59 protein-coding genes and 1 tRNA gene (2 of these 60 only partly in view) are annotated in these 56,345 nt (G+C 56.0%); 44 read left to right on the forward strand and 16 right to left on the reverse strand.

Annotated elements, in window-relative coordinates:
- The 10 genes from alaS to A377_RS0108870 form a co-directional block, all read left to right on the forward strand.
- On the forward strand, positions 1-144 hold the 3' end of the coding sequence (gene alaS / locus A377_RS0108825; protein WP_019895953.1) for an alanine--tRNA ligase. The gene continues 2,451 nt to the left of window position 1, outside the view; the window shows 144 of its 2,595 coding nt (coding positions 2,452-2,595); its start codon lies off the left edge, out of view; its stop codon occupies positions 142-144.
- Positions 145-214: 70 nt separating this feature from the next.
- Positions 215-1,441, forward strand: a complete 1,227-nt coding sequence (locus tag A377_RS0108830) for an aspartate kinase (protein WP_019895954.1) — start codon at positions 215-217, stop codon at positions 1,439-1,441.
- A 90-nt stretch (positions 1,442-1,531) separates the two neighbouring features.
- Positions 1,532-3,457, forward strand: a complete 1,926-nt coding sequence (gene thrS / locus A377_RS0108835) for a threonine--tRNA ligase (protein WP_019895956.1) — start codon at positions 1,532-1,534, stop codon at positions 3,455-3,457.
- A 24-nt stretch (positions 3,458-3,481) separates the two neighbouring features.
- The gene (infC, locus tag A377_RS0108840) at positions 3,482-4,033 is read left to right on the forward strand and encodes a translation initiation factor IF-3 (RefSeq protein WP_083919142.1); all 552 of its coding nucleotides are present in this window, start codon (positions 3,482-3,484) and stop codon (positions 4,031-4,033) included.
- A gap of 173 nt (positions 4,034-4,206) precedes the next feature.
- Positions 4,207-4,404: a 50S ribosomal protein L35 gene (gene rpmI / locus A377_RS0108845; protein WP_019895959.1), complete on the forward strand. Its 198-nt coding sequence runs from the start codon at positions 4,207-4,209 to the stop codon at positions 4,402-4,404.
- 11 nt (positions 4,405-4,415) lie between these two features.
- A complete protein-coding gene (gene rplT / locus A377_RS0108850; RefSeq protein WP_028485416.1) occupies positions 4,416-4,772 on the forward strand; it encodes a 50S ribosomal protein L20 in 357 nt (118 codons plus the stop codon).
- A gap of 213 nt (positions 4,773-4,985) precedes the next feature.
- Positions 4,986-5,981 carry a phenylalanine--tRNA ligase subunit alpha gene (gene pheS, locus A377_RS0108855; RefSeq protein ID WP_019895961.1) on the forward strand — a complete coding sequence of 332 codons (996 nt, stop codon included), beginning with the start codon at positions 4,986-4,988 and terminating at the stop codon, positions 5,979-5,981.
- Between the two features lie 18 nt (positions 5,982-5,999).
- Complete coding sequence (gene pheT / locus A377_RS0108860) at positions 6,000-8,399, forward strand: phenylalanine--tRNA ligase subunit beta (protein WP_019895963.1); 2,400 nt, start codon at positions 6,000-6,002, stop codon at positions 8,397-8,399.
- Positions 8,400-8,423: 24 nt separating this feature from the next.
- Positions 8,424-8,717: an integration host factor subunit alpha gene (locus A377_RS0108865; RefSeq protein ID WP_019895964.1), complete on the forward strand. Its 294-nt coding sequence runs from the start codon at positions 8,424-8,426 to the stop codon at positions 8,715-8,717.
- Complete coding sequence (locus A377_RS0108870; RefSeq protein WP_019895965.1) at positions 8,704-9,084, forward strand: MerR family transcriptional regulator; 381 nt, start codon at positions 8,704-8,706, stop codon at positions 9,082-9,084. Before A377_RS0108865 ends, A377_RS0108870 begins: the two co-directional genes overlap by 14 nt.
- 23 nt (positions 9,085-9,107) lie before the next feature.
- On the opposite strand, the gene A377_RS0108875 is transcribed toward A377_RS0108870, so the two are convergent.
- From A377_RS0108875 to A377_RS0108905, 7 genes are all read right to left on the reverse strand, one after another.
- The gene (locus A377_RS0108875) at positions 9,108-9,380 is read right to left on the reverse strand and encodes a hypothetical protein (protein ID WP_019895968.1); all 273 of its coding nucleotides are present in this window, start codon (positions 9,378-9,380) and stop codon (positions 9,108-9,110) included.
- Positions 9,381-9,441: 61 nt separating this feature from the next.
- A complete protein-coding gene (locus A377_RS0108880; RefSeq protein WP_019895969.1) occupies positions 9,442-10,068 on the reverse strand; it encodes a hypothetical protein in 627 nt (208 codons plus the stop codon).
- A gap of 14 nt (positions 10,069-10,082) precedes the next feature.
- The gene (locus A377_RS0108885; protein WP_019895970.1) at positions 10,083-10,940 is read right to left on the reverse strand and encodes a symmetrical bis(5'-nucleosyl)-tetraphosphatase; all 858 of its coding nucleotides are present in this window, start codon (positions 10,938-10,940) and stop codon (positions 10,083-10,085) included.
- A gap of 9 nt (positions 10,941-10,949) precedes the next feature.
- A complete protein-coding gene (gene rsmA, locus A377_RS0108890; protein WP_019895972.1) occupies positions 10,950-11,801 on the reverse strand; it encodes a 16S rRNA (adenine(1518)-N(6)/adenine(1519)-N(6))-dimethyltransferase RsmA in 852 nt (283 codons plus the stop codon).
- Positions 11,798-12,802: a 4-hydroxythreonine-4-phosphate dehydrogenase PdxA gene (gene pdxA / locus A377_RS0108895; RefSeq protein WP_019895973.1), complete on the reverse strand. Its 1,005-nt coding sequence runs from the start codon at positions 12,800-12,802 to the stop codon at positions 11,798-11,800. The genes rsmA and pdxA overlap by 4 nt, the downstream gene beginning before the upstream one ends.
- Positions 12,792-14,192, reverse strand: coding sequence for a peptidylprolyl isomerase (locus A377_RS0108900; protein WP_019895974.1), 1,401 nt, complete (start codon positions 14,190-14,192; stop codon positions 12,792-12,794). The genes pdxA and A377_RS0108900 overlap by 11 nt, the downstream gene beginning before the upstream one ends.
- A 43-nt stretch (positions 14,193-14,235) precedes the next feature.
- On the reverse strand, positions 14,236-16,608 hold the full coding sequence (locus A377_RS0108905; RefSeq protein WP_157760810.1) for an LPS-assembly protein LptD: 2,373 nt from the start codon (positions 16,606-16,608) through the stop codon (positions 14,236-14,238).
- Positions 16,609-16,830: 222 nt separating this feature from the next.
- Between A377_RS0108905 and A377_RS0108910 the strand changes: the two genes are divergently transcribed.
- The 4 genes from A377_RS0108910 to A377_RS12325 are packed head-to-tail and all read left to right on the forward strand — an operon-like array spanning position 16,831 to position 20,037.
- A complete protein-coding gene (locus tag A377_RS0108910) occupies positions 16,831-17,910 on the forward strand; it encodes an aminoglycoside phosphotransferase family protein (protein ID WP_019895977.1) in 1,080 nt (359 codons plus the stop codon).
- Positions 17,907-18,662, forward strand: coding sequence for an N-acetylmuramate alpha-1-phosphate uridylyltransferase MurU (murU, locus tag A377_RS0108915; RefSeq protein WP_019895978.1), 756 nt, complete (start codon positions 17,907-17,909; stop codon positions 18,660-18,662). The genes A377_RS0108910 and murU overlap by 4 nt, the downstream gene beginning before the upstream one ends.
- Positions 18,656-19,432, forward strand: a complete 777-nt coding sequence (yaaA, locus tag A377_RS0108920; protein WP_019895979.1) for a peroxide stress protein YaaA — start codon at positions 18,656-18,658, stop codon at positions 19,430-19,432. Before murU ends, yaaA begins: the two co-directional genes overlap by 7 nt.
- A complete protein-coding gene (locus A377_RS12325; protein WP_033422859.1) occupies positions 19,429-20,037 on the forward strand; it encodes a tRNA-uridine aminocarboxypropyltransferase in 609 nt (202 codons plus the stop codon). The genes yaaA and A377_RS12325 overlap by 4 nt, the downstream gene beginning before the upstream one ends.
- A gap of 44 nt (positions 20,038-20,081) precedes the next feature.
- Here the strand turns inward: A377_RS12325 and recN are convergent, their stop codons facing one another.
- Both recN and A377_RS0108935 read right to left on the reverse strand, forming a co-directional pair.
- Positions 20,082-21,749 carry a DNA repair protein RecN gene (recN, locus tag A377_RS0108930; RefSeq protein WP_019895982.1) on the reverse strand — a complete coding sequence of 556 codons (1,668 nt, stop codon included), beginning with the start codon at positions 21,747-21,749 and terminating at the stop codon, positions 20,082-20,084.
- A complete protein-coding gene (locus A377_RS0108935) occupies positions 21,750-22,625 on the reverse strand; it encodes an NAD(+) kinase (protein WP_028485418.1) in 876 nt (291 codons plus the stop codon).
- Between the two features lie 131 nt (positions 22,626-22,756).
- Here A377_RS0108935 and hrcA point away from each other — a divergent pair, with 131 nt between their 5' ends.
- Positions 22,757-23,797, forward strand: coding sequence for a heat-inducible transcriptional repressor HrcA (gene hrcA, locus A377_RS0108940; protein WP_019895984.1), 1,041 nt, complete (start codon positions 22,757-22,759; stop codon positions 23,795-23,797).
- A gap of 259 nt (positions 23,798-24,056) precedes the next feature.
- Positions 24,057-24,653: an outer membrane protein gene (locus A377_RS0108945; RefSeq protein WP_019895985.1), complete on the forward strand. Its 597-nt coding sequence runs from the start codon at positions 24,057-24,059 to the stop codon at positions 24,651-24,653.
- A gap of 168 nt (positions 24,654-24,821) precedes the next feature.
- Here A377_RS0108945 and A377_RS0108950 read toward each other — a convergent pair whose 3' ends face one another.
- The 5 genes from A377_RS0108950 to A377_RS0108970 form a co-directional block, all read right to left on the reverse strand.
- Positions 24,822-25,697: a TIGR01777 family oxidoreductase gene (locus A377_RS0108950; RefSeq protein WP_019895986.1), complete on the reverse strand. Its 876-nt coding sequence runs from the start codon at positions 25,695-25,697 to the stop codon at positions 24,822-24,824.
- Entirely contained in the window at positions 25,694-27,025 is a 1,332-nt protein-coding gene (gene msrA, locus A377_RS0108955; protein ID WP_019895987.1) for a peptide-methionine (S)-S-oxide reductase MsrA, read from the reverse strand. Before msrA ends, A377_RS0108950 begins: the two co-directional genes overlap by 4 nt.
- 1 nt (position 27,026) lies before the next feature.
- Positions 27,027-27,602, reverse strand: a complete 576-nt coding sequence (locus A377_RS0108960) for a peroxiredoxin (protein WP_157760814.1) — start codon at positions 27,600-27,602, stop codon at positions 27,027-27,029.
- 160 nt (positions 27,603-27,762) lie between these two features.
- Positions 27,763-28,458 (reverse strand): hypothetical protein, encoded by a 696-nt coding sequence (locus A377_RS0108965; RefSeq protein WP_019895989.1) that lies wholly within the window; start codon positions 28,456-28,458, stop codon positions 27,763-27,765.
- A gap of 56 nt (positions 28,459-28,514) precedes the next feature.
- On the reverse strand, positions 28,515-29,171 hold the full coding sequence (locus tag A377_RS0108970; RefSeq protein WP_019895990.1) for a DUF6475 domain-containing protein: 657 nt from the start codon (positions 29,169-29,171) through the stop codon (positions 28,515-28,517).
- 252 nt (positions 29,172-29,423) lie between these two features.
- Here A377_RS0108970 and A377_RS0108975 point away from each other — a divergent pair, with 252 nt between their 5' ends.
- Positions 29,424-30,749, forward strand: a complete 1,326-nt coding sequence (locus A377_RS0108975) for a D-alanyl-D-alanine carboxypeptidase/D-alanyl-D-alanine-endopeptidase (protein ID WP_019895991.1) — start codon at positions 29,424-29,426, stop codon at positions 30,747-30,749.
- A 57-nt stretch (positions 30,750-30,806) separates the two neighbouring features.
- Here A377_RS0108975 and queE read toward each other — a convergent pair whose 3' ends face one another.
- Positions 30,807-31,460 carry a 7-carboxy-7-deazaguanine synthase gene (gene queE / locus A377_RS0108980; RefSeq protein ID WP_019895992.1) on the reverse strand — a complete coding sequence of 218 codons (654 nt, stop codon included), beginning with the start codon at positions 31,458-31,460 and terminating at the stop codon, positions 30,807-30,809.
- Between the two features lie 164 nt (positions 31,461-31,624).
- Here queE and leuC point away from each other — a divergent pair, with 164 nt between their 5' ends.
- From leuC to A377_RS0109055, 15 genes are all read left to right on the forward strand, one after another.
- Positions 31,625-33,067 carry a 3-isopropylmalate dehydratase large subunit gene (gene leuC / locus A377_RS0108985; protein WP_019895993.1) on the forward strand — a complete coding sequence of 481 codons (1,443 nt, stop codon included), beginning with the start codon at positions 31,625-31,627 and terminating at the stop codon, positions 33,065-33,067.
- On the forward strand, positions 33,064-33,723 hold the full coding sequence (gene leuD, locus A377_RS0108990) for a 3-isopropylmalate dehydratase small subunit (RefSeq protein ID WP_019895996.1): 660 nt from the start codon (positions 33,064-33,066) through the stop codon (positions 33,721-33,723). Before leuC ends, leuD begins: the two co-directional genes overlap by 4 nt.
- 69 nt (positions 33,724-33,792) lie before the next feature.
- Positions 33,793-34,872, forward strand: a complete 1,080-nt coding sequence (gene leuB / locus A377_RS0108995) for a 3-isopropylmalate dehydrogenase (RefSeq protein WP_019895997.1) — start codon at positions 33,793-33,795, stop codon at positions 34,870-34,872.
- A gap of 53 nt (positions 34,873-34,925) precedes the next feature.
- Positions 34,926-35,876 (forward strand): M23 family metallopeptidase, encoded by a 951-nt coding sequence (locus A377_RS0109000; protein ID WP_019895998.1) that lies wholly within the window; start codon positions 34,926-34,928, stop codon positions 35,874-35,876.
- Positions 35,877-35,884: 8 nt separating this feature from the next.
- Positions 35,885-36,304 (forward strand): bactofilin family protein, encoded by a 420-nt coding sequence (locus A377_RS0109005; RefSeq protein ID WP_019895999.1) that lies wholly within the window; start codon positions 35,885-35,887, stop codon positions 36,302-36,304.
- A 66-nt stretch (positions 36,305-36,370) separates the two neighbouring features.
- A complete protein-coding gene (locus A377_RS0109010) occupies positions 36,371-37,393 on the forward strand; it encodes an aspartate-semialdehyde dehydrogenase (RefSeq protein ID WP_028485423.1) in 1,023 nt (340 codons plus the stop codon).
- A gap of 21 nt (positions 37,394-37,414) precedes the next feature.
- On the forward strand, positions 37,415-38,218 hold the full coding sequence (truA, locus tag A377_RS0109015; protein ID WP_019896001.1) for a tRNA pseudouridine(38-40) synthase TruA: 804 nt from the start codon (positions 37,415-37,417) through the stop codon (positions 38,216-38,218).
- Entirely contained in the window at positions 38,211-38,915 is a 705-nt protein-coding gene (locus A377_RS0109020; RefSeq protein WP_019896002.1) for a phosphoribosylanthranilate isomerase, read from the forward strand. The genes truA and A377_RS0109020 overlap by 8 nt, the downstream gene beginning before the upstream one ends.
- Positions 38,905-40,110 (forward strand): tryptophan synthase subunit beta, encoded by a 1,206-nt coding sequence (trpB, locus tag A377_RS0109025; RefSeq protein ID WP_019896003.1) that lies wholly within the window; start codon positions 38,905-38,907, stop codon positions 40,108-40,110. Before A377_RS0109020 ends, trpB begins: the two co-directional genes overlap by 11 nt.
- A 13-nt stretch (positions 40,111-40,123) precedes the next feature.
- Positions 40,124-40,975 carry a tryptophan synthase subunit alpha gene (gene trpA / locus A377_RS0109030; RefSeq protein ID WP_019896004.1) on the forward strand — a complete coding sequence of 284 codons (852 nt, stop codon included), beginning with the start codon at positions 40,124-40,126 and terminating at the stop codon, positions 40,973-40,975.
- A gap of 21 nt (positions 40,976-40,996) precedes the next feature.
- Positions 40,997-41,854: an acetyl-CoA carboxylase, carboxyltransferase subunit beta gene (gene accD / locus A377_RS0109035; protein ID WP_019896005.1), complete on the forward strand. Its 858-nt coding sequence runs from the start codon at positions 40,997-40,999 to the stop codon at positions 41,852-41,854.
- A 6-nt stretch (positions 41,855-41,860) separates the two neighbouring features.
- Entirely contained in the window at positions 41,861-43,180 is a 1,320-nt protein-coding gene (locus tag A377_RS0109040) for a bifunctional folylpolyglutamate synthase/dihydrofolate synthase (RefSeq protein ID WP_028485426.1), read from the forward strand.
- Positions 43,181-43,184: 4 nt separating this feature from the next.
- Entirely contained in the window at positions 43,185-43,736 is a 552-nt protein-coding gene (locus tag A377_RS0109045) for an SPOR domain-containing protein (protein WP_033422860.1), read from the forward strand.
- A gap of 3 nt (positions 43,737-43,739) precedes the next feature.
- Positions 43,740-45,251 carry an amidophosphoribosyltransferase gene (purF, locus tag A377_RS0109050; protein WP_028485427.1) on the forward strand — a complete coding sequence of 504 codons (1,512 nt, stop codon included), beginning with the start codon at positions 43,740-43,742 and terminating at the stop codon, positions 45,249-45,251.
- Positions 45,244-46,443 (forward strand): O-succinylhomoserine sulfhydrylase, encoded by a 1,200-nt coding sequence (locus A377_RS0109055; RefSeq protein ID WP_019896009.1) that lies wholly within the window; start codon positions 45,244-45,246, stop codon positions 46,441-46,443. The genes purF and A377_RS0109055 overlap by 8 nt, the downstream gene beginning before the upstream one ends.
- A gap of 210 nt (positions 46,444-46,653) precedes the next feature.
- On the opposite strand, the gene yhbY is transcribed toward A377_RS0109055, so the two are convergent.
- On the reverse strand, positions 46,654-46,983 hold the full coding sequence (yhbY, locus tag A377_RS0109060; RefSeq protein ID WP_019896010.1) for a ribosome assembly RNA-binding protein YhbY: 330 nt from the start codon (positions 46,981-46,983) through the stop codon (positions 46,654-46,656).
- Between the two features lie 84 nt (positions 46,984-47,067).
- Between yhbY and rlmE the strand changes: the two genes are divergently transcribed.
- From rlmE to nuoE, 12 genes are all read left to right on the forward strand, one after another.
- The gene (gene rlmE, locus A377_RS0109065) at positions 47,068-47,691 is read left to right on the forward strand and encodes a 23S rRNA (uridine(2552)-2'-O)-methyltransferase RlmE (protein WP_019896011.1); all 624 of its coding nucleotides are present in this window, start codon (positions 47,068-47,070) and stop codon (positions 47,689-47,691) included.
- A 214-nt stretch (positions 47,692-47,905) separates the two neighbouring features.
- Complete coding sequence (gene ftsH, locus A377_RS0109070; RefSeq protein WP_028485429.1) at positions 47,906-49,879, forward strand: ATP-dependent zinc metalloprotease FtsH; 1,974 nt, start codon at positions 47,906-47,908, stop codon at positions 49,877-49,879.
- A 71-nt stretch (positions 49,880-49,950) separates the two neighbouring features.
- Positions 49,951-50,784: a dihydropteroate synthase gene (folP, locus tag A377_RS0109075; RefSeq protein ID WP_019896014.1), complete on the forward strand. Its 834-nt coding sequence runs from the start codon at positions 49,951-49,953 to the stop codon at positions 50,782-50,784.
- Between the two features lie 29 nt (positions 50,785-50,813).
- Positions 50,814-52,172 carry a phosphoglucosamine mutase gene (glmM, locus tag A377_RS0109080; RefSeq protein ID WP_019896015.1) on the forward strand — a complete coding sequence of 453 codons (1,359 nt, stop codon included), beginning with the start codon at positions 50,814-50,816 and terminating at the stop codon, positions 52,170-52,172.
- A gap of 70 nt (positions 52,173-52,242) precedes the next feature.
- On the forward strand, positions 52,243-53,010 hold the full coding sequence (tpiA, locus tag A377_RS0109085; RefSeq protein WP_028485431.1) for a triose-phosphate isomerase: 768 nt from the start codon (positions 52,243-52,245) through the stop codon (positions 53,008-53,010).
- A gap of 2 nt (positions 53,011-53,012) precedes the next feature.
- Positions 53,013-53,330, forward strand: coding sequence for a preprotein translocase subunit SecG (gene secG / locus A377_RS0109090; RefSeq protein WP_019896017.1), 318 nt, complete (start codon positions 53,013-53,015; stop codon positions 53,328-53,330).
- Between the two features lie 20 nt (positions 53,331-53,350).
- Positions 53,351-53,435 (forward strand) — tRNA-Leu (locus tag A377_RS0109095).
- Positions 53,436-53,546: 111 nt separating this feature from the next.
- Complete coding sequence (gene ndhC, locus A377_RS0109100) at positions 53,547-53,903, forward strand: NADH-quinone oxidoreductase subunit A (protein ID WP_019896018.1); 357 nt, start codon at positions 53,547-53,549, stop codon at positions 53,901-53,903.
- On the forward strand, positions 53,894-54,370 hold the full coding sequence (locus A377_RS0109105) for a NuoB/complex I 20 kDa subunit family protein (RefSeq protein ID WP_019896019.1): 477 nt from the start codon (positions 53,894-53,896) through the stop codon (positions 54,368-54,370). Before ndhC ends, A377_RS0109105 begins: the two co-directional genes overlap by 10 nt.
- A gap of 20 nt (positions 54,371-54,390) precedes the next feature.
- Positions 54,391-55,068, forward strand: a complete 678-nt coding sequence (locus tag A377_RS0109110) for an NADH-quinone oxidoreductase subunit C (protein ID WP_019896020.1) — start codon at positions 54,391-54,393, stop codon at positions 55,066-55,068.
- 5 nt (positions 55,069-55,073) lie between these two features.
- Complete coding sequence (locus tag A377_RS0109115) at positions 55,074-56,327, forward strand: NADH-quinone oxidoreductase subunit D (RefSeq protein WP_019896021.1); 1,254 nt, start codon at positions 55,074-55,076, stop codon at positions 56,325-56,327.
- Positions 56,324-56,345 carry the beginning of an NADH-quinone oxidoreductase subunit NuoE gene (nuoE, locus tag A377_RS0109120; RefSeq protein WP_028485432.1) on the forward strand. The gene runs 473 nt beyond the window's last position, so 22 of the gene's 495 nt are visible here — the first part of the coding sequence; its start codon is at positions 56,324-56,326; its stop codon lies off the right edge, out of view. The genes A377_RS0109115 and nuoE overlap by 4 nt, the downstream gene beginning before the upstream one ends.

A 56,345-nucleotide genomic window follows, 5' to 3' on the forward strand; every position in this document is an offset into this window, starting at 1 on the left:
GGGCCTCTGGTCAATCATGTGGCGCAGCAGGTGGGCGGCAAAGGCGGCGGTCGTCCGGACATGGCTCAGGCGGGTGGCAAGGATCCTTCGGGGTTGCCTCAAGCACTGGCGTCCGTGGCCGACTGGGTGAAAACACAGTTGTAATGAAACCACTCCGGCCCCGGCACTTGGAGCGGGTGCCGGGGTTTTTTGTGTCTGAAAGGAAGAAACACAGATGGCGCTGATTGTTCAAAAATATGGCGGCACCTCGGTTGGCAGCATCGAGCGCATTCAGAAGGTGGCGGAAAAAGTCCGCCGTGCGGTGTCCAGCGGAGATCAGGTGGTGGTGACGGTTTCGGCTATGAGCGGGGAGACCAATCGTCTGACCGCCATGGCGCAGGAAATCCAGTCCAGTCCCAACCGTCGGGAAATGGACGTGTTGCTGACCACCGGCGAACAGGTCACCATTGCTCTGTTGGCCATGGCTCTGGAGTCGCAGGGTCAGCCAGCGGTGTCGTATACGGGCTGGCAGGTGCCGATTCACACTAATGATGTGCATGCCAAGGCCCGGATTGAATCGATTGAAGCCGACAAGATTCACTGGCAGTTGGGACAGGGCAAAGTGGTGGTCATCGCCGGGTTTCAGGGGGTCACCGATCAGGGCGACATTTCCACTCTGGGCCGCGGCGGTTCAGACACCACGGCGGTGGCGCTGGCGGCGGCATTGAATGCTGATGAATGTCAGATTTACACCGATGTGGACGGCGTGTACACCACCGATCCACGCGTGGTGCCCGAAGCCAGACGCCTGGAAACGATCACTTACGACGAAATGCTGGAGCTGGCGAGTCTGGGAGCCAAGGTGCTCCAGATCCGTTCGGTGGAGTTTGCCAGTAAGTACCATGTCCCTTTGCGTGTTTTGTCTTCGATGCAGGAAGGCGGTGGGACTTTGTTAATCAGCGAAGAAGAATTTGAGGAACGGGCCATGGAAAAACCCTTGATATCGGGCATTGCGTTCAGTCGGGACGAGGCCAAACTGATGGTGCTGGGTGTGCCGGACGAACCGGGCATCGCGTACCAGTTGCTGGGGCCTGTGTCGGACGCCAACATTGAAATCGACATGATCATCCAGAACCAGAGTGTGGACGGCACCACGGATTTTACCTTTACCGTGACCCGAAACGATCTGGCTCAGGCCAAGGCGCTGATGGAAGCGACGGCCAAGCGATTGAATGCACGGCAGGTGCTCAGTGATGACAGCATTGCCAAACTGTCCATGGTCGGGATCGGGATGAAATCCCATTCCGGCATTGCCAGTACCATGTTCAAAACACTGGCCGATCATGAGATCAATATTCAAATGATCGGCACCACCGAAATCAAAATTTCGGTGGTGATAGACGAGGGCCGGCTGGACGAAGCCGTTCGGGCGTTGCACAGTGCGTTTGAACTTGATCAGTAGAGGCTCCGTTGTCCGAATTTTTGTCAAAGACCCTGTTGCAGGGTATACTATCGCGTCTTTTCAGACCCCAAACATTAAATGAGTTGTGCTATGCCTAACATCACCTTACCGGATGCGTCCGTCAAATCCTATTCCGAGCCAGTGACCGTCGAGCAGGTTGCCCAGGACATTGGGGCAGGCCTGGCAAAAGCGACGTTGGCCGGTCGCGTCAATGGGCAACTGGTCGATGCCTGTGACCGGATTGAGCAGGATGCGTCGGTGGAAATGGTGACGCTCAAGGACGAGGATGGCTTGCACATCATGCGCCATTCCTGTGCGCACTTGTTGGGCCATGCGCTCAAGCAGCTGTATCCGCAGGCACAGATGGCCATCGGCCCGGTGATTGACAATGGCTTTTATTACGACATCGATCTGGACGAGAAGATCACCCCGGAAGACTTGGGTGTCATCCAGAAGCGCATGAAAGAACTGGCCAAAACCAAGTACCCGGTCATCAAAAAAATGACCCCGCGTGCCGAAGCACTGGCGATTTTTCGCGAGCGCGGCGAAGACTACAAAATCGAATTGATCGAAGACCTGCCGGATGAAACCGAGTTTGGCCTGTATCATCACGAAGAGTATATTGATATGTGTCGTGGGCCGCATGTGCCGAACATGGGCTTTATCAAGGCCTTCGCCCTGACCCATGTGGCCGGGGCCTATTGGCGCGGTGACTCGGACAACAAAATGCTGCAGCGCATTTACGGGGTAGCCTTTGCCGACAAGCAGGCGCTGAAAGAGTATCAGCGGATGATGGAAGAGGCGGAAAAGCGCGATCATCGCAAGCTGGGCAAGCAACTGGATTTGTTTCATGTCGACGAACTGGCACCGGGCATGGCCTTCTGGCATCCCAAAGGCAGCACTCTGTACCGCGTGGTGGAAGATTACATGCGTCAGCAGTTGCGCCTGAACGGGTATGAAGAAATTCGTACACCGCTGATCATGGACCGTTCGCTCTGGGAAAAATCCGGGCATTGGGACAAATTTCAGGACAATATGTTCACCACTGAGACCGAAAACCGCGATTACGCGGTCAAGCCGATGAACTGTCCCGGCCACATTCAGGTCTATAACCGTCATCTGAGCAGTTATCGGGACTTGCCGATCCGTCTGGCCGAGTTCGGTCTGGTGCACCGCAACGAACCTTCCGGGACACTGCACGGTCTGATGCGGGTGCGCTCCTTTACTCAGGATGACGCCCATATTTTCTGTACCCCGGAGCAGATCGAACAGGAAGTTCAGGACTGCATCAACCTGGTGTTTGAAACCTATCAGGATTTCGGCTTTGACAAGATCGAAGTCAAATTCTCCACCCGCCCGGAAAAACGGGTGGGAGACGACGCGGTCTGGGATCAGTCCGAGGCCGCGCTGGAAGCGACATTGAAAAATGCCGGGCTGGATTACACGCTTCAGTCGGGGGAAGGCGCGTTTTATGGCCCCAAAATCGAATTTCAGCTGAAAGACTGCATCGGTCGTGTCTGGCAGTGCGGCACCATTCAGCTGGACTTTTCCATGACTCAGGCCGAGCGTCTGAATGCGGTCTATGTGGGCGCAGACAACGAAAAGCATCATCCGGTGATGATTCACCGCGCGATCCTGGGCTCACTGGAGCGGTTCGTCGGCATTTTGATCGAACACTATGAAGGCAAGTTCCCGACCTGGCTGGCACCGGTGCAACTGGTGCTGGCCTCCATTTCCGATGTGCACAACGAATATGTCACCCGGTTTGCCAAAAAATTGCAAAAACATGGATTTAGAGTGGAAACGGACTTGAGAAATGAGAAGGTTGGGTTTAAAATCCGCGAACACACTTTGAATCGCGTGCCCTATATTCTGGTCGTGGGTGACAAAGAGATGGAAAATGACACCATCAATGTCCGCGCCAGAGGCGGGGAAAACCTGGGCAGTATGGCGTTTGACGAGCTGCTGGACATGCTCGACAACGACATTGCCCGACTGGGACGCGCCAGTGAATGATTTGTAAACAGGAGGAGAGACGCTATCGCAGTTAGAAGAGGTCGTGGCCGACCACAAAAACCAGAAGCCCCGAAAGACAATGTCAACGATCGTATTCGAGCCAAAGAAGTTCGGCTGATTGCGGCGGATGGCGAGCAGGTCGGTGTGGTACCGATCGAAGAAGCCTTGGAAGCCGCACGCGATGCGGAACTGGACCTGGTTGAGATTTCTGCAAAAACCAATCCACCTGTTTGCCGTATCATGGATTATGGTAAGCACCTGTACCAGCAGCAGAAGAAAAAGCACGAAGCCAAGAAAAAACAAAAGCAAGTACAGGTTAAGGAAGTCAAATTTCGCCCTGGAACCGAAGAAGGGGACTATCAGGTCAAGTTGAAAAAACTGATCAAGTTTCTGGAAAACGGGGACCGTACCAAGGTCACCATCTGGTTCCGAGGCCGTGAAATTACCCATAAAGAATTGGGTATGAAGGTACTGGAACGCGTGCGCGAAGATCTAGCGGATCTGGCGGTCGTGGAACAGATGCCGAAAATGGAAGGTCGTGCCATGCAAATGATGATGGCACCGATCAAGCGCTGATGGGCGCTGATTGCCTTTCTTGAACGATGACAATAACTGGGGGTTCGGCTTGGCCGTCCTACCGGTGCAGCTCTTCAGTGCTGTGGATTGTCGAGTGCAGGCCTTGTCTGCACCTTTTTAAACTGATGGCCTGTCTGGTCTGAAGCGGACGGGTCCTAGATGGAGTTTTAGCCATGCCTAAAATGAAAACCAATAAAAGCGCGCAGAAGCGTTTTAAAAAGACCGGTTCCGGTCGCTACAAGTGCAAGAATGCTAACTTGCGCCACATCCTCACCAAGAAGTCGACCAAGCGTAAGCGTCAGCTACGTGCGCCCAGCATGATCCATGATCGTGATGTGGCAATGGTTCGTCGCATGCTGCCCTACGCATAAGGAGAAGGATAATGGCAAGAGTAAAACGAGGCGTGGTTGCACGCAAACGACACAACAAAGTTCTTAAACAGGCCAAAGGCTATTACGGCGCACGTCGCAAAGTCTTTCGTGTTGCCAAGCAGGCGGTGATCAAAGCGGGTCAGTACGCATACCGTGACCGTCGCCAGAAAAAACGTCAATTCCGTCGGTTGTGGATTGCGCGGATCAATGCCGCGTCACGCGCCAATGGCATGACGTACAGCCGCTTTATTTCCGGCCTGAACAAAGCCGGTATTGAAGTGGATCGCAAGGTTCTGTCAGACATCGCCATTCACGATGCTCCGGCATTTTCAGCCATTGTGGAAAAAGCCAAAGCGGCTTTGGCCTGATTGCTGAACTCTGACGCACGATTGTGCTCAGTGTAAGCTTTGTTAGAAAAACCGCCTTAGTGCGGTTTTTCTGATTTAGAGTCAATGAAATTTTCAACAAAAGACGCAGTCTTTTAAAAAGTCCGATTAGATCACAGGCCTTTTCAAGGCCGGTGATTTAACCGGATTTGTATTTCCCGTGGAAAGCGGGAAGACACACAAAAGGAAACACGCATGCAGGATTCCCTGAATCAGTTGGTAGAGGAAGCAAAGGGCGCGATCGAAGCGGTAGAGGATCTGGCCGAACTGGATCAGATCCGGGTGCGCTTTCTGGGCAAAAAGGGCGCTTTGACCGCGATGATGAAAACCCTGGGGCAGTTGCCTCCGGAAGAAAAGCCCAAAGCGGGACAGAAAATCAACGAAGCCAAACAACAGGTTCAGGCCTTGTTGGGCGAGCGCAAGCAGCGGATGCAGGATCAGAAGCTGGCCCGTCAGCTGGCGTCGGAATCGCTGGATGTGACCCTGCCGGGGCGCGACTGCGACCTGGGGCATGTGCACCCGGTGACTCAGACCCTGCAACGGATTGAGGCGATTTTTGCCAAAGCCGGGTTTGATATTGAGACCGGTCCCGAAGTCGAAGACGACTGGCATAACTTCGAGGCACTGAACATACCGGAAACGCATCCGGCACGCGCGATGCACGACACCTTCTATTTTGATGCGCAGACCCTTTTGCGCACCCACACCTCCGGCGTTCAGATTCGGACCATGGAAAACCGCAAACCACCGATGCGTGTGATTGCGCCGGGCCGGGTGTATCGCTGTGACTCCGATCAGACCCACACACCGATGTTTCACCAGGTGGAAGGGTTGATCATTGAATCGGACGCGACCTTTGCCCAGCTGCGGACCCTGATCATCGAGTTTCTGCGTCAGTTTTTCGAGGATGAATCCCTCAAAGTCCGGTTTCGTCCCTCGTATTTTCCGTTTACCGAACCTTCGGCCGAAGTGGACATTTCCACCCAGCTGTTCGGGGACGGTCGTTGGATCGAGGTACTTGGCTGTGGCATGGTGCATCCCAATGTGCTCAAAAACGTCGAGATCGATGCCCAGGATTACACCGGTCTGGCGTTCGGTCTGGGGGTTGAGCGCCTGGCGATGCTGCGATACGGCGTGCGGGATCTTCGTCAATTCTTTGAAAACGACTTACGTTTTTTGAAACAGTTTTAAGCAGATGAGTGGTAACCAATGAAAGTAAGTGAACGCTGGTTGAGAGAGTGGACGAATCCCGATCTGGACACACAAGCACTGGCCGAATTATTGAGTCTGACCGGGTTGGAAGTGGACGGGGTGGAACCGGTTGCCCCGGCTTTTGATCAGGTGGTTGTCGGTGTGGTGACATCGGTCGACAAACACCCGGACGCCGACAAATTGAATGTGACCCAGGTGGATGTGGGCGAAGACGCACCGCTGCAGATTGTGTGCGGTGCCCCCAATGTGGTGGCCGGTATGAAAGCCTGTTGCGCCAAGGTCGGTGCCACCTTGCCCGGAGACTTTAAAATCAAAAAAGCCAAGCTGCGTGGTGTGCCTTCGCACGGCATGCTGTGCGGTGCCACCGAGCTGGGGCTGCCCGACGATGGCAGTGGCGGTCTGATGGTCTTGCCTGAGGACGCACCGGTCGGGGAAGATGTCCGTCGCTATCTGGCGCTGGACGATCAAGTGATCGACATCGACCTGACCCCCAACCGTGCCGACTGTTTGAGTGTGGCCGGTCTTTCGCGTGATCTGGCGGCCATGGCCAACACGGCCTGGAAACAGCCGTTTGAGATGGTTCAGCTAGAAGGACAGGGCGCGTGTCCGCAGGCGGTGACCGTGTCCGAACCCAGTGCCTGTCCCAAGTATCTGGGCTGTCTGTATCAGGATTTTGATGCAGAGGCACAGACGCCTTTGTGGATGAAGCAGCGTCTGGAGCGTGGCGGCGTGAGCCCCAAAGCTCTGATCGTCGATGTGACCAATTATGTGATGCTGGAATTGGGGCAGCCATTGCATGCCTTTGATGCCGATCGTTTGCAGGGCACGGTGGATGTGCGTCTGGCCGTGGCTGACGAGACGCTGGTCACGCTGGAAGACAAAGACATTACCCTGTCGCCGAACACCCTGGTGATTGCCGACGATCAGGGGCCACTGGCATTGGCCGGTATCATGGGCGGGCGCGATTCGGCCGTTCATGATGGCACACAACGGGTGTTTTTCGAATCGGCGCATTTCACGCCGCAGGCCATCATCGGTCAGGCCCGTCGCTACGGTTTGCACACCGATGCCTCGCACCGGTTTGAGCGGGGCGTGGACCCGGCTCTGCCCGAGGTCGCACTGAATCGGGTCAAACAGTTGCTGCAGTCCATTGCCGGTGGCCGTTTTTCCGAGCAGGTCGCCTGCGTCGATTCAGCGCAACTGTCGGCACCCGTGACCATTGCCATGCGTCCGGCGCTGATCAATCAACGTCTGGGCACGCAGATTTCGCCCATGACCATGCACGCGATTCTGGAACGATTGCAGTTTGCTGTCTCAGGCGGAGAAGCGGACGATGTCTGGCAGGTCACCAGCCCCAGCTGGCGTTTTGACATGCAGATTGAAGCCGATTTGATGGAAGAAATCGGGCGCATTCATGGCTACAACCAACTGCCGGAAACCCCGGTGACGGCCCCGATGCGATTGCCGCATGTGCCCGAAACCGAACAGGAAATGAGCCTGTTGCGACGCGCATTGGTGCAGCGTGGTTATTACGAAGTGATTACCTACTCCTTCATTTCCGAGGAACAGCACCGACAGATCACGCCCGATGTGACGCCGCTGATGCTGCAGAATCCGATCTCGGACGACATGAAAGCCATGCGGGCTTCGCTTTTGCCAGGCCTGCTGTCCACGCTTGGCTACAATCAGGCGCGTCAGCAGTCGCGCATTCGTCTGTTTGAATCCGGCCGGGTGTTTATCCCGCATGGCGATCAGTTGCAGCAGATCGATCGTCTGGGCGGTGCCTTGACCGGTCTTGCTCAGCCGCGAGGCTGGGAAGGGCAGGATCGGCCATTGGATTTTTATGATCTGAAAGGCGATGTGGAAACCTTGCTGAGCATGAATGGTATGCTGGATCAGGTCCGATTTGTGGCGACGGACACCGAAACGCTGCATCCGGGTCAGTCGGCGGAGATTTACCGAGGCGACCAGTGCATCGGTTATTTGGGGCAATTGCACCCCAAACTGACCAATGAGCTGGACTTGAATGGCCGCATTTTTGTGTTCGAACTGGAGCTGGATGCATTGCGTGAAAAACCGCTGCCCCAAGCCGAGACCATTTCACGTTACCCGGCGGTTCAGCGGGATCTGGCGTTTGTGATGCCGGTACAGCAGCCGGTGCAGTCGATCAAAGAAGCGATTGCGCTGGTGCCGACCGATTGGTTGCGCCAGGTTGAGGTGTTTGACGTCTATCAGGGCGAAGGCCTGGCCGCAGACGAAAAAAGTGTGGCGCTGTCATTGCATATGCAGCGTGTGGACCGGACACTGGAAGATGCCGAGGTGGAAACGCTGGTGCAGTCGGTGATTCAAAAGGTCGCTGAAACGGCTGGCGCACGTCTTCGTGATGATGCCCATTGATTTTGTGAAGAAAAGGGAACTAAAATGGCTCTGACCAAAGCGGAAATTTCTCAAACGCTGAGTGACACTTTCGGTTTTAATAAACGTGAATCGAAAGAGTTGGTGGAAGAGTTTTATCTGGAAATGTCGGACGTGTTGGCCCGTGGAGAGCAGGTCAAATTGTCCGGTTTCGGAAACTTTGAACTCAAGGACAAAAACGCCCGTCCCGGACGTAACCCCCGCACCGGTGAAGATGTGCCCATTTCCGCCAGACGGGTCGTCACTTTCAAACCCGGTCAGAAGTTGCGGGCGCAAGTGGATAATTATGCCGAAAATTAAGGCCTATCACAGCTTTGAACAGCTGGAAACCGATCTGCCGGAGAAGAAGTATTTTACCATCGGAGAGGTCAGTGAGTTTTGTCAGCTGAAATCGCATGTGCTGCGTTATTGGGAACAGGTGTTTCCGCAACTGGAACCCAACAAGCGTCGTGGTCGGCGTTATTACCAGCGTGGCGATGTGGCGCTGGTGTTTGAGATCAAAAACCTGTTGCATCAGGAAGGCTTTACCATACCCGGTGCCAAGGCCAAACTCGAAGAGGCCAGAAAACAGCCCCGTCAATCCACTTCAACCCCCGCTCTGAAAACCCTCTATCAAATCAAAGAAGAACTGCAGATTTTTCGAACCTATCTGAATCAGCGTTATTGATTCCCAGCTTTTTGCCCTCCCTGTCAGTGTCTGGTCTGGTCGAGCAACAGATTGCGAATCATTTCGTCCAATGCGTGGTCAAAAGGCTGGTCTCGATTGGTCTGGGTAAACACATTGTGCGAGGAAACCACCTTGTAGGTGCGATACTGGGAATGCGGATCGCTGACCAGATATTTGCCCAGTCCTTCCAGATAGTGTTCACTCAAATGAATGGTTTTGAAGGTGGGGTGACCATGCTGGCCCAGAACGATCAAAACGTGATCATTCAAATTATGGGGGCGTGTTTTCAGGTGCATGCAAATCCTTTTTATTTACCAGGCCTGGTTAAAAATGGCTTTTCCAGAAACATTTTTTGTTTTATTCCGTTCTGTCATTGATCTCGTTGTACTCGCCGTATTCGTCGTACTCATAATCGGGCGCGGTTTCAGGGTATTTCAGTCGCCACACGCGAATGAATTTATCAGGATCAAGCCGTTGTTGCAATAAACGTATTGCGGCGATGTATTGATCAATATAGGCGTAATTATAGCGCCTCAGGCTCTGCCATAAATGACGATATTTTTTCGGCAGGAAATCACGAAAATGCGGCAGCAGGCCAAATTCTCCCTCCGCCTTGCGAATGCGATCCATGACCTCCAGCCGGGCCTGATAGCGAAATTTCTGTTCGTACTGGTCAATGACCTTGCCGATGCCGTAAACCAGAAGCGCCGTGAACAGAAAACTCAGCACAAAATGGTCGGTCAGAAAGGTGCCCAGCAATGTCAGCACCACCAGCAAAAACGCGCTCATCGGCAATGTCAGCACAAACAACCAGGCCTGGTTGCCCTTGACTTCGTCGGTCACGGTTTTCAGATCGAAATCGTCCACATTGACACTCTGCAGACGTTCCAGCATGGTCTCGGCCGTGGGAATATCATAATGGTCTTCAGAGGTGGCTTCCGAAGATTCTGGGCTGGGTTGTTGCCGTTGGGTTGCTTCCGCCATGATTTGCGCTCAGTTTAAGGGGTTTTTTTGGGTTTTGCGGTTTGCGGGCAGTCGACTTCATGGCGCCGGTCGCTCTCAATGCAGTATGCGCTCAGTTGACCGCCCCACAGACAGCCGGTGTCGGTGGCATGCACATTGAAAGCGTCCATCGCGCCCAGCGTGGACCAGTGGCCGAAAAAAATCGGTATGTCACGGGTTTGGCGTTGGGCAAACGCGAACCAGGGCGCACTGCCCGAGCCTTTTGCCGGAGGCACCGGGTGCGATGGCGCGGACTTTTTGGCAAAATCCAGTGTGCCCGCCGCATCGCAATAGCGCATGCGCACGAACGCATTGACAATGTAGCGCTGGCGTTCGATCCCTTGCAGGGACGGCGACCAGTATTGGCCCTTTTTGCTGAACAGCTCGACAATGAAATCCTGCCAGTCCGGTTGCTGCAACGCGGTTTCGATTTCCTGCGCGTAGGCCTTGGCCTGAGCCAGAGACCACTGGGGCGGAATGCCTGCATGCACCATGACCTGATCAAGAACGTGGTCGTGGATCAGAAGTGGCTGTTGACGCAACCAGTTCACATGGTCTTGCACGTGATCCGAGGTCAGGATGTCACTGAGGGTATCGGACTTGGAACGGTAGCGGGTCAGGCCGGCGTAGGCTGCCAGCAGGTGAAAGTCATGGTTGCCCAGCACCATGCGTGCATGACCGGCCTGGCAGGCCTGTTTGACGTATTCCAGACAGGCCAGGGACTCGGGACCGCGATTGACAATGTCGCCGGCAAACCACAGACGATCCTGACCGGGGTCAAACTCAATCCGGTCCAGCAGGGTTCCCAGGGGACGGAAACAGCCTTGCAGGTCGCCAATCACATAGGTCGCCATGCGCTCTCCCTATTGGTTTTCATTCGTCTGGTTCGCATTCTGTGTGTTCGGTTGCTTTGCGCCATCTTGCCCCGAGACGGCCAACCGGTTGCTGATGCGCACAAACGCTTCCACGTCCAGTTGTTCCGCTCTCATGGATGGATCGATCCCCAACTCCGACAAGGCGGCCGCGTTGATAAGCGGTTTCAGGTTGTTGCGCAGCGTTTTGCGTTTCTGGGCAAAGGCCTGTTTCACCACTTTCGACAGCAGCGCCGGGTCCTCGGCGTTCAGGGTACGGGTCCGTCTGGGTTTGAGCCGGACAATCGCCGAATTCACTTTGGGCGGCGGGGTAAAGTTGTCCGGGCCCACATCAAACAGGTGTTCGGTCTCACAGGCGTACTGCATCATCACGCTCAGCCGTCCGAAGGTTTTGCTGCCGGGACACGCACAGATGCGTTCGACCACCTCTTTCTGCAACATGAAATGCATGTCGATGATGGCGGATTCAAACGTCATCAGGTGAAACAGCAATGGACTGGAAATATTGTAAGGCAGATTGCCCACCACGCGCAAAGAAGGGGATGGCGCATCGTTTTTGACCAGGCCTGCGTAATCAAAGCGCAAGGCGTCCGCGGAATGGAGATGAAAGGCCGGATGCTGGCCAAAAGCCTGCGTCAGCCTGGGGATCAGGTCCCGGTCAATCTCAATGATGTCGAGGCGCTCGACCCGGTCCAGCAACGGACCGGTCAGCGCGGCTTCCCCCGGCCCGATTTCCACCAGGTGGTCATCCGCTCTGGGAGCAATGGCCTTGACAATGCGGTCAACCACGGCCTGATTGTTGAGAAAGTTCTGTCCGAACTGTTTTTTGTGTTGATGGCTCATGAAACGGATGCCCGATGGTGGCTCATCTGCCCGGCCACCTGCAACGCGTATTCAAAACTGTTGATGTCGGCCTGGCCTTTCCCGGCCAGATCCAGCGCGGTACCGTGATCGACCGAGGTGCGGACAAAAGGCAGTCCCAGGGTGACGTTGACCGCATTGCCAAATCCGACGTATTTCAGCACCGGCAATCCCTGGTCGTGGTACATGGCCAGAAACGCATCGGCGTCCTTGAGGTTGTCCGGATGAAAAATGGTGTCGGCCGGCAAGGGGCCGATCAGTTGCATGCCTTCATTCTGGCGCAGTTGCTGCAGAACCGGTTCAATCACATCGATTTCCTCTCGCCCCATGTGCCCGTTTTCACCGGCATGCGGGTTCAGCCCCATGACATAAATTCTGGGCGATTTCAGTCCGAAATCGGTGGTCAGGCTTCGGTGCAGAATCGATGTCACCGTGTGCAGGCGTTGGGGGGTAATGGCATCCGCCACGTCTCTGAGAGGCAGATGGGTGGTGACCAGCGGCACCCGCAGACCCGGTGTGGCCAGCATCATCACCACCTGATCCACCCCGGCACGTTCGGCCAGAAACTCGGTGTGGCCGGTAAACGGCTGTCCGGCATCGTTGATGACCCCTTTGTGAATCGGGCCGGTGACCATGGCATCAAACTCGCCGCTGAGGCAGCCATCGGTGGCGCGACCCAGCAGATTCAGCACGTAATCCGCATTGGCCGGATCCAGTTGCCCTGGGGTAATCCGAGCCTGAGCGGGGGTGTGGAGAACCGTCAGTGTGCCCGCGCGATGCGGCCTTGCCGGACGGGAAGGGTCGTATTCCTGCAACGCAACCGGCAACTTCAGCCAGGCCGCAGTCTGTTCGAATAATTGACGATCGCCCACCGCCACCCATTCGTAGTCACGGGGTTTCTGCGCCAGTTTGATCACCTGTTCCGGCCCGATTCCGGCCGGTTCGCCGGAGGTGACGACCAGTCGGCGGCATTCAGCTGTCACTCGCGTCCTCCGAAGTGCGCAGCTTGTCCAGACGGATGTCGATAATGGCCTGGTCTTTCATGCGGCGCAGCCAGACATCAAAGCTTTCATTGGCTTTTTGTCGGCGCAGCGTTTCCGTGGCCTGTTTGCGTTTGTCCTGTTCCGCCGGATCCCTCTGGCGCTGCTGGTCCAGATAGAGAATCACCCAGCCTTCATCGGTGGCATAAGGACGCGCCGCTTCGCCGGGGGAGAGTTGTTCGATCAGGCGGGCGTGGGTGACCGACATGTCGTCCAGTGTCTGCCACCCCAGATCGGAACGGGCATTGGTGCTCTCCGGCATGTCCGAATATTCGGTTTTCAGGGCCTCGAAGGCATGGATGGAATCGATGCTTTCGCTCAAATCAACCAGTGACTGCGGCGGTTCCGAAGCCTTTTCGGCGTCTTGTGACAGCAACAGGAAGCGGTGCAGGCGGTATTCGTCCACCAGCGCTTTTTCATCGGTGCGGCGCTTGTCTTCGAGTTTGATCAGGTGATAGCCGACCGGGCTGCGAATGACGTCGGAGACTTCGCCCGGTTGCAGTTGTGTGGCCACCGCACTGAAAAAGGTTGGAATCTGGTCCTGGGTCAGCCAGCCCAGATCGCCGCCCTGCAATGCTTTTTGCCCATCGGACGCCTTGGCGGCCACAGATTGAAAACTTTGGCCGTCCGTGACCTGTTGACGCAGACGCTCGATTTTCTGCCGAGCTTCGTCACGCTGTTCCGCGGTCGGCCCTTCAGACAGACTGACCAGCAGGTGACGCAGACGATATTCGTAGGCGGTGTCGGTCAGGGCCTGGCGCTGTAGGTAACGGTCGACTTCGCTTTCGGTCACCTGGGTTCTGGCCAGAACCTCGGTTTCCTGCAGCTTTTGAAACAGCAGTTGTTCGCGGATTTGTTCGCGGAACTGGGTAAAACCGTCGCTCTGTTGACGGTTGAGGTTGTCACGCAACTGGTCCAGGGTCAGATTGTTGCGGCTGGCAATCTGTTGCATCCGTTCAAACACTTCCTGGTCACTGGCGCGCAGACCGAGCTGTTTTACCCGTTGCATCTGCAGGCGCTGCATCACCATCTGGTCCAGAACCTTTTCCACCAGTTCGTCCTGATCGGGAATGCGGATGTTCTGGCCGCGCAACTCCTGCTCTGCCTGACGCACCCGCTGAGCCAACTCACTCTGCAGAATGATGTCGTCGTTGACCACCGCAATGATCTGGTCCAGAAGCTGGGCATTCGGGGTTTGCGCCGCCACGGGTCCCGGCATCATCCAGGCCAGAGACAGGCTCGTCAGAACGGCCGACAGCCAGCGTCGTGAGGTGGGTCGCGTCGTTGAAAAAGCGTTGCGTGGTTGAAGTTCGGAGGCGGTTGATTGTGTCATGCGGATTCTCTTATGTTGGTGCCATCAATAAAGGGCCCGGTGATCAGAAGTTCAGTTCGTCTTCCAGAAACTGGTTGAAAGGCGTGCCCATGCCGCTTAGGCCTTTGAGTTCAATCAGATACATTATGCTGTAATTATACAAGCCGTTGTCAAGTTCTGTCTGCTTGATCGACAGTTCCGACGCCCAGCAGCAATCGTCGTAGCGCAGGGCATAACGGGATTCGGTATTGCGGTCGGCGGCAAAGTCGTAATTCAGGTAACCGCCGGCCGACCAGGTGTCGGTCACTTGCCAGAAAGCCCCGGCGACCAGGTCCTGACGCTCGTTTGCCCGACCCTGATTGGTGAGATTGTGTGCCATCAAAAATTCAAACCGGTCATGGTAATGGTATTTGAAGCGGTTGCTGGCACTGACCAGCCCCATGTTCGTCCGGTCGTACTGGCTGGTGGACGCCAGGCTGAGCGGTCCGGCCTGCAGTCCCAGCTTGATGAAATAGTCGGACGAGGTGACCGTGTTGGCTTCTTCTTCGGCGGTCGAATCGTTCAGAGTGACTTTGCGGTCCTGCAGATAATAAATCTGACCGATGGCGGCTTCGGCCAACGGCCGTCCGTCACGGGTCAAAAAACGGGTGGTCAAGGCCGCGGTCACCTGCTGGGTGTCGCCGATGCGGTCCGAGCCGGTAAAGCGGTTGGCGCTGAACAGATTGCTGAAGTGCAAGGCGCGGCGCCCGGTGTCAAACAAAGGTTGCTGGCTCTGATTGACGTAGGGCACGTACAGATATTGCAGTTCCGGCTCCAGTGTCTGCACCAGCGGCGTATCGCCCAGACTCAGTGGCCGTTCGAAAATCAGATTGCCGCGCAAGGCGTATTGCCCTGCCTGGGTCTGGTGGGTTTGGGTGCGGGAAACCCCCGGTTCGGTAACATGGTAGCTGACCTGATGCCAGCGCGCTTCGGCTTTTAACCGGCCGTAGGGTCGGAACACTTCGTAACGCAGGCCGGGAGAAAGGTGGTCCCGACGACCTTCCGGGCGGTTATGGCCGCTCTGGCTGATCGCAAATTCGGTGGTGTTGGCGCTCAGGTCAAAACTCAGGCCGGGCAGGGCGTCGCTGAGCGAGGAAGGGCGGTAATTCACGGTGATCTGTGGGCGTTTTTCGTAATTGTAGACGTTGCTGTCGCGCAGGCTCAGGTAATCCTGCAGGCGTATGCCTGCGCTGAGATCGCCCCGGCTGGCACTGAGCTGAAGGTGACGCGGGGCATAGGTGGCGGTGTCCAGCCCTGTGTCCAGAGGAATGTCGTTGTAAAAATAGTCGTCTGAGACTTCCTGCCAATCAATGTGACTGCGGACGCCTTTGGTCCATTGCTGGCCACCGACGAATTTGGCGCGCCAGCGGGTGTCGATTTTGTCGCCATAGACCACGTCGCCCTGATCGTTGAGTTTGGCCAGCCCCTCGCTGGCAGTCAATTGATCGTTGAGCGCACTGACGGACAATATCCCCTGATGACCGGGCTGGCGGTAACGGAATTCGTTGTCCAGCACCAGGCCGCGTTCTTCCATCGCGATGACGGTCAGGGTGTCATCATAATGAGGGGCCAGATTGAAATAATAGGGCACGGCCAGATACGAGTGACTGTCGTTCTGGGTCAGGGATTGGTGGCCGCCGAAGCGTGGGAATAGAAACCCGCTGGCGCGTTCATCCATTGGAAAATTGATGTAAGGCGTGTAAAACACCGGCACTTCCTGAAAATGCAACCAGGTGTTCCAGCCATAAATCCGGCGCTCGGCGTTGTTGACTTCCAGCTCGCCAAAGGTCATTTCCCAGTCGTATTTGCCGTTGTCAGCGCTCAGGGGAGTGGACTGAAACAGGCGCTTTTCCAATTTGCAGGTGGTGAAGCTGGCCTGGTTCAGGGTGGCAACGTCTGCTTTCTGGTCAAACTGGGCCTGATCGGCTGCGCCATGTGCACGGGACGATTTGAATTGAAAACGCACATCGGTCAGTTGCGCCGTTTCCGCCTGTTGGTCCAGATCCACCCGGGTGCCAGTGGCCAACAGGTCTGGACGTTGTAACACCACCTGACCGAACAGTTGGGCGGTTTGGGTGTCACGTTGAATGCGGGCCCGGTCGGCCAGAATGACCAGGCCTGGTTGGGACAGTCTGACTTGACCGGAAAGGTCGTATTCCAGCGGCCGAGGCTGCGACAACACATCGGCTTCCACCTGGTTGGGCGCGGGTTGTTCGCTCACTTCCATCGGCGGGGCGATCCAATCCGGCGCACAGATGGATGCGGTTTGCGCTAAAATAGCCGGACTGAACAGGCCGCTGCCACTGAGGACAAAGGCAAGTATCCGCCCCTGTAATCGCTTGCGCGGAAAAGGTGGCAGACCAACGGTAAACGGTTTTGCGTGACAGGACTGAGCCATGGCCTCGGCAACGGAATTCAACTGAAAAAACGCTATTCTATCAGCAGAGCCTTTGCATGAGGTCAAAAACGGCGATCATTTTGCCGATTTCTGTTCAAAATGTCGCTTCCATGTGGCATAAATGCGATTTGCGCCATAACGCGCACTGTTTTGACGGGAGTCTGAACAGAACATGATTGACCAAAATCACCTTAACCAACTATAAAACCAGACAGACACTTTATGACTTCAACGGCGACGAGCGCACCGCATTCTGCATTCACCGATCCCAGCGACCCACGTTTGTGTGAGTTGGAGCAATGGTTGGCCCGTTCCGGGCGCATTCAAAACCCGGTGGGACTGGTGCCGGCCTCGGCCGATGCCAGCTTTCGGCGTTATTTCCGGGTCTTTGACGGCGAAAACGGTCCTTCCTATATTGTGATGGACGCGCCGCCACAAAAAGAAGACACCGGGCCGTTTGTGCAAATCAGCCAACAGCTTGATGCGATTGGGCTGAAGGTGCCCAGAGTGCTTGACGCTGACCGTGAACGCGGTTTTTTGCTGCTGAGCGATCTGGGCAATACCACGTTTTTGAGCGCCGTGACCCCGGATAATGCCGACACCCTCTATCGTTCGGCTTTGCAGACGCTGGTGCGTTTTCAGGCACAGGGCCAGGCCCTGTCGCAAACCCTGCCGCCTTATGATGACGCGTTGCTGGACCGGGAAATGGATCTGTTTTCCGATTGGTTGCTGGGCGAACATCTGCAGCGACCCCTTGATGGTCGTGATCACCAGGCCTGGCAAAAAGTGAAACAGACCCTGGCGATGTCGGCTCTGGCACAGCCGCAGGTGGCGGTTCACCGGGACTATCACAGTCGCAATCTGATGATCGGTGCGGCGTTGCCGGACGCACCGGGCGTACTGGATTTTCAGGACGCGGTGCGCGGCCCCTTGACCTACGATGCGGTCTCATTGCTGCGTGACTGTTATGTGCGCTGGCCGCTGGAGGCGGTGCACGATTGGCGTCGTTTTTATTTTCTGGCGCTGGTGGCGTCGGGCTTGCAACAGCGCACCGATTGGGACGGATTTGTTCGGGCGTTTGATCTGATGGGGATGCAGCGCCATCTGAAAGCGTCCGGCATTTTTGCGCGTCTGTGGCATCGCGACGGCAAAGACGGCTATTTGCCGGATGTGCCCAACACGCTTCAGTATCTGTATGAGGCGGCGGCGCTTTATCCCGATCTGCCGGGGATGCCCTGGCTGCTGGATTTGCTGGAAAACCGGGTGCTGCCCGATTGTGCGTCCTTGCAGGAGGTCGGGTGAGCGAAACCAACGCTTTGACCACGGCGATGATTCTGGCGGCCGGGCGCGGCGAGCGCCTGCGCCCGATCACCGACACCTGCCCCAAGCCTCTGGTCGAGGTCGGCGGTCAGCCGCTGATTGCATGGCATTTGCAGGCATTGGCCAAAGCCGGAATCCAACAGGTGGTGATCAACCATGCCTGGCTGGGCGAACAGATCGAGCAGACACTGGGCAATGGCGAGCGCTGGGGGCTGCGCATTCATTATTCGCCCGAACCGGAAGGGGGGTTGGAAACCGCGGGCGGGGTGATTCAGGCCCTGCCGACGATTGAATCGGTCAACCATTCTCCCCAGGCACCGTTTGTTCTGGTCAATGGCGATGTGTTTTGCGAATTCGACTTTGCCCATTGGCAGGCCCAATGCCCGTTGGACCAAGCTGATCTGGCGCATCTGGTCGTTGTGCCCAAGCCGCCGGAAAAGGCCCAGGGCGATTTCGGGCTGGCTGAGTCCGGTTCGCAGCGCCAACGCCTGACCCCTCAGGGGGCCTGGACCTTTTCGGGGCTGAGCGTGTTGCGTCCGGCCCTGTTTGCTGGGGTGCGCGAACAGAAGGCACGACGTGCACTGGCCCCGTTGCTGCGTGAACAGATGGCCCAAGGCCGGGTCAGCGGCGAAGTCTTTCGCGGTCGCTGGCTTGATGTGGGCACCCCGGAGCGTCTTGCGCACTTGCGTGCTTTGATCGCCAATAAAACCACAAAGGAGAACAATCGATGTTGATGCTGGTGTCCCCGGCCAAGAAGCTGGACGAATCCCCCGCCCCGAAGAAACTGACGGCCACGCAGCCACCGCTTCTGGATCAGGCCGAAACTTTGATGGAGACGCTCAAACCTCTGGGGCCGGTGGACATTGCCCAGTTAATGAAGCTGAGTGATGCCCTGGCGGAATTGAATTACGAACGTTTTCAGGCCTGGCACACGCCGTTTGATCCCAAGGTGGCCAAACAGGCGGCGCTGATGTTTCAGGGCGATGTGTATCAGGGCTTGGGTGCCGGAGATTTGTCCGAAACCGAACTGACGTATCTGCAGCGGCATTTGCGCATTCTGTCCGGGTTGTACGGGGTGCTGCGGCCATTGGACCAGATGCTGCCATACCGGCTGGAGATGGGCACCAAACTGGCCACGGAGCGCGGCAAGGACCTGTATCGGTTTTGGGGAGATCGCATCACCGATGTGATCAATGATGCCCTGTCCGATCTCGACAGTCGGGTGCTGGTCAATCTTGCCTCCAATGAGTATTTCAAAGCGGTGCAGAAAAAACGCTTGAATGCCAGTGTGATGACTCCGCAGTTCAAGGATTGGAAAAACGGCCAATACAAAATGATCAGTTTCTATGCCAAAAAAGCGCGGGGGCTGATGGCGCGCTATGCTGCCCAGAACCGGATCGAGCAGGTCGAAGACTTGAAGTATTTTGATCTGGACGGCTATGGGTTTGCGCCCGAGTTGTCGAATGACAACAACTGGGTCTTTACTCGTCGTCAGGACGGATGAGTCGACCCAGATGCGTGCGCTGTCGGCGGTTACAGGCGCAATGCCTGTGTGCGTCGTTGGTGACACTGAGTTCACGGGTTCGAGTGCTGTTTTTGCAACACCCGCTGGAGCGTGATCACCCCAAAAACACGGCGCAGTTGACTCAGGCCTGTTTGCCCAACAGTCGGCTGGAAGTAGGGGAGCGTTTTGACCCGGACCAATTGCAGGCCTGGTTAAAACCGCAACCGTCGGTGCAAAGCCTGTTGCTGTATCCGCCCAATGCGGCCGGAGGCGGTCAGGCCATTGCTGCCGAAACCTGCCGTCGTCAGGCCGAGCCGGAACACTGGCAACTGGTGGTCCTGGACGGCACCTGGAAGAAAACCGTGCGCATGCTTTACCGGAATCCGGCGCTGCAGGCTTTGCCGCGTCTGGCTCTGCCAGTAAGCTCTTCCGATTATTGGGTGCGCAAGGCCAGAGGGCCTCACCAGTTATCGACTCTGGAGGCAACCCAGTTGGCCCTGGGAGAACTGGAAGCGCGCCCGGATGATTATGCCGGTTTGACTCAGGTGCTGGCCGCGTTGCAGGCTCAGCTGCAAACCCGCTTGCCAACTGTTTTTTCTGATTAATGGCCTCTGACTGACTGGACGCGTGCCTGAAAAGCGTCAGGGGCTCAGGCGCTTTGTTGCGCCAGAGACAGCATTTCTTCGGCGTGTTTGCGGGTTTGTTCGGTCAGAGTCATGCCGCCGAGCATGCGGGCCAGTTCCTCAATGCGTTGCGGTTGGTCGAGAGGGCAGACCTGCGTCTGGGTCACGTTGTTTTTGACCGCTTTGTGGATGGACAGCTGGGTTTGAGCGCAGGCCGCTACCTGCGCCAGATGCGTGATCGCCAGCACCTGACGGTGACCACCCAGTTGCTGCATGGTGCGTCCCACCACTTCGGCGATGCCGCCGCCGATGCCCACATCCACTTCGTCGAAAATCATGGTCGGCAGGCTGGCGACTTCGGCGCTGGCCACCTGAATCGCCAGACTGATGCGCGACAGTTCACCGCCCGACGCGACTTTGCTCAAAGGTTGCGGCGGTTGCCCCGGGTTGGTGGTGACGTCAAAGGTCGCTTTGTCCTGGCCTTGGGGCGAAGGCGTTTGCGCCACTTCGAGCTGGATGCCGAACCGGCCTTTGGCCATGCCCAGCGATTGCATGCGCTCGGTGACCGATTTGGCCAGACGTGTGGCTGCTTTGCGCCGGGAGCTTGACAGGGTATCGGCGGCTTTCTGATAAGCCTGCCAGGCTTCGGCGACCTTGGCTTCCAGCGCTTCCAGTGACGCGCCATCCCCGGTCAGTTCGCTGAGTTCGTTTTCAATCTGCTGGTGTCGGGCTTCCAGCGATTCGGGATCAATCTGGTATTTTTTGGCCAGCGCAAACAGTTCGCCCAGCCGCGCGTCCACAAAGGCCAGCCGCTCCGGGTCCAGCGTGACCTGATGGTCCTGATGCTGCAGGTCGTTGGCCGCTTCACTGCAATCGATCTGCACCGAGCGCAACTGGGCCAGCAGTGGCTCAATCGGTGCATGCACACTCTGGATCGCTTCCAGGGCGCTCACGGCCGCACTGATCCGTTCCGATGCGCCGCCTTCGCCATCCAGTTGTTCGTAACCGCTGATCAGCGCCTGTTTGATGTCGTGCGCATGCGACAGGGTCTGTTGTTCGTCGGACAGCTGGGCATATTCTTCGGCCTGTGGGGCCACTTTTTCGAATTCGCTCAATTGAAACCGAAGCAGTTCAATCCGGCTTTGAAGGTCGGCCTGATTTTCCTGATGACGTTGCAGGGCCTGTTGCTGTTTTGACCAGGCCTGGTAGGTTTCGCGTGTGTCGGCCAGAAGCGGCGGGTGCTGGGCAAACGCATCGACCAGCGCGAGCTGTTCGCCGGCCTGGGTCAGGCTCTGGTGCTGGTGTTGACCGTGGATGTCGATCAACAGGGCGCTGAGTTCTTTCAGTTGTGCGACCGTGGCGGGCAGGCCATTGATGTAGGCTTTGGAACGGCCTTCCTTGCTGAGGGTGCGCCGGAGCAGGCAGTCGCCGTCGGCTTCAAGTTCCTGCTGATTTAACCAGGCCTGGGCAGCGGGCACGGCCGCAATGTCGAAGTCGGCGGTGACATCGGCTTTGTCGGTGCCGTGGCGCACCAGTGTGGCATCGGCCCGGTTGCCGAGGGTCAGCCCCAGTGCGTCGAGCAGAATCGATTTGCCTGCCCCGGTTTCGCCGGTCAGAGTGGTAAAGCCCCGATCAAATTCCAGATGCAACCGGCTGATCAGGGCCAGATTTTGAATGGTCAAGGCTTGCAACATTTAAAACTTCTGTCCCCAGTTGAGTTTGGCGCGCAGTAATTTGTAGTGATCGTGCTCTTTGGGATGCACCATCTTGATGAATTTGGGGTGCCGGGTGACGTGGGTTTCGGTGCCGGCACTGAACTGGTAGGTCACCTGACCGTCACAGATGATCGAGGCGGTGCCGCAGCAGTTTTCATGCGGGCGTATCAGTATCTGGCTGTCGCCCGAGGTGACAATCGGACGGTTGCTCATGGTGTGCGGGTTGATCGAGACCAGGGTGACCACATTCAGGTCCGGTTCGATGATGGGGCCGCCAGCGGACAACGCGTAGGCGGTGGAGCCGGTCGGTGTGGCAATGATCAATCCATCGGAGCGCTGGCTGTTGAGGAAACGCCCGTCGATGAAGGTTTCGAATTCGATCATGCGCGGTGAGTCGTTTTTGTGCAGCACCACGTCGTTGAAGGCCACGTCGCGATACAGGGCCTTGCCGTCTTTTTTGATCAGAACTTCCAGCAGGGTGCGTTCTTCGCATTTGTAGTTGTCGGCCAGCACTTCATCCAGCGTGATCATCATGCATTCCGGCGACACATCGGTCAGAAACCCCAAACGTCCGAGGTTGACGCCCAGTATCGGCACGTCGTAATCGATCAGGGCTCTGGCCACATCCAGAAAGGTGCCATCGCCGCCAACGACCACGGCAAAATCGATTTTTTCCAGCAATTCGGAGCGTGGGACTAACTGAATGTTGTAACGGTCCACCGGAAAGTCCTTGCAGGAAGAGGCGTCAAGCAGAACGTCTTTCTTTCGACTCTGTAAATACAATACCAGCTTGTCGATCAGTTCCCAGGATTGTATGCCGTTGTATTTGCCAAAAATGCCAATGGTCTGAAACATGTCGGTCCCGAAGTTGAAAAATGCCAAAACGCATCCATAATAACGCTTCAGCCTGGGTTTGCAATGATGTTTGCAATGACGGTCGTGTCGGTCACGATCGGATCATTTGGCCCAATAGTCAGGAAACCGATATGAAAGACCCTTTTAACGATCGCGCGCAACTGCTGTTCAAACATCTGATGGCATTATACCTGAATCAGGGCCGTCCGGTCGGTTCGACCGCGCTGGCAAAAATGCCGGATGTCGGTGTCAGCCCTGCCACAGTGCGCAATGTGATGGTGGATCTGGAAAAGCTGGGTCTGGTGCATGCGCCCCATACCTCGGCGGGGCGTGTGCCCACCGATCAGGGGTTTCGGGTGTTTGTCGATTCGATCCTGACTTTGCAGCCGCTGGACAGGCATTTGACCGAACGCATTGAGCAAGGGTTTGGTCAGGCGCAAACTCAGGACGAACTGCTGGGCTCGGCCTCCAGCATCCTTTCCGGTCTGACCGGCATGGCCAGCCTGGTGATGGTCCCCCGCAAAGAGCAGGAAGTGCTGCGTCACATCGATTTTGTGCGTTTGAGCGAAACCCGGGCGCTGGTGGTGCTGGTGCTCAATGATCAGGACATTCAAAACCGGATCATCGAGTTCGATTCGCCTGTGTCCGAAAGCCATCTGATTCGCACCGCCAATTACCTCAATCAGCATTTTCGGGGCCTGGCGCTGTCTGAAGTCAAGCATCACATGGTCGGACGCCTCGATACCCTGCGCCAGAACATGGATCAACTGATGCTGGCGATTGTCGAGGCCACCGATCAGGTGATCGAGCAGAAAATGCAGCAGGATCTGCCGTATTTTGTTTCCGGCCAATCCAATCTGCTCAATTACGAAGAACTGGCGCAATCGGACAAACTCAAAGCGCTGTTTTCATCGTTTGACGAACATTCCCACATGCTGCAATTGCTCAACAAAAGCATGCAGGCCAAAGGGGTGCAGGTGTTTATCGGCAAGGAGTGTGGTGCGGATTCGTATCAGGATTGCAGCGTGATCACCACACCCTACGAACGCGACGGACAGGTGCTGGGCGTGTTGGGTGTGATCGGCCCCAGTCGCATGCCGTATGACCGCATCGTGCCCCGCGTCGACATGACCGCAAAAATTCTCAGCTCACTGCTGCGTCAGGACACCTGACACGTTAAATCGGGCTGCCTTTTTGACCAGGCCTGGTCTGATTCTGTGTCACCTTCTCTTTCGAATCTCGAAGAAATAAATTTTTCTTATCGGGTTATTTTTCTATGTATTTGTGCTAGTATCATCTTCCTGTCACAAGCAGGCTTGGATCTCTGGTTTTATCTTTGAGGTCAGGACTGAAATTCAGAGTGTTTAACAAAACGGAGACTGTGTGAAATTCATTAACCAACCAAAAAATATCACAAAATTTGTGGTCACTATGGCATTGGCTGCGGCCATCCCGATGCAATCAAATGCAGCCGAACCCGGTTCACTGGATGGTGTTTATGCCGGTTTGACTTTGAATGGGTCGCAACTGGATGGCGACATTACCAGTAAAACCACGTCGAACAAAACCGATTTCGACAGCAATGGGCTGGAAGCTGGCATCGGCTTTGAAGCCGGTCTGGGCCGAAGCTTTCATGGTTTTTACATTGGTGCCAGTTATCAGTATCTGGACAATGGTCTGGGGGACGCCGATCTGGGCAGCTCTGGCAACTGGGCCGGGAAGGTCGAAGCGGATAAAATCTGGAACGCATCGGTGATTCCAGGTTATTACGTTACCCGAAATCTTTTGGCTTATGGCCGATTCGGCATCGGTCAGATTGAAGTTTCGACCAACCCCGGCAGTGGTTCTGAAGACATTGATACCGTGACTTACGGTCTGGGCATGAAGTATGCGATGACCGATATGCTGTCCGCTTCCCTTGAATACAAGCGCTCGACCGGTGATGAGGTGTTTGGATCAAATGAATGGGATGTCGACAGCCAGAGTGTTCTGTTCGGCATTCAATATCGTTACTGCATGATGAAGTAATCTCGGTCCATATCCGGTTATTTGGTCGAGCTTTGTATTTGGCTCGACCATCTTGATTGATTTTCTGCGTCACGTCCTTCTGATGACGTTTTTGTTTGCCTTCCCTTTTTTCCGACAGCGTTTTTTATTCCATTGTCACTCTGATTCGGTGTTTTTCACCAAGCCTGGTCATTGATTGCTCTGGTTGTTGGTCAACAGGTGGGTCAAGGCGGCTTCCGGGGTTGGCCAGTTGAAGACAAAGCCGGCTTCTTGCAGTCGGGTGGGAAGCACGGCGTGACTGAGCATCAGCACTTGGGCGCCGCGTCCGAACATCAGCTTGAGCTGCCAGGCCGGTAACGGCAGGCCAAACGGGCGTTTCAATGTTTTGGCCAGTGTTTGGCCGAATTCGCGCTGACGGACGGGCGTGGGCGCGGTCAGGTTGATGCAGCCGCTCAACTCTGGATGAGAGAGGGCAAAGTCAAAGCCACGCACCAGGTCATCCAAAGCGATCCAGCTGAAGCACTGGTTCCCTCCGGCAACCGGGCCGCCCAGGCCCAGCCTGAAGGCCGGCAGCATTTTGGCCAATGCGCCGCCTTTGGCGTCAAGCACCACACCAAAACGGAAGATGAGTACGTCGTCGCTGAGTTGCCGGGCCGCTTCTTCCCAGGCCTGGCTGAGTCTGGCCAGAAAATGGGTGCCGGGTTGGGTTTGTCGTTCGTCCTGCGGTTGGTCGCAGGTATTTTCGGGGTAAAACCCGATGGCCGAAGTGCTGATAATGCGTTGAGGCCGTTGTTCCGGGTCGAGCGTATTCAGTGCGCTTGTCAGGGCATGCGTGGTGTCAATGCGGCTGTGCCAGAGTTCGTCTTCATACCCTTTGTGCCAGCGTTTTCCGATATTGGCGCCGGACAAATGGATCAGCACATCGGCGCCGCTCAGGGCGTCTGCCAGATCAAACCCCACGTCAAAGGCGTCGCGTCCGTAAGCGGTGACTTGATGCTGACTGGAAAAATGACGGGCCAGTGCCTGACCCACCAGCCCGGTTCCGCCTGTGATCACCATTTTCATGAGCCGACCTCGTCCGCATCGGGCACAAATTTGAGAACATTGCCATTGATGCAGTAACGTTTGCCTGTTGGTGGCGGGCCGTCGTTGAAAACGTGGCCCAGATGAATCCCGGAGCTGGCACTGCGCACTTCAATGCGGGTCATGCCATGTGACACATCCTGGTGTTCGGTGATGGCACCGGGCACCGGGTTGAAAAAACTGGGCCAGCCGGAACCGCTGTCGAATTTGGTGTCGGTGCGAAACAGTGGCGCGCCGGTGATGGGGTCGACAAAGGTACCGGGACGTTTTTCGTCCAGATGCGAGCCGGTGAAAGCGCTCTCGGTGCCACTTTCAAAGGCAATGCGCTGTTGTTCCGGGGTGAGAATCTGAAAGCCCAGCCATTCCCAGAACCGTGTTTTTTCGCCTTTGTAGCCGGTAAATCGCGACACTTCACGTCCGTTCTTGAACAGCACCATGGTCGGTGTGGCAAACAGTGGTTTGGCCAGTTCCCAGCCGGTCGGCGCTTCGGGGGTGAGGGTGGTGGTGACCGCCACCTCGGACTGCCAGTCGCTCAGGATTTCCTGTTTGAATTGATCGCAGAAGGCACAATCCCTGGCTTCAAAGACCACCAGTTGCTGTTCAAAGTTCAGGGCCTCGCCATCCAGAGCCGGGGCCGCATCGTCCGCTTTTTCCTGGCTGGCCAATCCGGGGTAAGACACGCCTGTGCCGCCGAGGCCGCAATAGCCATCGGGGTTTTTGGCCAGATAGTTCTGATGATAATCTTCGGCGGTAATGTAATTTTTCAGTGGCGCAACTTCGGTTTGGATGTCGCCTTTTCCGGCGTCATTCAGCGCGGTCTGGTAACGTTGCAGAGACTGCCTGGCGATTTGGGCCTGAGCTTCGTTCTGGGTGTAAATCGCGCTGCGGTAATTGGTGCCGACATCATTGCCCTGGCGGTTTTTCTGGGTGGGGTCGTGGTTTTCCCAGAACCCGGCCAGCACGCGTTCCAGACTGACGGCTTCCGGGTCGAAAAACACCCGCACCACTTCGGCGTGGTTGCGTTGGTCGCTCACCCCCATGCGGATTTGTTTTTCCAGTCCCAGCACATCGTAGTAGCCAGCCTCCGGGTCGTCGCCTCCGGCATAGCCGCTTTCGACGCGCAACACCCCGGGGATGTCCCCCATGCGTTTTTCCGCGCCCCAGAAACAGCCCATGCCCAGGACAATGGATTCGGTGTTTTCAGGCAGTTGATTGGAGGTGGGTTCGGTCATGTTGGTCTCCTTGGCGCAGGCCGAAATGGTCAGGCTCAGCGTAAACACCGCGGCGAGGGTTTTCAATAGCGTTTGCATGTCAGGCCTCTTTCCCGTTCCGGGTTTGCGCTTGCAGCCGTTTCAGGTCGGACAGCACTTGTTGTACGTGGGTGGCCGGGTTCACTTTCCGGTAAATTTTAACCAGCTTACCATCTGGGTGGATGATAAACGTCATCCGTTTGGCAAATTGCATCACAATCAGGTCCCGCAGGGCGCCATAACGTTTTGTGACCTGGCCCTTTTCATCGGCCAGCAGGGAAAAGGGCAGGCGGTGTTTTTTGGCAAAGGCGGCGTGACTGGCTTGGGAGTCAAGGCTGATGCCCAGTACGGCGGCGTTTTGCTGAATCAGGCGATTCATGTTGTCACGAAAGCTGCAGGCTTCGGTGGTGCATCCGGGGGTGTCGTTTTTGGGGTAAAAGTACAGCACCAGCCACTGTCCACGGTAATCGGCCAGCTGGTGCATCCGGTTATGCTGGTCGGGCAGACGGAAGTCCGGCGCTGGCTGGTTGATGGCCAGTTCCGTGTCGGCCGAGACGGGCAGCCATAAAAGGAGGCCTGTCAGGGCAATGAGCCAAGTCCGGGGCTGGAGCCCGTTTGATCGTAAGCGACTGAGCATGGCAACCCCCTGGGTTTGTTTTGCGCAGGTAAAAAAGCGTGAAAAGCTGTGTCTCATAACACCCCCTTTTCTTCATTATTCATTTTCGCACCGGGGCTGTCCATGCTTATTTATCGTGATGGCCGGTCTGAGTGTAGTGGGGACAAGGGGTCGAGTACGGTCAGCTTTCTTTGGAGGTCTCGATCTGAACGTTGTGGTGAAGCTGGCTGTCCTGGGATTTTTTCTTGAGCCAGGTGGACGCGGCATGCTGGGCAGAGCGCTCGATCCGGGCACGTTTGCCGTCCTGCGGCTGTTTTTGCGAAGGTTGGCGTTCCAGGGTGTTGCTGACCCAGAAGCGCCAATAGGCCACAAGGTCGGCGTTCCAGAAGCGATCCGGATCGGCGCTGACATAATGCAAAAACTTGTCGAGGGTGGTTTTGGCGGTGGCTTCGGTCAGGCCTTCTTCCAGTGCATAGTCAATCAATTGCTGGCTGTGCTGGTGAATCAGTTCCGACAGCTTCTGGTGCAGCAGGTTATCGGTCGCCTGAAAACGTTTGAGATGGCGTTTGAGGTTGTCATCCATCAGGGGTTGGTCTGAGCGAACCGGGCAGGGGCAGCCGGTCTGAGCCTGATAGGCGTTGGCGTTTAGGGTAAGACGGCAAAAACCATTGGCATCACGCTGAACACGCAGAATGTCCCGTTCTTCCAGACGCAATAATACCTTGTAGACCAGCTCGGCTTTCCAGAAATGAAAGATTTCGACCAGTTCCGGGGTTTTCAGGGGGCGTTGGTCATAATGTTCGCTTAGCCAGCCCAGAAAAACCGCTTCGTGCATCGACAGCGATTGCGCAACCTGGGTGTCAAAGGTGATTTGCATAATAAAACGGGTTCTCCTGAAAAAGTGTTGGCGAGCTGGGCAAAGGGCACGGGCCCTTACGATTGTTTTTCCGTTGGTGGCGTTTGTTTGGCCAGCCAGTTCTGACCGGCCTTGGCCACCTCAATCGGTGCCTGAGGTGTTTGCAATTGTGCGGCCACCTGACGTGCCTGATCCGGGTCGCCGATGTAGACGGGCGGTTGCAGGCGCGCGCCTTTGATTTTGGCGTTTTGCTGGTTGACGATGCCGGTCAATGCTTCGGGCGGATGCTGCGCGGCAGGGGAACCATACAGGCCCCGATAGGTGTTTTTGAATTCATTGGCTTTGAATGTCAGAGAGCGTTCATCCGGCAGGTCGCACAAGGCAATCCAGCCGCCCATGCGATGGATGATGTGGTGAATCAGCGGATCGGAAAACACCACATCCTGATACGCACCGACTCGGCGAATCGCGTTTTCAACCAGATTCCAGGCCACCAGGGCCCGATCCTGGCTGCCGCCTTTGCAGTGTTTGATGATGTCGGAAATTTTGGGCCACCAGCGGCCTTCTTCCGGGTGCTGCATGTGGGCATTGAACGCCTGTTGAACCTGTTCGATCGAGTAGTGTTTCAACCCGTTCCAATAGAGTTCAAAGGTCATTTCCGTCAGGTCTTTTTCATAATAGGCAAAGACGGTGGTCAGTATCTGCGAAAATTTTTCCAAATCTTGCTGTTGCATGGCATCCTTGATCGGGCGATAACATGTTTGGCGCACTCAGGAGCAAAGTCATTGCATTATGGTGCCAAAGCAGTATTTAATAATGAGAGTCCTTTGTGCAAAACGCAAAATTGTTGGGCGCAGGACGGATGGAAGGCGTCACTTTTTCCATCCCTGTTCCGTCCTTTTGGTTCACGTCCTCCCGGTTCTGGAAAGTTGGCCGGATTCGGGTTTTGGGCATAAGACTCTGTTTGAGGAAAGTATAGCATTTTGATGTGTCAAATTTGGTGGTTCATTCACGCAGGTGTTCAGGGTTGGATTCGGACCGGGCAGGTCGGGTTGGCAGGCCTGATGCTGTGTTTGCTCAGCCCGGTGCAGGCCGATCCGCAGTCTGTGAGTTGGACGAATCCGACACACTTGTCCGAGCTGTCGGTTTGGGCCGGATCGACCCCTGAGAGCCAGATGACGCTGACGGTGCAGGACAATGTGCCCCGGATTCCCGCCTCCACGGTAAAGCTGGTCACCGCGTTGCTGGCGCTCGAAACCTGGTCACCGCAAACGCGGTTTCATACCGATGTGTTTGCGCGGCAGACGGCCTCTGGCTGGTCGCTGAAAGTCAAAGGGTATGGCGATCCGTTTCTGGTTTCGGAAACCCTTCAGCAGTTGGCCGAGTCACTGGCGGACCAGTTAACAGGGCGTGGCATCGGCCGGATTGAACGGCTGGTAATGGACGATCACTACTTTGCGGTGGCGTCTGAGACGGTGCGTGGCCTGTCGACCACGGACAATCCTTACGATGCCCTGCCCACCGCACTGATGGCCAACTTCAATACCCTGAATCTGAAGCGCGTCAACGGTCGGATCGAAAGCGCGGAAGCGCAAACGCCTTTGACACCATTGGCCCGAAAAGTGGGCGCAGAACGATTGCCGAGAGGACCGAAATCCGCTCGGATCAATCTGGGGCAGAGGCCGGAGCGGGCGGCACGGTATGTTGGTGAGTTGCTGCAGGCTTTTCTGGCAGAAGCCGGGATCAGCGTGGACCAGGTGGTCAGGGCAGGCAGAGAACCGGAGCAGGGCGAAAATCACCAGGCCTGGTCAAAAACCCCTTTTCTGCGTTTTGAAAACCCCAAGCCTGTGGCGGAACAGGTTCGGGCGATGCTGAAATATTCCACCAACCTGATTGCGCACCATCTGGTGTTGAAATTGAGCGCCGAGCGTTATGGTGCTCCGGCGACCATGGACAAGGTGGCGCGTTATCTGTCTGAAACCCTGTCAACACGGTTTGGCTGGTCGCAAGAGACCTTGGTGGAGGGGTCAGGGCTGGCCAGAGAAAACCGTTTGACCGCCCGTCAGTTGGGGCAGGTGTTGGCGGCGTTTGCGCCCTGGCGTTCGCTGTTGCCCGAAGAAAGAGAAGGGGTCTGGGCCAAAACCGGCACCTTGCACAACGTCAGCACACTGGCCGGATATGTCTGCCCTGAGCGTTGCGAGGCCGGTGCGGTGCCGTTTGTGTGGATGGCCAATGAGACGGTGCCCTGGGATTTGCGCTGGCGTTTTGCCCAGAGCCTGCGCCAACGTTTGCAGGCTTCGCAAGCACCTTAAAACCCAGTCTTCGCTCTTGTGGCGTTTGCCCTTTTGCGTTGTCGTATCGCAGCCGCGTCAGTCAATGCCCAGCAGTTTGTGCGTTTGCAGGCTCAGTCGCCATTGCGGGTGATTTAGGCAGTAGTCAAGTGTTTGTTTGAGAAGGGTTTTTCCGGCCGGTCCCGGGTCTTCCGGATCGGCCATGGGCTGCAGGTAGAAAAAATCAAACTGGAGTCCGGCCAGGGTTTCGGGCAGCAGTTCGGTTTGCGGGTAAACCAGCTTGAGTTCATGGCCGTGATCTTGAATGAGCGGGGCACCGGCTTTGGGGCTGACGCAGAGCCAGTCAATGCCCGGCGGCGCTTTCTGGGTGCCGTTGGTTTCCACTGCGGTTTCAAAGCCTTGCTGGTGAAACGCGTCGATCAGGGTCGCATCGACCTGAAGCAGCGGTTCGCCCCCGGTCAACACCACAAACGGTGCGATTGCGCCGGGTTCTGCCGGCCAAAGCCGTTGCAGGTGGGTGACCAGTGCCTGTGCCGAAGCAAAGCGTCCGCCATTCTGGCCGTCAGTGCCCACAAAGTCGGTGTCGCAGAACTGGCACACGGCGTTGGCGCGATCGGCTTCGATGCCGGTCCAGAGGTTGCAGTGGGCGAAACGGCAGAAGATCGCCGGCCGACCGGAATGAAATCCTTCGCCCTGCAGAGAGTAAAACGCTTCTTTGATGCGATAAGCCATGTTTGAAAGGTTCCTGTGAACCGGTCGCGTGGCAGGCGAAATTTTGCCCTGATCAACCGGTGAAAATGCTACAATATCGGACCATTTTAACAGGCTCGAGCTTAAAAATCGCTCGCCTGATTCAAGGATCGATCAGTTCAAATCATGGCCGGAGAAAACAGCGCATGACAGAAACGACCACGCCACAAACCCTTTATGACAAATTGTGGCAATCACACCGGATTCGAGAGGACGCAGATGGCACGGCGTTGATTTACATTGACCGTCAGCTTCTGCATGAAGTGACCTCGCCCCAGGCGTTTGAAGGCCTGCGGCTGGCCGGGCGCAAGCCCTGGCGGGTGGACGCCAATGTGGCGACATGTGATCACAATGTGCCGACCACCTCACTGGAAGGCGGCGTGTCTTCGATTGTGGACCCGGTTTCACGGATTCAGGTGCAAACGCTGGACAGGAATGCCGCGGAGTTCGGCATTCTCGAATTCCCAATGGGCGATCCGCGTCAGGGCATTGTGCATGTGGTCGGTCCGGAAGAGGGGATTACCTTGCCTGGCATGACGCTGGTCTGCGGCGACTCGCATACGGCGACACATGGCGCACTGGGCGCGCTGGCGCATGGTGTGGGCACCTCGGAAGTGGAGCATGTGCTGGCCACGCAATGCCTGATTCAGAAAAAAATGAAAAACATGCTGGTCAAGGTTGACGGGCAGTTGGCGCCGGGCGTGACCCCCAAGGATGTGATTCTGGCCGTCATCGGTCAGATCGGCACCGCCGGCGGAAACGGCTATGCGATCGAGTTTGGCGGTCAGGTGTTTCGCGACATGACGGTAGAGGGTCGCATGACCGTCTGCAATATGGCCATTGAAGCTGGTGCCCGCGTTGGGCTGGTGGCCGTGGATGACAAAACCATCGAGTATGTCAAAGGTCGGCCTTATGCGCCCAAAGGCGAGCTCTGGGAGCAGGCGGTCGAATCCTGGCAGTCGCTGGTGTCGGACGAAGGCGCGGTGTTTGACAAGGTGGTGGAGATCGATGGCAGCGCCATCGAACCACAGGTCTCTTGGGGCACGTCGCCGGAAATGGTCGGACCGATTAACGGTTGTGTGCCCGATCCGGACAAGCAGGCCGATTCGGTCAAGGCCGAAAGCATTCGCCATGCATTGCAGTACATGGGGTTGACGCCGGGCACGCCGTTTGTGGATATCGGCGTGGATTACATTTTCATCGGTTCCTGTACCAATTCCCGAATCGAAGATTTGCGCGCGGCGGCAGAAGTGGTCAAGGGGCGGAAAGTGGCCGACTCGGTAGAGTTGGCCATGGTGGTGCCCGGATCAGGCCTGGTCAAACAACAGGCCGAAGCCGAGGGGCTGGACCGGATTTTTCTGGATGCCGGTTTTGAATGGCGCAACCCGGGTTGCTCCATGTGTCTGGCCATGAACGCCGACAAGCTTCCCGCCGGCAAGCATTGCGCTTCCACCTCCAACCGGAATTTTGAAGGCCGTCAGGGCGCAGGCGGACGCACCCACCTGGTCAGCCCGGAAATGGCGGCCGCGGCCGCGGTGGCAGGGCGCTTTGTGGATGTGCGCACAATGATGCAGGAGGCAAGTGCATGAGTTTGCAGAAGTTTACGAAATTTGATGCGCTGGTCGCGCCCATGGACCGGGCCAATGTCGATACGGATGCGATCATCCCCAAGCAGTTTCTGAAGTCGATCAAGCGCACCGGGTTCGGTCCCAATCTGTTTGACGAATGGCGCTACGAAGACGTGGGGCAGCCGGGCGTGGACAATAGCCAGCGTCCGCTGAAAAAGGATTTTGTGCTCAATCAGCCGCGTTATCAGGGTGCCAGATTGCTGCTGGCCCGGGAAAACTTCGGCTGTGGCTCCAGTCGCGAGCATGCGCCCTGGGCTTTGAAGGATTATGGCTTTGACGTCATTGTCGCCCCGAGCTTTGCCGACATCTTTTTCAACAACAGTTTTAAAAACGGCATTCTGCCGATTGTCTTGCCGGCGGAAACGGTCGAACAGCTGTTTCAGGCGGTGTATGCCCAGGAAGGCTATTCGCTGACCGTGGATCTGGAAAACCAGCAACTGGTCCAGCCGGATGGCACAACGATCGCGTTTGATGTGGACAGCTTTCGCAAGCATTGCCTGCTGAACGGATTGGACGACATTGCGCTGACGTTGCAGCAAAGTGATGAGATCAAGGCGTTTGAAGCGGATTACCGCCAGCGTGCGCCCTGGCTGTTTGCAGACAACGCGTCGGTTTGATTGAACGTGATTGGATGGCATCGACCGGTCGCCGGTCGGTGATGAAACAATAAAAAAACAGGATGTTCCATGACACAACAGGTTTTGGTGTTGCCCGGCGATGGTATCGGGCCTGAAATTACCGCTGAGGCGGTCAAGGTATTGGAAGCGCTCAAACAGTCGGATGCGCTGGAAATTGAGTTGATCGAGGACCTGGTTGGCGGTGCGGCCTATGAGGCGCACGGCAAACCATTGGCCGACGCGACTCTGGACAAAGCCAGACAGTCCGACGCGATTCTGCTTGGCGCGGTGGGCGGTTATCAGTGGGAGTCGCTGGACATTTCTGTGCGCCCGGAAAAAGGCCTGCTGACATTGCGTTCCGAGTTGGGACTGTTTGCCAATCTGCGTCCGGCCTATCTGTATCCCCAGTTGGCTTCGGCCTCCACCTTGAAACCCGAAGTGGTGGCCGGGCTGGACATTCTGATTGTGCGCGAACTGACCGGCGGCATTTATTTTGGCCAGCCACGAGGGGTACGGACACTCGACAACGGTGAGCGTCAGGGCTATAACACCTATGTGTATTCGGAATCGGAAATTCGCCGGATTGCCAAGGTGGCTTTCGAAGCCGCGCAGAAACGCAACAAAAAACTCTGTTCGGTGGACAAAGCCAATGTGTTGGAAGTGACCGAGTTGTGGCGAGAAATTGTCGACGACATGGCGGGCGATTACCCCGATGTGGAAGTCTCGCACATGTACGTGGACAACGCGGCGATGCAGTTGGTGCTCAATCCGAAACAGTTTGATGTGATGGTCACGGGCAACATGTTCGGGGACATTCTGTCGGACGAGGCTTCGATGCTGACCGGTTCTATCGGCATGCTGGCGTCGGCTTCGCTGGATGTGAACAACAAAGGCATGTACGAACCCAGTCACGGTTCTGCGCCGGACATTGCCGGACAGAACAAAGCCAATCCGCTGGCGACCATTCTTTCCGCTGCGATGATGCTGCGTTTCAGTCTGGGGCGGCCGGAATTGGCGGACAAGATTGAGCAAGCCGTCAGTCAGGTTCTGGATCAGGGGCTGCGCACGGGCGACATTGCCGGAGAAGGCGACCAGGTTGTCGGAACCCGGGAAATGGGCGATGCCGTGGTCGAGGCGCTGAGGGCCTGATCCCTTTTTAACCAGGCCTGGTTGTTTTTTAGGCCGGGACAGACAGAGCGATTATGAAAAACCACTTTACCATTACGATCAGTGACGTTCACGGATCACGGCATTTTTCGTTCAAACAGTTTGTGCGAAAGTTTGCGATTCTGGTGGTGTTTTTCATTGTGTTGATGTTTGCCGCGGCCGCTTTGACCATCTGGTGGTTGAATCAGGAAATTCGGGTAATTGAAGACAAACGCCAGCAGGCGCAGACCGAATACCAGACGGTTTTGGAAAAAAGCCGCAGTGCTTACCAGAATTTGCAGAAAGAGAAACGGGCGATTCAATCCCAGCTGGACAACAAGAGCAAACAGGTTCAGTTTCTGGATCAGACCCTGCAGGGTCTGGAAGACCTGATCGGTGTGCAGCCGGAAGAAGACGCGCTGGTGACCGATCGGGTGAAACTGGCGCAATTGACCACGCTGGAAAAGCAGTTGTTGCTCGAAGACCTGCCCAGTGGCCGCCCGGTTAAAAATTTCAAGGGCGTCAGCAGCAGTTTTGGCTGGCGACGTCATCCGGTCAAGGGCACGCGAGAGTATCATAGTGGTATCGATTACCGGGGAGATGAAAAGGACCCGGTCATTGCCACCGCCAGTGGGGTGGTCGAATACGCTGGCTACCATAAAAAGAGCGGCTATGGTAACTTGGTGATTCTGTCGCACGACCACGGCTTCAAGACCTTGTACGGTCACATGAGTCGGCTGAAGGTGAAAACCGGGCAGGTAATCCGCCAGGGTCAGGAAATCGGTTTTATCGGTTCCACCGGACTGTCGTCCGGGCCACATCTGCACTACGAGGTGTCGTTTGTGCAACGCAAGCTGAATCCGACCGCGTTTGTTCAGTGGGATTTGAAAAATTACAATGAAATTTTTAATGAAGTGGAAGGTGTTCCATGGGGATCTTTAAGTCAAATCATTCAGGGTCGCGTCCAGCGGGTGGAAAAACAATTATCGCTGCGGGATGTAAACTGAAGGGCGAAGTGCGTGACCTGGAAGGGGCGCTGCACATTGATGGCGAAATCGACGGCATTGTCGAGACAGAGCACGAAATCTCAATCGGTGATCAGGGCACGGTCAGCGGACTGGTCCGGGCCAGAAACATTGTGGTCAGTGGCGTGCTGGAAGGCAAGGTGGTCTGCGAAACTGTGGACATTCTGTCTTCCGGCAAGCTGATGGGCGAAGTGGTCTGTGGTGAAATGATGATCGAATCCGGCGGTAAGTTCATTGGCGAGAGCCGTGAATTGACCGAAGGCGGTTTGATTGTGAGCTTCCCAGAGGCGGAAGAAAAAACCTTCTATGAGCCCACAGACGAAGTGCTGGAAGCCAAGAAAGTGGTTGAGCACAAAAAACAGCAGAGCCAGACGGCTTCGGAAGAAGTTTTGCAGGAAGCTTCCAATTAAGCCCTGGTCATTGTATTGACAAATATCGCATGACACACAAATTTATCCAAAGAAAAGGTTTGAATGATGACAAAACAGTATGACATTGCCGTGGTCGGCGCGACCGGTGCCGTAGGCGAAACCATCCTGAAAGTTCTCGAAGAGCGTGACTTCCCGGTTCGCAACCTTTATCCGCTGGCCAGCAGCCGCTCAGCCGGAAAAAAAATCGAATTCAATGGCAGCTGGGTCGAAATTCAGGATCTGGCAACGTTTGACTTTTCCAAGGTGCAGATCGGTCTGTTTTCCCCCGGTGGCAGTGTGTCCCGTGAATACGCGCCCAAAGCGGCGGCGGCCGGATGCGTTGTGGTGGACAATACTTCCGAGTTTCGTTATGACAAGGACGTGCCGCTGATTGTGCCCGAAGTGAACCCGGATGCGGTCGCCGGCTACACGCAGCGCAACATCATTGCCAACCCCAACTGTTCCACCATTCAGATGATGGTGGCGATCAAGCCGATCTACGAAGCAGTGGGGATCAAACGCATCAACGTGGCAACCTACCAGGCCGTTTCCGGTTCCGGCAAGGAAGCGATCGAAGAGTTGGCCGGGCAGACACGAGACATTCTAAATCTGCAGCCGGTGAAGACGGAAGTCTACCCCAAACAGATTGCCTTTAACTGCATTCCTCAAATCGATGTGTTTCAGGACAATGGCTACACCAAAGAAGAAATGAAAATGGTGTGGGAAACCAAGAAAATTCTGGAAGACGAAACCGTGCTGGTCAATCCCACGGCGGTACGGGTGCCGGTCTTTTTCGGCCACAGCGAAGCGATTCACATTGAAACCAAGAAAAAAATCACCGCCCAGGAAGCCAAAGACCTGTTTGAAAAAACCGAGGGCATTGTGCTGATGGACACCCACGTGGACGGTGGTTATCCGACGGCTGTGACCGATGCGGCCGACACCGATCCGGTGTATGTGGGGCGTGTGCGTGAAGACATTACCTGCGACAACGGCCTGAACCTCTGGGTGGTGGCGGACAATGTCCGCAAAGGCGCGGCCACCAACACGGTGCAGATTGCCGAGCTTCTGATTCAAAAGCATTTGTAATCGGAGAAAATCGCCATTCTGTTGCCGCCACATCGCATTGCTCTGGGCGTGGAGTACGCCGGGACCCACTATTGCGGCTGGCAGTATCAGCCGCATTGTGACTCGGTTCAGGGCGCACTGGCTGAGGCGCTGGCGTTTATTGCCGATGAGACGGTGGAGTTGCACTGTGCCGGCCGAACCGACACCGGCGTGCATGCGTTGGGGCAGGTTGCGCATTTTGACACCCATGCCGATCGACCGGCCAAAGCCTGGGTACAGGGGGTGAACACCCGTTTGCCCTCTGATATTCGGGTGGTCTGGGCGCAAGCGGTGGCACCACCGTTTCACGCCCGCTTCAGTGCCATGGCCCGGTCTTATCGCTATGTGATTTTGAATCGTCCGGTGGCGTCGGCGCATCTGGCCGACCAGGTAACCTGGGAGCGAACCCCTTTGAATGAACAGGCGATGCATCAGGCGGCACAATCGTTGGTGGGCGAACAGGACTTTTCTTCCTTTCGCGCCGCCGGTTGTCAGGCCAACCATGCGCGCAGAGAGGTGCAAGCGGTCACTGTGACTCGTCAGGACGATTTTGTGTTGATTGACGTTCGAGCCAATGCGTTTTTGCACCACATGGTGCGAAACCTTGTGGGGACCTTGATGGAAATCGGCCGGGCGGAAAGGCCGGTTTCGTGGGTCGGCGAATTGCTGGCGTTGCAGGATCGCACACGTGCGGGCAAAACGGCACCGGCCAGCGGCCTGTACTTTATCAATGCGTTTTATCCGCCGGAATGGTCGATTCCACAAATGTCGTTGGATGCGCGACTTTGGGAGTGCTCACATGGTTGAACGAACGCTGGAACAGGGCCGTGACCAGACTGTGGCACCTCCTTTGCGCCCCAGAGTGAAAATTTGTGGGATCACAAGGGTGGCGGATGCGTTGGCCGCAGCGCAGGCAGGAGCTGATGCGATTGGCCTGGTGTTTTATCAAAAGAGCCCCCGGGCGGTGTCTGCAAAAACCGCTGCGCGCATCCAGGCGGCATTGCCGCCTTTTGTGACCACGGTGGGGCTGTTTGTGAATGCCTCGACTGAGGAGGTGGCACGCACGCTTGAACAGGTGCCCTTGGACCTGTTGCAGTTTCATGGCGATGAACCGGCGGCGTTTTGTGAGCAATTTGCCCGGCCCTATATCAAAGCGGTTCGCATGCAGGCTCAGACCGATTTGTGTGCCCTGGCCAAGGCCTATCCCAAAAGTCGGGGACTGTTGCTGGACACCTATGTCAAAGGCCTTCCCGGCGGTACGGGCGAACGTTTTAACTGGCAGTGGGTGACCCCCGACGCTTTGTCGGCGCTGGACAAACCCATCATTCTGGCGGGCGGATTGAACGACAACAATGTGTCCCGGGCGATTGGTACCGTACAGCCCTGGGCGGTGGACGTCAGTGGCGGGGTGGAAAGTGCGCCGGGACAAAAGGACGCTCAGGCCATGCAGGCATTTGTGCAGGCGGCAACGGATTCAAAAAACAGGAACGACTATGACCATTGATTATGCAAAATTTCCCGACGACAAAGGGCATTTCGGTGTCTATGGCGGGGTGTTTGCCCCTGAGACATTGATGAGCGCCTTGTCGGAATTGACCGAGCAGTACCAGTCACTGAAAAACGATCCGGCATTTGTCGAGGCATTGACCCGCGATTATCAGGATTACGTCGGACGTCCGACGCCGCTGTATTTGGCCGAACGCTGGTCTGATGCTCTGGGTGGCGCAAAAATCTACCTCAAGCGCGAAGACCTCAATCACACCGGTGCCCATAAAATCAACAACACCATCGGCCAGGCGTTGCTGGCGAAAAAACTGGGCAAAACCCGCATCATCGCCGAGACAGGTGCCGGTCAGCATGGTGTGGCCAGTGCTACCGTGGCCGCACGATTGGGACTGGAGTGTGTGGTCTATATGGGGGCCGAGGATGTCAAGCGTCAGGCTCCGAATGTGGCCCGTATGCGCATGCTGGGGGCCAAAGTGGTGCCGGTGGAGTCGGGCACCCGAACGTTGAAAGATGCGTTGAACGAAGCCATGCGCGACTGGGTGACCAATGTGGACGACACTTTTTACATCATCGGCACAGTCTCAGGTCCACATCCCTACCCGATGATGGTGCGTGATTTTCAGGCGATCATGGGGCGCGAGGCCAAACGCCAGCATCTGGAGAAGGAAAACCGCCTGCCGGACGCGGTGGTGGCCTGTGTGGGCGGCGGTTCCAATGCCATTGGCATTTTTCACGATTTTCTGGCGGACGACTCGGTGAAGCTGGTGGGCGTGGAGGCCGGTGGGCATGGCCTGGCCTCCGGCCAGCATGCCGCGCCTCTGTGTCAGGGCAAGCCGGGGGTGTTGCATGGCAACCGCACCTACATCATGGAAGACGAAAACGGCCAGATTCTGGGCACCCATTCGATTTCCGCCGGACTGGATTACCCGGGCGTGGGGCCGGAACATGCCTGGCTCAAGGACATTGGCCGGGTGGAGTATGTGGCCATTGAGGATGACGAAGCCATGCAGGGCTGTCGTGATCTGACCCGCTTTGAGGGCATCATTCCGGCGCTGGAAACCAGCCACGCTTTGGCCCATGCCGCAAAAATGGCGGTCGAAATGACGCCGGAACAATCCATTATCGTCAACCTTTCAGGGCGAGGGGACAAAGACATGAATACCATCGCCGCCATCGAAGGATTTGAATTTTAACGTGAGTGATCCCATGAACCAGTCTTCACAGCGCATTGCCAACACGCTGGCGCACCTGCACACCCAGAACAGAACGGCTCTGATTCCTTATATTACCGCTGGCGATCCGGAACCCGGTATGACCGTGACCTTGATGCACAGTCTGGTCGAAACCGGTGCCGACATGCTGGAATTGGGGGTGCCGTTTTCCGATCCGATGGCGGATGGCCCGGTGATTCAAAAAGCGGTCGAGCGGGCGCTGAGCCATCAGGTCAGCCTGAAACAGGTGTTGCAGATGGTGACCGAATTTCGGCAAACCGACACGAAAACCCCTGTGATTCTGATGGGGTACTTGAATCCCATTGAAGCCATGGGGGTGGACACTTTCGCCCGGCAGGCGCAAACGGCGGGCGTGGATGCGGTCCTGACTGTGGACATGCCGCCGGAAGAAACCGAATATTACCTGCCAGCATTGAAAAAGGCGGCGATGGATCTGATTTTTCTGGTGTCGCCCACCACGCCGCAAAGCCGTCTGGCAGCGGTCAATGAGCAGGGCAGCGGTTTTGTGTATTATGTTTCCCTGAAAGGGGTGACCGGTTCCGGCCAGTTGAATGAAGCCGATGTGGCCAGTCATGTCGAAGCCTTGCGTTCACAGACACAAATGCCTGTGGCCATCGGCTTTGGCATTCGCGACGCCAAAACCGCGTACGCCATGGCCAAACTGGGGGATGCGGTGATCATCGGTTCGGCACTGGTCAAGGAAATTGAAACCTTGAGCGATCAGGGTCAGGCCGACCTACCCTCCGTTCAGGCTCGTTTGACAGACAAATTGCGAAGCTTCCGTGTGGCCATTGATCAGGCGGATGCGGGCGAAACACTCGAATGAATTGCGAAGGGGGACCCCACAATGAGCTGGTTTGAAAAAATACTGCCGAGCATCAAACAGGTAAGAGAGCGCAAGAAAAACGTGCCCGAGGGGCTTTGGACCAAGTGCCCGAAATGTGACAGCACTCTGTACCGGGCCGAAGTGATCCGCAATCAGGATGTGTGTCCCAAGTGTGAGCATCATATGCGCATGGGGGCCAGACGCCGCCTGGAAACCTTTCTGGACGAAGGCTCGCCTCTGGAGATTCATGGCGAAGTGACGCCCGTGGATGCTTTGAAATTCAAGGACATCAAATCCTACAAAAGCCGCTTGTCCCAAGCTCAGAAAAACACCGGCGAAAAAGACAGCTTTGTGACCATGTCCGGTCAGATTCAGGGACTGGATGTGGTGGCCGGCGCGTTTGAATTTCGGTTTATGGGCGGTTCGATGGGCTCGGTGATGGGCGAGAAATTCGTGCGCGCCGTCAATACCGCCATTGAAAAAGAATGTCCGCTGATCGTGTTTTCGGCCAGTGGCGGCGCCCGGATGCAGGAAGCCCTGTTTTCGCTGATGCAGATGGCCAAAACCAGCGCCGCTCTGGGGCGGCTTCGCGCCAAGCGCTTGCCGTTTATTTCGGTATTGACCGACCCGACCATGGGCGGTGTCTCGGCCAGCTTTGCGATGCTGGGGGACCTCAATGTGGCCGAACCCAAGGCGCTGATCGGCTTTGCCGGCCCCAGAGTGATCGAACAAACCGTGCGCGAAACCTTGCCGGAAGGCTTTCAGCGCTCGGAATTTCTGCTTGAACACGGGGCCATTGACCGGATCATTCACCGTCATGAACTGGCGTCTGAGTTGTCGGATATTTGCCGGATGCTGATGAAGAAACCGGCTGCCTGACCCGGAATGTCAGCAAACGAACCATCATTGGAAAACTGGTTGGCGACGCTTTTGCAGCGCCACCCCGATGACATCGATCTTGGGGTTGAGCGGGTCAGGTCGGTGGCGGAGACGCTGGGTCTGGCGGCCCCCGAACCTCTGGTGATCACGGTGGCCGGAACCAACGGCAAAGGCTCCAGTGTGGCGATGCTGGCAGCGATTTACCGGGCGGCGGGGTATGCGGTCGGGACCTATACTTCGCCCCATTTGCATCGGTTCAACGAGCGGATTCAGATTCAGGCCCAGCCAGCCGGAGACGCGGAAATCATCGCCGCCTTTGAGGCGATTGATCACGCGGCGGGTGACACCCGTTTAACTTATTTTGAGGTAGCGACGCTGGCCGCTTTATGGGTGTTTTCGCAGCACTCTCTGGATCTGGTGATTCTGGAAGTCGGGCTGGGCGGTCGATTGGACGCGGTCAATCTGGTGGATGCCGATGCCTGCCTGATCACCGCCATCGATGTGGATCATCAGGAATGGCTTGGCGACGACCGTGAAAACATCGGTCGGGAAAAAGCCGGGGTCATGCGCCCCGGTCGCCCTTGTGTCTGTTCTGATCGAGCTGCGCCGGCATCGGTCTTGGCACAGGCGAATGCCTTGGGAACGCCTTTGCGCCGTTTGGGTCAGGATTTTGACTGGCGTGACGAGGCCGATGGCAAAAATGACCAGGCCTGGTGGTTTTTGCCGGATGGTCAGGGCCAAGCCGGGGCGGTGGCCATGCCAACGCTGCCTTTGGCCGGGCGTTACCAGCGCGACAATGCCAGCGGGGTTCTGGCTTTGGTTGATTGGCTTGGTGAGCGTTTTCCTGTGAGTCGCGACCAGATGGCAAAAGGTTTGCAGGCCACGCAGCATCCGGGGCGGATGCAGCGATTGCAAACCGAACGCGGCCATTGGTTGCTGGATGTGGCGCACAATCCTCAGGCCGCTGGTGCCCTGGCACAGGCGCTGCCGAAAACCGGGCAGGTTTGTGTGTTTGCGGTGATGGCAGACAAGGACGTCGCCGGCATGATTGCGCCCTTGCAAGGGCGGGTTGCCCGGTGGGTGCTGCCGCCTTTGTCGGTGGCGCGCGCCCTTGAACCTCACGCATTGGCCGAGGCACTGCAACAGGCGGGCGTTGCCGGCGAAACCATTTATTTGACCGACTCAATGACTCAGGCCCTGGAAAAGGCCGAGTCGTTTCACCGGGACGGGACCGATGAGGCATTGATTTGCGGTTCCTTCTACACAGTGGCCGAGGCTTTGACGGCCCTGAAAGCAACGAATTCCCAAACAATGGATGAGGGCTGAAGCCATGACGCACCCTTCGTCAAACGATGACAACCTGGAGCAGGAAGCCTTTAAGAATCGACTGGTCGGTGCCATTCTGTGGCTGGGCCTGCTGGTGCTGATCGTGCCCCAGTGGTATGCCAATCCGGTGGCGTTCGATCCGCAGGCCCCCTGGCCGGTAAAAGCCGAGGCCGACACAGGCAAAACCCGGCACCCGGTGGCGCACACCTTGCCCGAAGGCCGTTCAGATAAAGCGGCGGGAGCCGATTCGAACCGGTCTGCCCAATCCGCGGAAGAGGGGGGGCAGGCGCAAGCGTCGTCGGCCCAGTGGATTCTGCGGCTGGTGGCTTATCGGTCGCAGGAACGTGCCCGCAAGCTGGCAGGCGAGTTGGAATACGATTATCAGGTCTTCATCAAGCATTTTCCCGAATCGGATTATTATTCGGTTCGTTCCGGTCCCTATCAAAGCCGGGAACAGGCAGAAAAAGATCAGAAAAAGCTCGACCAAATGTTGGACATTGAATCGCAGTTGGTTGAAATTCAGCCGGAAAAAAAGGTCTCAAACGGGAGTGAGTAAGATATGTGCGGCATAGTGGGAATGGTTTCAGAGAACCCGGTCAATCAAGAACTTTATGATGCTCTGACGGTTCTGCAACATCGTGGACAGGATGCGGCCGGCATTGTGACGTGCGATCGGGGCCGTTTGTACCAGCGCAAAGACAACGGCATGGTCAAGGATGTGTTTCGAACGCGCCACATGCGGGATCTGGTCGGCCGTATGGGCATCGGGCACGTGCGTTATCCCACGGCCGGCAGTTCTTCCAGTGCCGAAGCGCAGCCTTTTTATGTGAACTCGCCTTACGGCATCGCCCTGGGGCACAATGGCAACATCACCAACGCCGAACAACTGTCCAAAGAAATTTATGAAGAAGATTTGCGTCATCTGAACACCAATTCCGATTCGGAAATTCTGCTCAATGTGTTTGCCCACGAACTGATGCGCGAAAAGAAGCTCTCGGTTTCCCCCAGCGACATCTTTGATGCGATCAAGGGCGTGCATCGACGGGCCAGAGGTGGCTATGCGGCGGTTGGGATCATTCCGTCGGTCGGTCTGTTCGGTTTTCGCGACCCCCATGCATTGCGTCCGGTGGTGGTTGGCAAGCGTAGCGGACAAAACGGGGTCACCGACTACATGATTGCTTCGGAAAGCGTGGCGTTGAGTGCCGCCGGATTCGAGCTGATGCGTGATCTGGGGCCGGGGGAAGCGGTGGTGATCACCGCAGCCGGTGAGATTCATTTTGAGCAATGTGCTGAGAACCCCCAGTACAATCCCTGTATTTTTGAGTTTGTGTACTTCGCCCGTCCGGATTCCATGATCGATGACATTTCGGTTTACAAGTCGCGACTGCGCATGGGCGAGAAACTGGCCGAGCAGATCATGAACGACTGGCCGGACAACGACGTTGATGTGGTGATGCCGATTCCCGATACCAGTCGCACCTCGGCCCTGCAATTGGCCGAGCGACTGGGCAAGCCATACCGCGAAGGCTTTATCAAGAACCGTTACATCGGTCGCACCTTCATCATGCCCGGACAGAAACAACGCAAAAAATCGGTGCGTCAGAAGCTCAATCCGGTCCCTCTGGAATTTGAGGGGAAAAACATATTGCTGGTGGATGATTCCATTGTCCGCGGCACCACTTCGGGCGAAATTGTGCAGATGGCGCGGGATGCCGGGGCCAAAAATGTGTATTTTGCCTCGGCCGCGCCGGCCGTGCGTTATCCCTATGTCTACGGCATTGACATGCCCAGCCCGTCTGAGCTGATTGCCAATGGTCGTGAAATCAATCAGATTTGTGAGTACATCGGTGCTGATCGACTGTTTTATCAGAAGCTGGATGATCTGATCGATGCGGTTTCCTATGGCAGCCGCCGGATCACGGAGTTTGACACTTCCTGTTTCAGTGGCTGTTATGTCACCGGCGACATCAGTCAGGAATACCTGGATTCGCTGGACCAGAATCGCAATGATTCGGCCAAAAGCCATCAGAAGCAGGTCGGGCGTGAACCGGTGGGCATCTACAATGGATGAAACGCAGTTGGATATGGCCACGTTGGCCATTCGGGCCGGGTATCAGCAGACAGCGGAGCAGGAAAACAGCGAGGCGATTTTTCCGACCTCGAGTTTTCGTTATCACTCGGCGCAACAGGCGGCGGATCGTTTCAGTGGCGACGAGCCGGGCAACGTTTATTCACGCTTTACCAATCCAACCGTGCAGGCGTTTGAACGCCGGTTGGCGGCGATGGAAGAGGGCGAAGCCTGTGTGGCCACGGCGTCGGGCATGTCGGCCATATTGGCCAGTATGATGGGCTTGTTGCAGGCGGGCGACCATCTGGTCTGTTCCCAGAGTGTGTTTGGCACCACGCGCGTGCTGTTCGATCAGTATCTGCGGAAATTCGGTATTGAGGTCACCTATGTGCCCCTGACCGATTATGCCGCCTGGCAGAATGCGCTTCAGGACAATACCCGTTTGCTGTTTCTGGAAACGCCGTCCAATCCCCTGTCGGAAATCGCGGACATTGCCCGGCTGGGTGAGTTGGCGCGTGCGAACCAGGCCTGGTTGGTGGTGGATAACTGTTTTTGTACCCCGGCACTGCAGAAACCACTGACGCTGGGGGCCGATCTGGTGGTGCATTCGGCCACCAAGTTTCTGGACGGTCAGGGGCGCGTGGTCGGTGGCGCGGTTGTGGGCCCGGCGGCTCTGGTGGATGAAAAAATTCGCGGCGTCATGCGCACGGCGGGGCCGTCCATGAGTCCGTTCAACGCCTGGGTGTTTTTAAAAGGGCTGGAAACGCTGGCCTTGAGAATGAAGGCGCACAGCGAACAGGCGCAAGCGCTGGCCGATTGGCTGGTGGCGCAACCCGCTGTCAAACAGGTTTATTTTCCCGGCCTGGCTTCGCATCCGCAACGGGCGTTGATTGCGCGGCAGCAATCGGGGCCGGGCGGTCTGCTCGCCTTTGAAGTGGCAGGTGGGCGAGAAGCGGCCTGGACGGTGATTGATCAGACGCGCATGATTTCAATCACCGCCAACCTGGGCGATGTCAAAACCAGCATCACTCATCCGGCGACCACCACGCATGCGCGTGTGTCCCAGGCCGATCGGGAAGCCAGTGGCATCAGCGAATCTCTGGTGCGGGTGTCGGTGGGACTGGAAGCCATCGAAGACATTCAGGCCGATCTGGCCAGAGGGCTGGGCATGATCGGATCATCTCAGCAGGACTGAAGACAGGCTGAGATGGGTTTTTACTAGCAGCCTGTCTTAAATGATCGAAGCGAAAAAAGTCTGACTTGAGACAGTTTTTGTTCAATTTTGAGGCGAATAGCCTCGCTATTTAACGAAAAATTGGACAAAAAATGGCCAAGCTCAGGATTTTTGCAGCCGATTGGCTTAAGTCTGACAGGCTGCCAGGCCTGGTGCTTTTGACAGGTTGCGCTATTTGGGCAGCTCTGCGGCCAACTCCGAGTCAATGTTGACGCGGAACAACACCACGATTTTGCCAATGGACTGGAGGACTTGAGCGCCGGTCTGCCGGGTCAGTGCCTCGATCATGGCCTGACGGATCTCACGGTCGTCTTCGGCCATTTTGACTTTGAGCAGCTCGTGATGACTCAGTGCTTCTTCCACCGCCTCGGAAACCGCGGGTGTCAGGCCATTGGCGCCGATCATAACGACCGGTTTCAAACCGTGGGCAATGCCTTTGAGGAATTTTTTCTGCGCGGTGTTCAGTTTGGGTTGTACCGGATTGATCAGGGTATCAGACATGAGGTTTTGTGCATCCATCGGTGAATAAAAGCGACATTCTAACGCAACTGAGCCGTATGGATTCAAGAATTGGAAGGGAGAACGATGGCTCGCAGTAAATCCAGCAGCAAATGGCTGAAAGAGCATTTTGATGACCATTATGTCAACAAAGCCAAACAAGAAGGTTGGCGATCTCGCGCCGTCTATAAGTTGCAGGAAATCGATGAAAAGGATCGGTTGTTCCAGTCGGGAATGACGGTTGTGGATCTGGGCGCTGCGCCGGGCGGCTGGTCGCAGTGGGCCACCCATCAGATCGGTGAACGGGGAGAGGTGTTTGCACTGGATTTGTTGCCTGTGGAGCCATTTGCCGGGGTCACTTTCATTCAGGGCGATTTTCAGGATGAAGCCGTATACGATGCTTTGATGACGGCGCTGGACGGTCGGGAAGTGGATCTGGTGATGTCGGACATGGCGCCGAATATGAGCGGCAACAAACAGGTAGACATCCCCAAAGCCATGTATCTGGTCGAGCTGAGCGTGGATCTGGCCGATCAGGTACTCAAGCCAGGTGGTAATCTGTTGATGAAGGTGTTTCAGGGAGAGGGGTACGAAGCACTGCTTGCCCAGCTTCGCCAGAAATACCAGAAAGTGATGACCCGAAAACCCAAAGCGTCGCGGCCCCGCAGCAAGGAAATGTATTTGCTGGCCAAAAACAAACGGTCAGGCTGAGCGGGGTTTCGTGAATCTGCGCACCCAGACCGCTCAAAGGCATGTTTTCTTCAGCATCCGGGCAAAAAAAGCCCGGGGTTTTGTGGTAAAGTTTAGTGATTAAAAACGGTTTTCAGGAACCTGTTTTCAAAAATGGATGGCGTTTTCGCCGGGGCGGTCAATACGGCCAGGCCCAACTCAACGACATAGGAAAGACCGGAGAGCCGAACAGACTATGAAGAACGATATGCTCAAAAACATTCTGATTTGGACGGTGGTGGCAACCGTGATGTTGTCCATCTTCAACCATTTCAGTGGGCAGGGAGTCAGTCAGCGATCGCAGCTGGCCTATTCCGAATTTATTGATCAGGTTCGGGCCGGTGCCGTGAGCCAGGTGACGATTGAAGGCGAAAAAATTCAGGGCGTTTTTTCTGATGGCCGCGCCTTTACCACCTACAGCCCCGGAGACTTTGGTCTGATGGGCGATCTGCTGGACAACCGTGTCAAGGTGCAGGCACGCCCACCGGAAAAACAGAGCCTGTTGATGCAAATCTTTATTTCCTGGTTCCCGATGCTGTTGCTGATCGCCATCTGGATTTTCTTTATGCGTTCGATGAGCGGCGGTGGCATGGGCGGCAAGGGTGGCCCCATGTCGTTTGGCAAAAGCAAAGCCAAGATGCTCAGCGACGATCAGGTCAAGGTCACACTGGACGACGTCGCCGGGGCGGACGAAGCCAAAGAAGAAGTGGGTGAGATCGTCGACTTCCTGCGTGATCCGGACAAGTACCAGAATCTGGGGGGCAATATTCCCCGCGGTGTGCTGATGGTCGGTCCGCCGGGCACAGGGAAAACCCTGCTGGCCAAGGCCATTGCCGGTGAAGCCAAAGTGCCCTTTTTCAGCATTTCCGGTTCGGATTTTGTGGAAATGTTTGTCGGGGTCGGGGCGTCACGTGTGCGTGACATGTTCGAGCAGGCCAAGGCGCATTCTCCCTGCATCATTTTCATCGACGAGATCGATGCCGTGGGTCGCAGTCGCGGGGCCGGCATGGGCGGCGGCAATGACGAACGTGAGCAGACTCTGAACCAGATGCTGGTGGAAATGGATGGGTTTGAAGGCAATGAAGGCGTGATTGTGATTGCCGCCACCAACCGCGCGGACGTGCTGGACCCGGCCCTGCTGCGTCCCGGACGTTTTGACCGTCAGGTCAGTGTCGGTTTGCCGGATGTGCGCGGACGTGAACAGATTCTGAAAGTGCATATGCGCAAAGTGCCGATGTCTGAAGATGTGGACCCTTCGCTGATCGCCCGTGGCACGCCCGGTTTTTCCGGTGCGGATCTGGCCAACCTGGTCAACGAAGCCGCATTGTTTGCGGCTCGTGGCAATGATCGCCTGGTGACGCAGGGGCATTTTGAAAAGGCCAAGGATAAAATTCTGATGGGCGTAGAACGCCGGAGCATGGTCATGAGCGAAGAGGAGAAAAAACTCACCGCTTACCATGAAGCCGGCCACGCCATTGTGGGCTATCTGGTGCCTGAGCACGATCCGGTTTACAAGGTCAGTATCATGCCGCGCGGACGGGCGTTGGGTGTGACCATGTATCTGCCCGAGGAGGATTCCTACAGCTATTCCAAGCGCAAACTGGAAAGTCAGTTGTCGAGCCTGTATGGCGGGCGCATTGCCGAGGAAATGATTTTCGGCAAGGATTCGGTAACCACCGGTGCCAGTAACGACATCATGCGGGCCACCCAGATCGCCCGGCACATGGTGACCAAGTGGGGCTTGTCGGAAAAGCTCGGGCCTTTGATGTACGAAGAAGAAGAAAACAACTCGCTGATGGGCTCGTCACGGAACGCCAATGTTTCCGATGAGGTTTCCAGAGAAATCGACGATGAAATCCGTCACTTTATCGACAGCAATTACGCGCGTTCACAGAAATTGCTGGAAGAGAACAGTGATATTCTGCATGCCATGGCCGATGCGTTGATGAAATACGAGACCATTGATGCGGCGCAAATTGAGAAGCTGATGGCGCGTCAGGATCCGGGTGAACCGAAAGACTGGCAGGAGCGTTCCAACGATTCGGATGGCGACGCCCCGGAAGCGGTCAAAGAGACCTCCGATGAAGCGGGTACGGATAAGACCCGTACCGATCTGTCGGATGAGTCTTCGGACGATGTGCCTGGCAAGGGTGAGCCCAGCTTGCATTAATGCCCGGCGGGTATTTTAAAAAGCCCATTTATATGGGCTTTTTTTGTCTTGAAATCTTGTGAGTCGTATTCATGTCAGACCTGTTTTTGCATCGGCTTGATCAAAGCAAGCACTCTCTGCCACTGGTGATGGGGATTTTGAACGTGACCCCGGATTCTTTTTCTGACGGTGGGCAGTTTGAGCAGAAAGACGCTTTGCAGCGTCTCGTGGACAATATGCTGGCGGCGGGTGCCGATATGATTGACGTTGGCGGCGAATCGACGCGCCCCGGGGCGGTGGCGGTCGGTGTTCAGGAGGAGCTTGATCGGGTGATGCCGGTGGTGGAATGGCTGCGCGATGAAACCTCGACGATGGTGTCGGTGGATACCACTAAACCTGCTGTGATGCAGGAAGCCGCCAGGCAAGGGGTGGATTTGATTAACGATGTGCATGCTTTGCAGGCAGAGGGAGCGGTTTCCGTCGTCGCCGAATCGGGCGTGCCGGTCTGCTTGATGCACCATCCGGGAAGTCTCGAGCGCATGCATGAATGCCCGGATTATGTTGATGGGGTCGAACACGAAGTGGCTCGCTTTCTTTTGGCGCGTGCTCGCGCCTGTGAGCAATCGGGGATTGCATCGCACAAGATCCTTCTGGACCCGGGGTTTGGATTTGGTAAAACGCTGGACGACAATGTTCGGCTCTTCAGAGAGATGAACGTCTTGGCCGAAGCAGGCTACCCTTTGTTGGTGGGGGTGTCACGCAAGCGAATGATCGGGGCTTTGACGGGACAGGAATACGTTCAGGGCCGGGTAACGGGCAGCGTCGTGGCCGCCGTTCTGGCCATGATGAAGGGGGCCAGGATTCTGCGAGTGCACGATGTGGCAGAAACGGTTCAGGGGTTGAAGACCGCGCAGGCTCTGTGGTGAAAACCGATTTTTGGGAAAACGGATAAAGCATGGCATCAGATAAAAAATATTTCGGTACCGACGGCATTCGGGACAAGGTCGGCCAAGGGCTGATCCGACCTGATCAGATTTTGAAGCTTGGCTGGGCACTGGGACAGGTGTTGCAGGGTGCCGATAAGACAGAGCGCCCCAGCGTCATGATTGGAAAAGACACGCGAGTGTCGGGTTATCTGTTTGAATCCGCGCTGGAAGCGGGATTGATCGCTGCGGGCGTGGATGTGCTGCTTCTGGGGCCAATGCCGACGCCAGCAATTGCGTATCTGACGGAAACCTTTCACGCCAGTGCCGGAATTGTGATCAGCGCTTCGCACAATCCCCATCACGACAATGGGATCAAGTTTTTCAACCACGCGGGTCAGAAAATTTCCGATGAAATGGAACTGGCCATTGAGCAGGCATTTGATCGGCCCATGGTGATGGTGGACTCGGAAGCGTTGGGTCGGGCCAGGCGCGTCGATGACGCACCGGGACGCTACATTGAGTTCTGCAAGAGCACCTATCGGGCACCGAAAAAGCTGGATGGGCTGAAGCTGGTACTCGATTGCGCCAATGGGGCCACCTATCATATTGCTCCGAACGTGTTTCGCGAGTTGGGTGCCCAGGTTGTGGCCATTGGCGATCAACCGGATGGCATCAATATTAACCAGGCCTGCGGGGCAACCGATCTGGCGCGTTTACAGACGTGTGTGCTGGAAAGCAAAGCCGACCTGGGGATTGCGTTTGACGGCGATGGCGATCGGGTGATGATGGTCGATGATGCGGGCCAGGTGGTGGATGGAGATGAGTTGCTCTATGTGCTGGCCAGCTATTCCGAGACAGAAGTTGAGGGCGTCGTTGGAACGGTGATGAGCAATCTGGGTCTGGAGAAGGCGTTGACTGACCGCGGAATTGCGTTTCACCGGGCCCAGGTCGGGGATCGGTATGTGATGCGGGCACTGAACGATCGTGGCTGGTTGTTCGGGGCCGAGAATTCCGGCCATGTGCTGTGTTTGAATCGAATCGGCACGGGTGACGGCATTGTGGCCGCGCTTCAGGTCCTGTCTGTGGTGGTTCAGATGGGGCAGACCCTGGCCAGATTGAAAGCCGGGATGAAAAAATACCCGCAGCTGATGGAGAATGTTCGTCTGAATGCGTCAAGCCCGGATTTGAAACAGCGAGTGAAGGACAATGAGGCGTTGAACGCCGCCATGGAGCAGGCTCAGCAGGCCCTGGGTTCGCGTGGTCGGATTCTGATTCGGCCTTCCGGTACGGAGCCATTGATCCGGGTGATGGTGGAAGGTGACGACGTGGAATGGATTGAACCACAGCTGAAAAGCCTTGCCGAAGTGGTCAGAACTGAATTTAGCTAAAATTGTCAAGATTGTAATTTGAAAAATTAGCCGCTAATATAGCGTGAATTTTGCGTTGGAGACGATCGGAATGAGACAAAAGTTTGTAGCAGGTAACTGGAAGATGCATGGTTCCAAGGCCAGTGTGGAAGCGCTTATGGCCGGGTTGATCAAGCAGGCTGATCAGGCGGGTGCTGCGAAAATCGCTGTCTGTCCACCGTCTTTGTACATTGACCAGGTGGTTACGGCGTTGCGCAATGCCGGCTGTGAAAACATTGCCGTGGGCGCACAGAATATGACAACCGAACCCGATTCGGGTGCGTTCACGGGTGAAGTTTCGGCCCGAATGCTCAAGGATGTCGGGTGTGAATTCGTGATTCTGGGGCATTCCGAACGACGTGCGATGTTTGCTGAAACCAATGAAGTGGTGGCAGAGAAGGTCAAAACGGCGTTGGAAAATGATTTGACTCCCATCCTGTGTATCGGTGAAACATTGGCCGAGCGCGAAGCCGGAAAGCTGGAAGCGGTGATCAGTGAGCAGGTGGAAGCCGTTTTGTCTGTGGTCGGGATTGACGCTTTCGCGAAGATTGTGATCGCTTACGAACCGGTCTGGGCGATTGGTACCGGAAAAACGGCCAGTGCGGATCAGGCGCAGGAAGTGCATGCCTTTATCCGAGGCCAGCTGGCCAAGTCGAACCCGCAGGTCGCCGAGAAAGTGGTGATTCAGTACGGTGGCAGCATGAAACCGGTCAATGCCCAGGAATTGATGGCGCAGCCGGACATCGATGGCGGATTGATTGGCGGCGCCTCGTTGAAAGCAGAGGATTTTATCGCCATTTGTCAGGCAGCCGGAGCGTAGCCATGTTTAATATTGTTTTAGCGATTCATTTGTTTATTGCCTTTATCTTGATTGTGCTGGTGTTGTTGCAGCACGGCAAGGGCGCAGATGCCGGTGCCAACTTTGGCGGCGGCTCTTCCCAGTCCGTTTTTGGCGGCGGTGGTGGCAGCAACTTTTTGTTGAAAGTGACCTCGGTGGTGGCCGTGATTTTCTTTGTGACCAGCTTGAGTCTGGCTTACATGGGCGCACAACAAGCCTCGGGGTCTGGCAGTGTGATTGACAAGACGGCCGAACCGTCTGAACCGACCAAAAATTCTGATGATCCTGTGGTTCCTAACTGAATGACAGTTTCTCAAAATCAGCCGATGTGGTGGAATTGGTAGACACGCTATCTTGAGGGGGTAGTGGCGAAAGCTGTGCCGGTTCGAGTCCGGCCATCGGCACCATTTTTTGTTTTTGATGCCTTTGTGGCGTCAAAAGCATGTCAAGCTGGCAATGTCAGCGTATTTTTGCCAGGTCAATGACCGGGTGAAATGACAAGACGAGGTTGAAGATCGATGCTAGAAAATTATCTGCCGATTTTGGTGTTTGTCGTGCTTGGGATGCTGTTTGGCATCGGCCCGATTGTATTGGGTTATCTGCTCGGTCCCAGTCACCCCGATTCTGAAAAGCAATCGCCCTATGAATGTGGGTTTGAAGCCTTTGAAGATTCTCGGATGAAGTTCGACGTGCGCTTTTACCTGGTCGCGATTCTTTTTATTATCTTCGATCTGGAAATCGCCTTTTTGTTCCCGTGGGCCATTGCGCTTGAAGAAATTGGTACCTTTGGCTTGCTGGCCATGGCGGCATTTCTGGCTTTGCTGGTCGTCGGCTTTATTTACGAATGGAGAAAGGGAGCGCTGGAGTGGGAGTAGAAGGCGTACTGAAAGAAGGGGTGGTCACCACCTCTGCAGACAAACTCATCAATTGGGCCCGGACCGGCTCCCTGTGGCCAATGACTTTCGGGCTGGCTTGTTGTGCGGTTGAAATGATGCATGCCGGTGCGTCCCGCTACGACCTTGATCGTTTCGGTATCATTTTCCGTCCCAGTCCCAGACAGTCGGATGTGATGATTGTGGCTGGCACACTGGTCAACAAGATGGCTCCGGCATTACGGAAAGTATACGATCAGATGGCGGAACCCAGATGGGTGATTTCCATGGGGTCCTGTGCGAATGGTGGCGGGTATTATCATTATTCCTATTCTGTGGTGCGCGGGTGTGATCGCATTGTGCCGGTCGATATCTATGTGCCCGGCTGCCCTCCGACGGCTGAAGCGCTGCTCTATGGCATCGTTCAGCTCCAGAATAAAATCAAGCGCACCAATACCATTGCGCGCTGAAGCGCTTAAGGAAACGTGATATGAAGCAGTCTGTTCTGGATCTTCAAACGCAACTGCAGCAACTTTTCCCTGAATGGGTTCGCTCGTCCAGTATTCAGTTTGATGAGTTGACGATTGAAGTCGTACCTGAGCATGCCCACGATCTGATGCTTGCCCTGCGGGACCAGGTGGGATTCGATCAGTTGATGGACCTGTGTGGGGTGGACTATCTCTCCTACGGCCAAGCCAACTGGGAAACCACCAGCGTGACTCAGACCGGTTTTAGCCGAGGGGTGTTTGATTTTGAAGAGGCAGAAGACACGGGCGCGGCAGACATGCCCCGGCGTTTTGCCGTGGTCTATCACTTGCTGTCGGTGGCGAACAATCGACGTGTTCGGGTCAAGGTCTTCGCTGAAAAAACCCAGTCACCCCAGGTGGATTCGGTGGTGGATGTCTGGCGTTGTGCGGACTGGTTCGAGCGTGAGGCGTTTGATCTCTACGGGATCGTTTTCGCCGGACACCCCGACTTGCGCCGCATTCTGACCGATTATGGTTTTGTCGGGCACCCTTTGAGAAAAGATTTCCCTCTGACCGGGCATGTTGAAATGCGTTACGATCCAGAAAAAGGGCGCGTTGTTTATCAGCCTGTGACCATTGAAAACCGTGTCAATGTGCCACGTGTCATCCGCCACGAAACGGCGCAAAAACAAGGTGGGTAAACCCTATGTCCGAGATTCGTAATTACACACTCAATTTTGGTCCACAGCATCCGTCTGCGCACGGGGTGTTACGCCTCGTTCTGGAACTGGACGGTGAGACCATCGTCCGATCCGACCCGCATATCGGGTTGTTGCACCGTGGCACCGAAAAGCTGGCCGAATACAAGCCTTACAACCAGTCCATCGGTTACATGGACCGTCTGGACTATGTGTCGATGATGGCCAACGAGCATGCCTACGTCATGGCCATTGAAAAAATGCTTGATCTGGACGTGCCGGAACGGGCGCAGTATATCCGGGTCATGTTCGACGAAATCACCCGTATTCTGAACCATTTGATGTGGTTGGGTGCGCATGCCCTCGACATCGGGGCCATGACGGTGTTCTTGTACGCATTCCGTGAAAGGGAAGATCTGATGGACTGCTATGAGGCGGTCTCAGGGGCCCGCATGCATGCGACTTATTATCGTCCTGGCGGGGTGTATCGGGATTTGCCTGACACCATGGCCAAGTATGACGAGTCTCCCTGGCGTCAGGGGAAAAGACTGGATGAGCTCAATGAAACGCGTGAAGGCTCTTTGCTGGACTTTATCGAGGCGTTTACCGAACGTTTTCCAGGCCTGGTCGATGAATACGAAACACTGCTGACCGACAATCGGATATGGAAACAGCGAACCGTGGATATTGGCATTGTGTCGCCGGAGCGTGCCCTGCAGCTTGGCTTTACCGGTCCGATGCTGCGTGGTTCCGGGATTGCCTGGGATCTTCGCAAAAAACAGCCGTACGAAGTGTACGACCGAATGGAATTCGATGTGCCGGTTGGCAAGACCGGCGACTGTTACGATCGTTATCTGGTGCGGGTCGCAGAGATGCGTGAGTCCAACAAGATCATCAAGCAGTGTGTTGATTGGCTGAAAACACACCCAGGCCCAGTGATTTCCGATAACCACAAGGTCACACCACCGAGTCGTGAGCTGGCCAAAACCAGCATGGAAGCATTGATCCACCACTTTAAACATTTTACGGAAGGGTTCTGTGTGCCCGAAGGCGAAGCCTACTCGGCAGTGGAACACCCCAAAGGCGAGTTTGGCATCTACATGGTTTCAGACGGTGCCAACAAACCCTATCGTTTGAAAATTCGTGCGCCTGGCTACACCCATTTGGCAGCGCTTGATGAAATGGCAAAAGGTCACATGATCGCCGACGTCGTTGCCATTCTTGGAACTCAGGACATTGTATTCGGGGAGGTTGATCGATGAGTGCTGCCAGTCAAGGAA

It is taken from the genome of Hydrogenovibrio halophilus DSM 15072, from assembly GCF_000384235.1.
Lineage (GTDB): Bacteria > Pseudomonadota > Gammaproteobacteria > Thiomicrospirales > Thiomicrospiraceae > Hydrogenovibrio > Hydrogenovibrio halophilus.

Bases quoted from the DNA above. Each gene is read 5' to 3' on its own strand.
- A377_RS0108830 (WP_019895954.1), top strand. From the start codon at position 215: ATGGCGCTGATTGTTCAAAAATATGGCGGCACCTCGGTTGGCAGCATC.
- thrS (WP_019895956.1), top strand. From the start codon at position 1,532: ATGCCTAACATCACCTTACCGGATGCGTCCGTCAAATCCTATTCCGAG.
- rpmI (WP_019895959.1), top strand. From the start codon at position 4,207: ATGCCTAAAATGAAAACCAATAAAAGCGCGCAGAAGCGTTTTAAAAAG.
- rplT (WP_028485416.1), top strand. From the start codon at position 4,416: ATGGCAAGAGTAAAACGAGGCGTGGTTGCACGCAAACGACACAACAAA.
- pheS (WP_019895961.1), top strand. From the start codon at position 4,986: ATGCAGGATTCCCTGAATCAGTTGGTAGAGGAAGCAAAGGGCGCGATC.
- pheT (WP_019895963.1), top strand. From the start codon at position 6,000: ATGAAAGTAAGTGAACGCTGGTTGAGAGAGTGGACGAATCCCGATCTG.
- A377_RS0108865 (WP_019895964.1), top strand. From the start codon at position 8,424: ATGGCTCTGACCAAAGCGGAAATTTCTCAAACGCTGAGTGACACTTTC.
- A377_RS0108870 (WP_019895965.1), top strand. From the start codon at position 8,704: ATGCCGAAAATTAAGGCCTATCACAGCTTTGAACAGCTGGAAACCGAT.
- A377_RS0108875 (WP_019895968.1), bottom strand. From the start codon at position 9,380: ATGCACCTGAAAACACGCCCCCATAATTTGAATGATCACGTTTTGATC.
- A377_RS0108880 (WP_019895969.1), bottom strand. From the start codon at position 10,068: ATGGCGGAAGCAACCCAACGGCAACAACCCAGCCCAGAATCTTCGGAA.
- A377_RS0108885 (WP_019895970.1), bottom strand. From the start codon at position 10,940: ATGGCGACCTATGTGATTGGCGACCTGCAAGGCTGTTTCCGTCCCCTG.
- rsmA (WP_019895972.1), bottom strand. From the start codon at position 11,801: ATGAGCCATCAACACAAAAAACAGTTCGGACAGAACTTTCTCAACAAT.
- A377_RS0108900 (WP_019895974.1), bottom strand. From the start codon at position 14,192: ATGACACAATCAACCGCCTCCGAACTTCAACCACGCAACGCTTTTTCA.
- A377_RS0108905 (WP_157760810.1), bottom strand. From the start codon at position 16,608: ATGGCTCAGTCCTGTCACGCAAAACCGTTTACCGTTGGTCTGCCACCT.
- A377_RS0108910 (WP_019895977.1), top strand. From the start codon at position 16,831: ATGACTTCAACGGCGACGAGCGCACCGCATTCTGCATTCACCGATCCC.
- yaaA (WP_019895979.1), top strand. From the start codon at position 18,656: ATGTTGATGCTGGTGTCCCCGGCCAAGAAGCTGGACGAATCCCCCGCC.
- A377_RS12325 (WP_033422859.1), top strand. From the start codon at position 19,429: ATGAGTCGACCCAGATGCGTGCGCTGTCGGCGGTTACAGGCGCAATGC.
- recN (WP_019895982.1), bottom strand. From the start codon at position 21,749: ATGTTGCAAGCCTTGACCATTCAAAATCTGGCCCTGATCAGCCGGTTG.
- A377_RS0108935 (WP_028485418.1), bottom strand. From the start codon at position 22,625: ATGTTTCAGACCATTGGCATTTTTGGCAAATACAACGGCATACAATCC.
- hrcA (WP_019895984.1), top strand. From the start codon at position 22,757: ATGAAAGACCCTTTTAACGATCGCGCGCAACTGCTGTTCAAACATCTG.
- A377_RS0108945 (WP_019895985.1), top strand. From the start codon at position 24,057: ATGGCATTGGCTGCGGCCATCCCGATGCAATCAAATGCAGCCGAACCC.
- A377_RS0108950 (WP_019895986.1), bottom strand. From the start codon at position 25,697: ATGAAAATGGTGATCACAGGCGGAACCGGGCTGGTGGGTCAGGCACTG.
- msrA (WP_019895987.1), bottom strand. From the start codon at position 27,025: ATGCAAACGCTATTGAAAACCCTCGCCGCGGTGTTTACGCTGAGCCTG.
- A377_RS0108960 (WP_157760814.1), bottom strand. From the start codon at position 27,602: ATGCTCAGTCGCTTACGATCAAACGGGCTCCAGCCCCGGACTTGGCTC.
- A377_RS0108965 (WP_019895989.1), bottom strand. From the start codon at position 28,458: ATGCAAATCACCTTTGACACCCAGGTTGCGCAATCGCTGTCGATGCAC.
- A377_RS0108970 (WP_019895990.1), bottom strand. From the start codon at position 29,171: ATGCAACAGCAAGATTTGGAAAAATTTTCGCAGATACTGACCACCGTC.
- A377_RS0108975 (WP_019895991.1), top strand. From the start codon at position 29,424: ATGTGTCAAATTTGGTGGTTCATTCACGCAGGTGTTCAGGGTTGGATT.
- queE (WP_019895992.1), bottom strand. From the start codon at position 31,460: ATGGCTTATCGCATCAAAGAAGCGTTTTACTCTCTGCAGGGCGAAGGA.
- leuC (WP_019895993.1), top strand. From the start codon at position 31,625: ATGACAGAAACGACCACGCCACAAACCCTTTATGACAAATTGTGGCAA.
- leuD (WP_019895996.1), top strand. From the start codon at position 33,064: ATGAGTTTGCAGAAGTTTACGAAATTTGATGCGCTGGTCGCGCCCATG.
- leuB (WP_019895997.1), top strand. From the start codon at position 33,793: ATGACACAACAGGTTTTGGTGTTGCCCGGCGATGGTATCGGGCCTGAA.
- A377_RS0109000 (WP_019895998.1), top strand. From the start codon at position 34,926: ATGAAAAACCACTTTACCATTACGATCAGTGACGTTCACGGATCACGG.
- A377_RS0109010 (WP_028485423.1), top strand. From the start codon at position 36,371: ATGACAAAACAGTATGACATTGCCGTGGTCGGCGCGACCGGTGCCGTA.
- A377_RS0109020 (WP_019896002.1), top strand. From the start codon at position 38,211: ATGGTTGAACGAACGCTGGAACAGGGCCGTGACCAGACTGTGGCACCT.
- trpB (WP_019896003.1), top strand. From the start codon at position 38,905: ATGACCATTGATTATGCAAAATTTCCCGACGACAAAGGGCATTTCGGT.
- trpA (WP_019896004.1), top strand. From the start codon at position 40,124: ATGAACCAGTCTTCACAGCGCATTGCCAACACGCTGGCGCACCTGCAC.
- accD (WP_019896005.1), top strand. From the start codon at position 40,997: ATGAGCTGGTTTGAAAAAATACTGCCGAGCATCAAACAGGTAAGAGAG.
- A377_RS0109040 (WP_028485426.1), top strand. From the start codon at position 41,861: ATGTCAGCAAACGAACCATCATTGGAAAACTGGTTGGCGACGCTTTTG.
- A377_RS0109045 (WP_033422860.1), top strand. From the start codon at position 43,185: ATGACGCACCCTTCGTCAAACGATGACAACCTGGAGCAGGAAGCCTTT.
- purF (WP_028485427.1), top strand. From the start codon at position 43,740: ATGTGCGGCATAGTGGGAATGGTTTCAGAGAACCCGGTCAATCAAGAA.
- A377_RS0109055 (WP_019896009.1), top strand. From the start codon at position 45,244: ATGGATGAAACGCAGTTGGATATGGCCACGTTGGCCATTCGGGCCGGG.
- yhbY (WP_019896010.1), bottom strand. From the start codon at position 46,983: ATGTCTGATACCCTGATCAATCCGGTACAACCCAAACTGAACACCGCG.
- rlmE (WP_019896011.1), top strand. From the start codon at position 47,068: ATGGCTCGCAGTAAATCCAGCAGCAAATGGCTGAAAGAGCATTTTGAT.
- ftsH (WP_028485429.1), top strand. From the start codon at position 47,906: ATGAAGAACGATATGCTCAAAAACATTCTGATTTGGACGGTGGTGGCA.
- folP (WP_019896014.1), top strand. From the start codon at position 49,951: ATGTCAGACCTGTTTTTGCATCGGCTTGATCAAAGCAAGCACTCTCTG.
- glmM (WP_019896015.1), top strand. From the start codon at position 50,814: ATGGCATCAGATAAAAAATATTTCGGTACCGACGGCATTCGGGACAAG.
- tpiA (WP_028485431.1), top strand. From the start codon at position 52,243: ATGAGACAAAAGTTTGTAGCAGGTAACTGGAAGATGCATGGTTCCAAG.
- secG (WP_019896017.1), top strand. From the start codon at position 53,013: ATGTTTAATATTGTTTTAGCGATTCATTTGTTTATTGCCTTTATCTTG.
- ndhC (WP_019896018.1), top strand. From the start codon at position 53,547: ATGCTAGAAAATTATCTGCCGATTTTGGTGTTTGTCGTGCTTGGGATG.
- A377_RS0109110 (WP_019896020.1), top strand. From the start codon at position 54,391: ATGAAGCAGTCTGTTCTGGATCTTCAAACGCAACTGCAGCAACTTTTC.
- A377_RS0109115 (WP_019896021.1), top strand. From the start codon at position 55,074: ATGTCCGAGATTCGTAATTACACACTCAATTTTGGTCCACAGCATCCG.